Here is a 57,671-nt window from a genome sequence, read left to right as displayed (position 1 = left end):
CCCGTCGGGGACCGCCCCGACAACCGCTCACCGTTCGGCATCCTCGACATGGTGGGCAACTGCTGGGAGTGGACATCCACTGCCTTGTCCGACCCGACCGCGGCCGTCATATGCGGCGGCAGCTACGACAACCCGATGCGCGCGGTACAGGCCAGCAGCAAGGGTGTCTACCGGAAGCACGGGGGGAGTAACGCGGTCGGCTTCCGATGTGTGCAGGACATCGACAACGACACAGGGGAGACGACAGCATGAGCGGTGGCGGGCCGCGCCACGGAATCATCGTCGACACGCGGCCGACCGGCGGCGGACCACGTGGTGCGCTCAGCTCCTACGTCGTCCGGGACGACGAGGACGAGCGGTACTACGGCTTCGACTACCGGCAGATCGTGACCGAGGGATTCCGGACCATCCGCCCCGGCGAACGCGTCCGCTTCCACATCAGTGCCGAGAGCCCCGACCAAGCCGAGTTCGTCATCCGTCTCGACCAGCCCGACCCGGCCGAATACTACCGGTGACCGCCGAAGTGCCGCTGCTCAGCGAGGTCACGGGGACGCGCCAGGAGCTGACCGTCGTCCTTCCCGCCCGGCTACAGCACGCCCCGGACTGGCCCGAAGGTCCCTTCCCGTTCGAGCTGGGCAGCCGCCGTACCGACGCCGCGACCCGGTCCACGTACTTCGCCGCTGCCTCCGCGCGTGCCCTGTACGGGGCCCCCGGGCGGCCCTGCCGCTGGCACCTTCCGCAGGACGCCAAGCGAGACGGGCTCCATCTGCTCGGCATGGAACTGCTGCGCGCGGCCACCGCTCGTGACCCCGAACACGCTTTGGCCGTACTGCACTTCAGCGTGGAGAAACCACTCCTGCCAGTACTCCGTACCCTCGCCGGTCGGCGGTCCAGCACAGCCGACGAACCGCTCACCGGCCCCTTCGATCCGGCCGCGCTCCTCGCCGGGGTCGCCGACGTCCGCGCCACGGGCGCACCGTTCGCCATCGCCCGTCCCTACACCGTTGCCTTCATGGCCCCCTCGGAGCAGCACACCCCCGTGCTCCGCGACGGTCCTCAAGGAACCCTGCCTGTCAGCGCGGACCGCTGGCTGTGGCAGCTCGCATCACGCTCCACACCGGAGGACTTTCCCCTCCCGCCCGAGACAGCAGACGAGCAGCTCAAGGACACCATGAGGATCTCGGCGGACTGGAGCGCCCTGGTCCTTCGGCAGGGGACCGCCTTCGTGGGCCACCGGCCCGACACAGGTGCTGGTGACTTCTTCGAGTTCGGGGCCCTGCACTCCCGCACTGTCTACCTTGACGCGCTGCTCCTCGGCTCTCTCCAGCGCGACCACATCGACGAGCTTACGGACGAGCTCTCCGCGGTGTTCGACTCCTCACGGCTGGCACGCCGCGTCGCCGCCTTGGAGCGGAATATCGCAGTCTTCCGCAGCACCTACTGGCGACAGCACCTCACCGCCCACGGTCCAGCGAACGACCTGCTGCTCGCCTTCCAGAACCAGCACCGACTTCCCGCCCGCTTCACCGAGATCCTCGCCGAAGCCGCTGACTACAGCAGACTCGTACAGACTCAGGAGAGCCAACAGATCAGCGGGGCCCTGGGCGTCCTCACCATTCTTGGCCTGCCACTCGGCACCGCCCTCAGTATCCTGCAAGTGCTGGGTGACGATTCGGTGGCCCATCTGCTGATCGCACTCGGCCTGTCGATCGCGGCCACGGCCGCGGCCCTCACGACTCGGTACGGACGCCTGGTCCTGTCGTCGCTGCGCGGCGGCGATGGTGAGGCGTAACGCACTGTTTCGTTCGGTCGATCGCTGTACACGGTACCGACTGGCGGCGGCGCGGCGGGTCCTACAGCAAGTGGTCGGCCTTGCCGGCCTTGATGTCGGTGATGAGGGCGCGCAGGGCTTCGAGGGAGTCGGTGAGGTAGTGGTCCTCCTGGCCGGCCACGGCTATGTAGCCGTTGCCGTCGGCGTCGGTGCCTAGGCGGAAGCAGTTGTTGCCTTCTGCGCAGTAGGGGGTTTCCCACGTGATGACAGGCATGAGGGCTCCTTAGAGTTCACGGGCGACAGCATGGATGAGTTCCCGGGATTTTTCGGGGCTCAGAGAGTGCGCATCCATCCAGTCGAGGTGGGCACGGAATTTGGCGAGTTGGGCTTCGGCATGGAGGAACTCGGGGCCGTGCGTGGAATCCAACTGGACTGTATCGAGCTGCGGCACGGGGCCTTCGGCATACAGAAGGGCGTGCCCCGCTCCCGGAAAGCCGTCGCTGCTGACGGGGATAATCCGCAGAGTGATGTTGTCGCGCTCGGACATGACCTGTAGGTGGTCGAGCTGGGTCTGAGTGACTTTGCGGCCACCGAACTGCATACGGAGGGCCGCCTCGTGAATGTATCCGATGTACGGCAGTGAGATCGGCTCATCCAGAACCTGCTGTCGATCCATGCGGTGCTTCACGCGCAACTCGACCTCCAAACGGGACATGCGCGGCAGCCCGGAGTTGAACACCGCGCGGGCGTACTCCTCGGTGTGCAATAGGCCCGGCAGATGGACGATCTGCCCGGTGAGCAGGCGTTTGGCGTGCCACTCAAGCTCGGCGATGTCGAGCAGTCCAGACGGCAAGGTACCGCGGTACTGCTCCCACCAGCCGGGGTCCGCTTCATCGGCCATGGCCGCGACGGCCTCGATGTAAAGATCGTCAGAGCAGTCGTAGTTGCTGGCCAGCGTCCGCACTCGCTCCGGGGTCGTGATCCGAGTGCCTGCTTCCATGTTGGAGATCTTCGCGCGGTCCAGGCCCAGCAGGCCAGCTGCGTACTGCGTGCTTGCACCTGCTGCGAGACGGAGTTTGCGCAGTTCAGCGCCAAGTCGCTGTTGGCGTTCTGTGGGTGCACTTCGCATCGACATGCTGTCCCTCTCTGCCCGGCCCGCCAGTCTGCCGGGCTTCGCATGCTTGGTCCAAACTCTATCGTGGCAAATTGCCACTGAAGTTGTGGCGCTGCGCCACAGGGAGCCGCTAGTGTTGGGTCACGCGCACGCTACACACCGCAATGCCGGAAGCGCACCGCGCGAGCCTGCCCGTCTGCCCTGGGACGGGCGTGCTCGCGACCAGGGCGGCAGGCCACCGGCGACCCCGAACCCTCACCACAGCAATGGAGTTCGCCATGCCCGAGATCCCCCTCGTACCCGTTCACTGGCGCTTCCCTGCCCACCCCACCTCCGTACGGCGAGCCCGCCACGCCGTCGCCGAATCGCTGCCACAGGTCCTTCGTCCCCACCTCGGCGACGACCTCGGCCTGCTGACCTCCGAGCTGGTCACCAACGCCCTTCGTCACGGCGCCTGCCGGGAGGACGAGGAGCTCATCGAACTCATCCTGTGGCCCGCCGACGGACACTACTGGCTCGCCGTCTCCGACCCGGGTACCGGCAAACCCGAACTGGCTCGCCCGGACACAAACTCCGAGAGCGGTCGGGGTCTGATCCTCGTCGACAGCCTCGCCACCGCTTGGACCGTCCGGCCCCGCCCCACACGCGGAACATCCGTGATCGCGGGTCTCCCTTTCCGCCAGGGCGGTTGACGGCGCGGAGCGGTCGGCCGGGCGTGTAAGGCTGCGCCGTCGATACAGCAGTAGACGGTGCAGCCCTCATCGATGTTTGACGCCGATCGTCGGGCCAACTCAGTTTTCTTCGAAACCTGTGTCCTCGAACTTCAGCTGGGCGGCGTTCTCTCGGACGGTACGCACCTGCTGTTCGGTGAATCCGTCGGGAGTGCTTGCAGTGATCTCGATACGGACCTCGAGCGTGACGCCGTCGGCGGCTTCGAGGTGCGCGAGGACCTCCTGTTGGATATTGGCGAAGTCGGCAGCAGGACGATCGGAGTTGAGGGCCTTGACACCCCAGAACCTGCGCGTGACCCTCTTCGCTGGCGGAGTCGAAGGCTGAGAGCCAGGGCCCGGTGTAGATGTGACAGCAGCGGGGCTGGGAGACGGGCTGTTGCCTTCACTGCTGTTGCCGTCATCCGCACTGGTGACCGGTTCGATCGGCGGGGTGGCCACAACCCGTGCGCGCTGGGCGACGGCTCGAGCTGGCTGGACGAGGAGCGTGTCGTCGGTGACAAAACTGGGATCGGGCTTGTCGCCATGCATCCAGAGGTTCTGGTACTCGTCGGTGGCCTCGTCGTGGCCGTCGGCGAGGGCGAAGGCGTCCTGCTGCCAGAGGAGGACGTCAGCAGCACCGAGTACGGCCTGCTCGAGTACCTGCCGGTTGGGCAGGCGCTTGAGGTAGGGGTACTGCGTGTACCAGGACCACAGGTCGCCGAACCTCACATGTCCCTTGCCCCAGGCGTTGGCCAGGGCGCCTTCGAGAGCCATACGTACCAGAGTGGCCCCGAGTACCGGGGTGATCCAGCCCTTGGCCTTGAGCGCCGCGGTGACGCGCTCGGCGAGGGAACCACCGTCCTTGGCGATGCGGGTGAAGGAGATGGTCGGCTTCTGGCCAGGCAGTTCGGTCGGGATCAGCGCTGCGGTGAATGCCGCGCGGACACGGTCGTCGACCGCCGCGTCCAACTGACGTGCGCGGGTGACGGACTGCTTGCGCTGCTGGGCGCTGAGCTCAAGCTCCTCAGCCTCATCGGCGATGGACTTCCAAGCCCGGTACTCCCGCACCACTCCGTCGAGCTCGGGGTAGGTGTCGCGATCGGCGGCGACCATGACCAGCATGTTGCGGCGCTGCCGCTGCCCGGTGCCTGCCTCTCGCAGGAGACGCGCGGCGAAATCCGTGGCGGCAGAGGCGTCCTTGCCCCAGGTAAATTTCGGATGCAGGACGACGAGCTTGAGCACCTCGGAGTCGAGGATGTCCCCGGTGTCGAGAGGCGCGGCATGCACGGTACCGAAGGAAGCCTTGGATGCCTTCTCCGTAGCCTTGAGGCGTTCGACGATCGTGGCGTGCACGTCGGCCTCGCTGTAACCGGCCGCACGGTCGGCGGCCACACGGGAGACCGAAGCAGCCAGGTCGTACCAGGAGCGGTCGCCGTCCTCATAGAAGTAGGTAGCACGCTGGCCCAGCAAGGCGCGCGCGTCACCGATGTGGTTGATGACGTCGCCAGGAACCGCAGTGCCCAGGCGGAGCTGCTGGATGTCCACGCCCTTGTGTGCCGAACGCAGCGTCGGGACGGTAGCCATGAACACTGACCGGGCGAGACGCCTGGTAAGGGCTCGCTGCCCGAACGACGGACGCTCGCGATCGATCTGAACCGGGGTCGCCCCCTCCCCGTCGACGTCCTTGTCCACCACTGGCTTCCAGTTGTCGTCGAGATACTTGGTGATCTCGCTGAATACCTGGGTGTCGTGGACGGGCACGGCGCCGGGGGTGATGAGCGGCGTGGTGTCATTGGCGACCCACAGAGAGTTGATGACCACGCTCATCAGACGCAGCACGCCGCGGGTGCGCTGGAACTTCGGCAGCGTCGACCAGTCCTCGTAGAGCCGGTCGAACAGCTCGGGGTGGATCGGATACGCCGCTCGGATGCGCTGCTCGTACGCCCCCGTGGTCGTCTCACGCGGGAAGAACCCGGTGTTCTCTTGGTAGTACTTCACGTACTGCTTGGCCACCGCAGCGATGTCCGCCAGGGCCACGGCGTCGGGTTCTTCGAACAGGCGCCGCCGCACGATCTCGAAGGACTCGATGTTGTTGGCCGGTCGCCAGTCGTCAGCGTTCCGGCCGATGGTGTGCTGCAGGGTTTCCAGAGCGACGTGCCCGTTGGGCCCACCCACCTCCAGCGCCGAACCGCCGCCTCCGTTGTCCAGGGAGTCAGAAGCGGGAATGGAGACCACGAGCATGACGCCGGGGATGGACTTGGCCATCTCGGTCAGGTGCTGGGCGAAGGTGTGCTGCGTCGCGAACGTTCCGCCGGGCAGGTCGTCGCGGCCCACGAGCTGGCGGGCGTAGGCCACCCACTCGTCGATCAGAATCAGCACGCTCTTGCCGCTCGCGACGACGTCCCGTACGACGGCGTCCAGCGCGTCGCCGGGATCGGTGCCGGTCGCATCAGCCATCGCGACGCGGTCGAACGCCTCGCGATCTCCGAGCTGCCAGGCCAACTCCCCCCAGAGCGTGCGCACCTGCGTGCCGTCGTTCTTAGGGATCGGCTGGCTCGGGGAGAGCTTCGTGCCCACCAAGGTGGCTCGCTTCACGTCCAGAGACTTCAGCGGATCGCCTTCGGCCGTGGGCAGGGAGGCATGTACGACGTCCTGGACGGCCTGAGGCAGCGCGCTCGTGGTCAGGCCGTCGGAGAACAGGTGGTACAGGGCCAACATGGAGTGCGTCTTACCGCCACCGAACTGGGTCTGCAGGTTTATAACCGGGCTCGCCCCGGGATCCCCGGAGATGCGCTTGAGCGCACGAGTCAGCAGGTCGGACAGACCGCTGGTGAGGTAGGTACGGGAGAAGAACTCAGCCGGGTTCAGGTACTCCGGCGCCGCAGTGTGGCCATGGGCCACCGCGTAGAGGTCGGCGGCGAACTCCGCGGCGGAGAACTGCCCGCGGATAACGTCGGCGTGCGGCCGGATGACCTCCCGCCACGGTTTGATCGCCGTACCGGCTTGCATGCCGGCCACCTTGACCGCCTGCGCTTCACGCGTCAGTCGGTTGCGAGTCTGCCTCTCGAAGACCTCACGCTGGTGCTCCATGCGCAGCTTTGCGGCCGCGTCCGCCTCGTCCCCGGCACCGATCACTGTCAACAGACGCTCGATCGTGTCCAGCGCGCGGTAGGTGTCGTCCGAGGAGAATTTCTGCCCGTGGTGCGCTGCGTTCGCCGTCTCCCGCAGCTCGGAGGCCAACGCGGACTGCGGGCGCGATAGATCCTTCTCGAAGACCTTCCACCTCTCGGTGATCATGCGGAGCAGGAATCGCACGTCGTCCCGCGAGTACGTCTTCGCGGTACCGAACTTGGCCGCATCCTCTGCGGCGATCAGCTCGACCCAGTCCTTGCCGGCTGGAACCTGTGCGGACATACGCATGTCGACCCACGGGCGCATCCCCTCGAGTAGCTGGTCGAGTCCGCGCAGTACCTTCTCGTTGTTCGTCAGCGCCATCAGATCTCCTCCCCAAAGAGCGTCTCGGCCACAGCGGCCGGGCGGATCGTGGTCGACGTGGCGGAGACATCGGCCCACGCCCCGCCGAACCCATTGAACAAGCCAGCGGTCGAGGCATCCTGAGACTCCATCAGTTCATACAGGCGGATGGCCAGGCGGTTGACCTCGTCCAGGTCCACCTTCCCCTTCACTCCGGCCATGAGCCTGGCGGCCTCCTCGCGGCCCTCGGTCGCGTACGCACGTGCCAGATGGCAGGTGACCTCCCACAGAGACAGCCGGTCGTCGTGGCCCGGGTCCCACCGAGGGTCCAGAGCCAGCGGCTTGATGAGTGCGACCTTCCCGCCGCCGGAGGTGAGAATTCCGCCGCGGGCGATCCCATCTACGGAGAGGCCCAGAGGTACAGCCAGCGACTCGGCGTCACCGTAGAGGCGCGTGTCCCAGCCGTAGGAACGGAACCAGTCCAGACAGAAACGGGTGTCGGCATCCAGCTCGGCGTCGTGCTCGTTCTGCAACGCGTCGAACGTCTGGTTGATCAGTGCCAGCGCGGTCTTCACCGACATCGTGGAGCCGTCGTCCTCCAGCACGCGGGAGAAGCGGGAGAACACCCCCATTCCTGGCCCGAGGATCGTCTGACGCAGGTCAGCCGGCGCGATCGCCCCCTCGCGAATTTTCGGAAGGGCCGCTTCCAGTTCATTGTGTAGAGCAACAAGAAAACCGGTGCGATCGGTTGTAGGTGCCTCCTTCTCTCTAGGTCGCAAAGCCAGCACGATGGATGAAGCAAGCGCGTTCATGCCCGCAGACATCATGCGATTCGGCAGTTCGGACCTCACGGGCCAAGTAGCGGTAATGGTCCATCCGGCGCGAATCATTCCATCTAGGAATGTTGACCACCCTGTGCTAGCAACTCCCTCCTTTTCTAGCTCTGCCTGCTTGAAGGCATAGAAGACAGAAATCGGATATTCGTGAGATGCTGACTCCCGTGCGAGGGTGAAAACGCGCTCGAATCCCTTCTCAAAGAAAGCTTCCGCTTCTCCTTTTCCTCCGTGGCGGTAGGGGTTGGCAACGAGTTCTTCCACCTTGGGAACCAACATTGTCCCGAAGAGATTTGGATGCACGTTGCGGAGGGATCGGCGGAGCCAGACGTAAAAAAAGTCGGAAAGATCCGAGTATCCGATATTGTCATAGTACGGCGGGTCGGTTGAGACCAGAAGATTGTCGTAGGATCGACTAGCGGCATCCGCCTGTCGAGCTGCCCCAGCTACTCGTACGACAGGCATGGAATCGAGAACTTCGACTTCGGAGGCTACTACGGCGGTGAATCCTCCGCCGTATTCTTCAAGGGGTGACGCTTCGGCGAAGTCCCAGGTCATCGGGATTGCCTGACGCTGAAACGACCCACGAAGCCGGTTCATTCGGGCTTCCCAGGTGCACATGGTGTTGTTGCGTGCAGCGAGTTTACTTAGAGCGAATGTGAGGTACGTTGCAACCGCGTCGGCATACGCTTCCGCTCCTGTACCACCTTCATTGAGCGAGACACCGCGACTGACTCCAGAGGCAACGCTGTCGGCAACAATCCGCTCTCGAGCTTCACGGATCAGATCGCTGAATGTGACGAGTGCGACAAGTTGTCGATTTGTGAAAAGGTCTGCGAAATCTTTCATTCCGTAGATCGGGGCCTTGATGTCGCGTGGATAGTGCCCCAATTCTCCAGATGGAATGGCTTCGGGGCGCTTTACGTTTGTCGCATCAATGTGAATTGAATCGGGTTGGATGTAGATTCGGCGCCGATTCTTCTCTGCGACTACAGCAACAAGTTGCTGGCCAATGCGCTTCCCGCGACCCTCGGATCGAATGTACTTGAGTTCGACGGGATTGCCGCATCCAACGCAGTGTGCACCCTTACGGCCAACCGTCCCGTCATCCGTGTTTTCAGGGGCCGTTGCAGGATTGTGCTCGATTCTAAAATCGACGCGTCGACCGCCGGGTGAGGCGGCGTCGTCGGTCAAAATAGGGACGGCGTAGGCTTCCATGCCCTTTTTCTTGCCGAGCCACCACGAACCCATCAGAGGCATCCGAATACCGCACGCAGGGCTCGGGCAGGTAACGGTGCGTGCCCAAATCCATGCGATCACCGTGGCCTTCGTCGTCCTCCCTGTTGGCTTTCCACTCGGATCGAGCACGGGTACGTCTGCCTGTGGGTACAGGTGCCCGATACGCTCCTGGGCGCAGTCGCGCATCCATGTGCCGTAGCGACGAACGTCTTCCGCCAGACCTGTGGCACGCGGCCAAGGCCCCAATCGACTCTCCGCAGCCCCAGGGAAAACGGGCGGCTGTCCCGCGAACTTCGGCGGGATCTCGATGAGAGCCTTGTTGATGAGTACGGGCACCGGGTTGAGGTCGCTGGCGTGAGCCTCCAGTCCCAGGCGCTGCGCTTCCAACGGGATCGTCCCACCGCCCGCGAACGGGTCGAGGATTGCCGGTGGGTTCCCTCCCGTGCTCCTGAGGATCTCCTCGCGAGCTTCCCGGTACAAGCCCTCGTCGTTGATGTTCTCCCAGACCACTAGCCGTCGGATGATCCCGTGCAGGCGTTCGCGCTCCGCCTTCTGCTTCTCCTCCGTGGGGAACAGCTCGGGATGCGAAGACGGGTCATCGACGAGCTGGGCGAACAGGACCGCCCGCGCCGCCGCCAGCGGTCGGCGAGCCCACCACAGGTGCAGTGTGGACGGGTGCCCGTGGCGGATCGACTTTTCGCGGGCGGACTCGGCGTTGATGTCCTCCAGCGGGAGGGAAACTTCGATGAGCTTGCGTCGAGGGACAGAGCCTGACGGCGTTCCGGGCTGCACTGCGGTGTTCACCTACTCAATTTAGAATCCGAGACGCTCGAACCGTGCCTTGGGTGGCATGCGAGCGGATGAAAGCGTGTGGATCTTGTGTGTCAGAGGGGCTCTACACCGCGGCCCCACTCGGCCTTCCACTTGCGGCGCAGGTCGTCGACGTACTTGTCCAGGACCAGGTCGGCGAAGGGGGCGAGCACGTAGCGGACCTGGTCGTTCGACCCGTCGGGGGTGTCGGGGTCGACGGCGACGAGTGCGAGCCGATAGTCGGGCTCGGCATTTTTGGCGTAGCCGACTTCGCTGGTGGTGACGATGAAGTTGTCTGCGCCCAGCACGCGCCCCTTGACTTCGATGAAGATCAGGTGCCCGTCGGGCTTGCGGGAACGGATGTCGAAGCCCTTGTTGGAGTGCGCCATCTCTTCAGGCACCCGGCCGAGCCGACGCTCGGCAGCCAGTACGGCATCTACGGCCCGACGCTCAGTGACGGTGGTGTCGAGGGCGAAGCTGTCCGGCGTCGTCTGTCCGTCGGCAATGTCCGGGACGACCGCGGCGGGCAAGACGAGCGCTGCACTGATGATCTTCGGCGTGTGCACGGTGATCTGGGTTTCGAGGTCGAGCTCGCTTTGGCGGCGCGCGAGTCGGGCTTCCAAGGAACGAGCGCGATCACGTGCGGTGGCCGGTGAGATACGGATCTTCTTGCCTGCCGCCTGTGCCTCGGCAAGCTTGATTGACTCACCGTCCCAGTAGTTCATCTGAGCCAGCAGACGCTGACGTACCAGCTTGCGCGTCCGCTCGACAGCCGGGACAACGCGAGCGACGACGTCGGCCCGGTGCTCAGGCAGGCCATGCCGGATCGCCCAGCTCTGGGCGATCTTCTCAACGCCCTCGGCAAGCCAAGGCGAGGACAGCTCGGAGTTGATGGCAAGGGCCAGTGCGGTGCACTGCTCCAGGTCCAGGTCTGCAGCCAGCGACAGGTCGAGGTACGGGGCGGGACCTGCCGGCTGTGCGGTTCTGTCCGGCAGCACGGAGATGTACTCGAACCGCTTGCTGATTGCGGTGCCGTGCCCGTCCGAGAGTTCTTCCAGCAGGGCGAACACAAGGCGGGGAGTGGTGGCGTTCCGGTCCAGGAAGGTTGCCCCACGGGTCAGGGTGTCGCCGTACCTGGTCAGGATTTCGGTAATGATCGCGTCCATCAGCGGATGACCGGGCGCTATGAGCTCGGCGTCCGGGCGCCCGGGTACCACCACGGCCGAGGGCTCGAAGGTGATGCGTCCATAGCGCGGGCTGATGGGACGCCGACCTTCGCGCAGGACAGCGGGTACCTGGGTCAGCTCGAATCGGTCCTTCTCTCGCTCGGAGGTCCGCCCACCCAGGGCACGCAGGGACTCCATGACGAAGGCCTGCACGAAATGAGGCTGCATACGCCGGGCGCGGGCCTCGTCCATCTGCCGGCGCAGCTCGGCCAGCTCCTCCACCCCGATCTCCGGGGTGGCCAGGGCGCGTTCCTTGACCAACTCCTCGAGGCCGTCGGCTACGGACTTGTCGATGACCTGGTCCAGGTAGGCGCGGACCTCGGGCTGCTCGCCGTAGCGGATGGCTCGCACGAGCAGGTCACGGAGCGGCTCCTCCGCGAAGGCGTTCTCTCCTAGGACATCGAAGACCTTGCCGCCGTAGGCGCGGCGCTGTTGCTCGATCTTGGTCAGTAGACGCTGGAAGACCTGGCCCTCCCTGGTCTCGGAAGCCACGAGGTTCCACAGGCGGCAGACCTCGCGTTGGCCGATGCGGTGGATACGTCCGAAGCGCTGCTCGATTCGGTTGGGGTTCCAGGGGAGGTCATAGTTGACCATCAGGTGCGCGGCCTGAAGGTTCAGTCCTTCGCCGGCAGCGTCGGTGGCGATCAGTACGTGGCAGCGAGGGTCGTTGGTGAACTTGGTGCGGACCTCCCGACGAGCCTGTCGCGTGGTGCCACCGTGGATGGTGCACACGGCATCCTCGTCGCCGCCCAGCAGGGTGGTGATCCGGCCTGCGAGGTAATCGAGAGTGTCGCGGTGCTCGGTGAAGACAATGATTTTGTGTGGGGCGTGGCGGTCACTGCTCAGACCGTCTTCGCGGGCCTTGAGGATAAGGGAACGCAATTCCTGCCACTTGCGATCCTCACCCGAAGTACGGACCTGCTGGGCGATCTCTTCAAGACGTGCCAGGACCGCGAGCTCGGCGTCCAGCTCCGCTGCCGTGCGCGCGGCGGTGGCGGCGTCCAGGATCTCGCTCTCCAGATGCTCCAGCTCGGCGGCACCGAGCTCATCGGAGTCGAAGTCGTCTGGGTCGAACGACAACGTTTCGGGTGGGGGAGCGAACGGGCCGGCCAGGGTCTGATCACGGTGGGTGCGCAGGCGCGTGGCACGGCGCCGGATCGACTGGTAGATCGCCTCCGGGCTCGACGCCAGGCGTCGCTGCATGACCGTGAGCGCGAAGCCGACAGTGCGTCGTCTGCCGTCGGCTCGCTCGGCCCGGTTCATCTCCGTGCGTACGTACTCGGTGACCTCTTTGTATAGGTGCATCTCCGGTGGGGAGAGCGTGTACTCGACGGTCTCGGCCACCCGCTCGGGGAATAGCGGCTTGCCGTCGAAGGTGAGCAGGTCCTCCTTGATCATCCGGCGCATTAGACCGGTGGTGTCGGTGGAGTGCACGCCCCGGCGGTACTGACCGGCGAACCTGTCGGGGTCCAGAAGCGCGAGGAATGTCTGGAAGTTGGCCTCCGATCCCGAGTGAGGGGTCGCGGTCATCAACAGAAAGTGCCGGGTGCTCCTGCCGAGCAGCTGGCCCAGCTCATAGCGGCGGGTGCGCTTGAGTTCGTTGCCGAACCAGGATGCGCTCATACGGTGGGCCTCGTCCACGACGATGAGGTCCCATTCAGACTCCGCGAGGATGGTCTGCCAGTCTTCGTTGCGGGCCAGTTGGTCCATACGCGCGATCAGCATTGGGTTGCGCCGGAACGGGTCGCCGTCGCGGTCGGCCTCAGCCAGGTCACGTGTCAAGATCGCCATTTCGATCCCGAACTTCTCCGCGAGTTCGGTCTGCCACTGCTCGACCAGTCCACCGGGGGCGACGATCAGGCAACGCTGAACGTCTCCGCGCAGCAGTAACTCTTTGAGGTACAGACCCGCCATGATCGTCTTTCCTGCGCCAGGGTCATCTGCCAGCAGGAAGCGCAGGGAGCCGGCTTGGGCCAGCAGGGTGTCGTAGACGGCGCGGATCTGGTGGGGCAGCGGGTCGATGTCGCTGGTCTCCACTGCAAGCATCGGGTCCGTTAGACCCGCGTGCTGCATGCGAAGCGCCTCAGCCGCAAGACGGAACTGTTCAGGGCTGGCGTCGAACGACCATCGGGACCTCGGTGCTTCACGCCGCAGCCCAGTGATGTCTGCGGGGAAAAGCACCTGATCGAACAGATGTCCGGAGTCGTCGCGGGCCGTAATTTGAAGAGCGTCACCAATCGGCGTGGCAGCGACGACGGTGACCGTCCCCGAAGTCAATCCGGTCAGGCGAACTCCAGGTTCGACATCATCGGCGTCCATAGGACCTTTCCCCCCAACAACCAGGCGCTGAGAAACTCGGCGCCAACCGCCTTGGATGCCGCTGCTTCGTCGAGAGCGTAGTCACGAGTGTCCGACAGCATCGACGAACGCTGCCAAGGCGCAGCCATGTAGCATTCAACCACTTTCTCCACAGATATTTCACATCTTGGTGGTGATTGGAAGTCAGGGGTTCTCAAGCCGTTCGCACCCTGTGCTCTCCCCGCTCCAGATGTCCCATAACCACCTGATGCGCCCGCCACCCATCCGGGAACTTCGGCGGTACGTCCAGGTAAACGGGGCTGCTCCGCGGGTGCCGGTCCAGCAGGTCGCGGATGCCGGCGCGGGCCACCACGATGCAGGCGAAACGGTGCCGGGAGAGCAGGACGCACAGGCGGCCAGTTTCCAGGTGGAAGGCGGAGGCGTCCTGGCGGCCGGACAGCGGGTGCCAGACCAGGGTGACGTCGAACTCGCGGCCTTGGAGGCGGTTGGCGGTGTCCACGGTGATGCCGGTCAGGCCGCGGGCGGCGAGGCGGGTGCGGACCGCGTCCGCTTGCACGGTGCGGGCCGTGCCGATCGCGATGCGGTCCGCGGTCAGGGGCTCGCCATTGACCAGGGCGCCGCGCTCCAGCAGCCGGGCCGCCGTCGCCGCGAGGGCCTCGGCCACCTCCGGGTCCTGGTCGAGGGTGTGGCGCGCGGGGAGTTCCAGGTGGCCCCAGCCGGAGTCGGCGGCCCGGGCGAGGACGTCGTCCAGTGGGGTGGAGCCGTGGGACAGGATGGAGTACGAGAGGACGCGCTCCGATGCCGTCGTGCCGGGGTCGAACCGGTAGAAGGGGTAGAAGGCCTGCTCGACCAGGGGTGCCGCCGTCTCCGGGAGGCGCCAGGAGACGGGGAGCTGGTGGCGGACGAGGTCGGGGTTGTGGGCGAGCGTGACGTCGACCGCGTTGCGCAAGGGGTCCCAGGTCAGGCCGTGCCAGCGGTCGGTCTCCACGGTGGCGAAGGGGTCGAGCTGGCCGGGGTCGCCGACGAAGAGGACTTGCGAGTCGTCCTGGGCGAACAGCGGGGCCGTCGCCAGGAGCGCGTCGGAGCGCATTTGGTAGGCCTCGTCGACGATGGCCCACCGCCACGGCGCGCACTTGTCCGGGGTGATGAACGACCACTTCTTCGCGGTGGACACCACGACGGGCAGGTCGCGCAGATCCGTCACCTGGCTGCTCCCGGTGACGTTGGGGTGCCGGGTGACGCGGGGCGGGAGGGTGTGGCCCTTGGCGTGGAGGCGGCCGAGCGCCAGGTCGGGATGCTTCTGCGCGATGCGGTCCACCAGGTCGTCGACCTGCTCGTTGGTCTGCGCGACGATCATGAGCTGGTGGCCCGCGGACGTCAGGTGCCCGGTGGCCCGCACTACCAGCGTGGACTTCCCGGCTCCGGGAGGCGAGTCCACGACGACGCCCCGGCCAGGCGCGGTGTCGAGGCTGGTCAGGATCCCGGCGACCGCCCGGTCCGCGCGTTCGCCGGGGGTGAGGGCTTCGGGCTCCCCGGTGTCGGGAAGGAGGGCGGTCACTCCCAGGTCTCCTCTGCGTCCTCGTCGGTGGGTTCGTACGGTTGCGGCGGACCGCCGTGGGTCCAGGGGGTGTTCTCCTCGTCGGGCATGGCGGACGGCATGGCCGTGGGGTTGAGCGTGGTGTATGTCAGCTCCTCGCCGGTCTCCGCGAGCGTGCCGACCGGTGCCGGAGGCTTGCGCTTCCTCTCGAAGCCGCCCTCGAGCTGGAGCACCACGGTGTGGCCGCCGTCGTCCTCCTGCCGTACTTCGAGGATCTGGGCTCCTTGGCCGGGCCGGGCGGGGGACTTCACCTTCGTGCCGGCCGCGAGACCGATACGGGCGTCGGTGCGGAGGGTAATCGTGGGGCGCCACACCTGGGATCCGGGACGGTCGCCGGGGACGAAGCGGTCCTCGTCCCTGGCCGTCACCGTGCCCGTGAACGCCTCGCCGGTCAGCTCGTACTCCGCCATCACCAGCGGGTCGTCGTACGCGCGCTGCGCCTCGTAGCGGGCGACCGCGTCCTCCAGTCGGCCCAGACGGCGGGCGGCCCTGACAGCCTGGTCGCGCCGGGCTTGCGGTCGGCCGTCGGCGTCCAGGTACTCGGCGTACTCGGAGAACCAGCGCCGGTCTCGGGACCAGCGGTCGGGGACGTGGGCACCCTCCGGCAGATCGCGGAGCAGCTCCACGCCGCGCCACATCAGCCGCCAGGTGGGCAGCATCTGGCCGCTCAGCTCACGGTCGATCTGGCGGCCGACCGCCTCACGTCCGCGGTCGTCGGACGCCTCGTCGTAGCGCGTCATCAGTTCGTGGAGGGTCCGGTCGAAGATCGCGTCCGTGGACGGACCGGCCGGCGGCCACATGGCGGGGTCCTCCGTCTCCCGCGCAGCCCGCGCGCCGTCGCTGCCCTCGGGCGGATCGATCCAGGCGAGCAGGGACGCGAGGTGGGAGTCCTCGGAAGAGCTCTGGCCCGTGGCCCAGTGTGCGGCCAGCAGCCGGGTCATCGCGAGCAGCACACTGGAGTCCGGGAACTCGGCCAGCTCCGCTAACCAGGTCAGCCACTTGCCGAGGGCCGGCACGGACGGGTCGACGGCGTACGGCCCCTCGGTGGCGCGCAGTCTGGTCAGCCGGCCGAGCAGGCGCACGTACGCGATGCCCGCGCCGTTCGGCACCAGGAGCTGCGGAGCTCGCTGGAAGCGAAGGCGTTCCTCCTTCTCCTTGCCTCGACCGACGGTGTAGGGCTCCGTCTCCGTCCGGCACTCGTCGAAGTACGCAAGGAGGAGGGCGGCGAGGCGCTCGGCGAACCGGAAGCGTTCGGCGCGGTTGCGCGGCTGGCGGACGGTGAGGAGGGTCGGGTGCTCGGGGTCCGTTCCCGCGAGGGCGGCCAGGGGCGCGCACGCCTCGCCGGCGAGGGTGAGCGGCACCAGGACGAACGGCTTCTCGTCCAGGTGCTGGTGGCGGACGGTCGTCAGCGGTTCGGCACGGCCGGTGCGGGACGCCGTGAGCGCCGCGACGGTGGACAGGACGCTCATGCGGCCCCCCGGCGGAGTCGGCGCAGCCGGGCGGCCGCGCGCAGCAGGTCGGCGGCTTCCGCCTCGGCCTCTCCTGGCGCGGAGACTCCGTCCAGGTAGTCGAGCGCGGTGCGGGTGGAGTCGATGCCCGGCAGGTCGTTGCGCACACCGCTGCCCAGGCGGGCCGGCGAGGCGCATCCGTCGGCTTCGTCGCGGCAGTAGCGCGCCATTTCGCAGAAGGACAGGCAGGAGGGCGTGTACGACGCGTCCAACGCCTCTATGGAGGTGGAGAGTTCCTCCGCGCTGCGGGTCGTGTCCAGGGTCGCCGTCTCGGGGAGTCGGGCCGCGAGGTCCTCGGCGCGCCGCAGCCGCGAGAGCTGGAACTGGAGCGCGTCGAGTTCCTGCTGGAGGTTGATCAGGCGGCCGTAGGGGCGGTTGGAGAAGTCCTTGGGGCAGACGAGCAGGAACTCGTGGGAGATCTGCCCGGTGGGCTGGCCGACGGTGTCGAAGGCGCGGCGGAGGGCGAGGACGTACACCGCGGCCTGCTTGGCTGCCTCGGCGACGGCGGTCGGGTTGGCCTGGCCGTCGATCGCCGCGAACGAGCGGATCAGGACGACGTGGAACTTTCCATCGATGCGATGGGTGAGGGCGTCCGGCTCCAGGTACGCCGTCTGACCAGCGACTTCGAGAGTGAGCACGGGGCGGTCGAGGATGAGTCGTACGTCCTGGCCGGAGGCCACGTAAGCGATGAGGCGGCGGGTCTCCCGCTCGCGCACGTGCAGGGTTGTGTTGCCCCCCACCTCGTTGAGGTCGGTGACATGGGCCTCTTCCACGGGGGCGGAGAGCCGCTCGCGCAGCAGCCGGATGAGCTCGGCGTAGCCGCCCCACTTCACGAGGCTGTGGAACGCCTGTTCGCGGGCGAGGGCGAAGGGTGACTGGCCGAAGCGCGGCTCGTAGCCGACCCGCTGGGCGAGCAGTGCCTTGTCCACCCCGGTGGCGTCGAGGACGGCGCGGCGGGCGCAGGCGGGATTGGCGGTCAGGGCGGTGATCTTGCGAGCGGAGTACGGCTGAGGGGGCTGCGGTCCACGCAGCCGCGCGAGTCGGCCGTCGGGAGGTTCGGACTGCTGCGAGGGCATCGTCTCTACTTCGGAACGTCTTCGGGAGGGCACCGGCGTGCGAGGCGTCTGACGTCATCGCCGTCGGGAAGGGGGCGTCAGGACAGGGTTCCACTCGCGTCGCGCAGGGCGTCACGCATCGGCGCCGCGCCGAACAGCTGCTGTACATCCGCGAGTTGGCTACGGGCGCGCTGCGCTGCCGCTTGCCGCTGCTGGTCGTCCTCCTGCTGGTGGACGGCCGCTTCGGCGTGGGCGGCAGCGATCACGCGCGCGGGGTCGGGTTCCGGGGCCGCGGCGTCGTGGGCGCCCGGGATTGTGAGGGCGAAACGGCGCAGCAGCCGCCAGGCCGCGTCGGGGGCCGGATGCCCCGTAGCGGTGAGTCGCTGGATCTGCTCGGCGGTTCCCACCGCGTGGGTGAGGAAGTCGGCGCGCGGGCTGAGCGGGCCGATGATCCGCCGCTCCACGGGCCAGGTGGACAGGGCCAGGAGGCCGCGTGCGGGGACTAGGCGGTCGTGGGTCAGCGCTGCGCAGATGTAGTACGGGCGGGCATAACCCTGTGCTGTAAAGGAGCGCTCCTCGTCGCGGCGGAGGGACGCGAGTTTGGTGGCGACCAGCGCTTCGGTAAAGAACGCCTCGTACGTGGACGAGATGAGCTTCGGGGAGGCAGGGGCGCCCAGCAGGGTGAGCGCCTGGTGGGCCTGCTCGCGGATCGGGATGGAGCCGTGCGTTGGGCGCTCCTTGCGGCGTGGTGCGCCTGTGGTTGCCGACGTCTGCGGGGCTGGTGACTCGGTCAGGAGTGCCTCGCCGTCCGGCCCCGCCTCGGACTCGAGGCAGTGCTCCCATGCGGCCTCGGCCTCGCGCAGCGCGCGACGGATGCGCGCGGCCTCGACCTTGTCCCGTGCGCGCACAGCACCGCGCAGCTGGGTGCGCAGGTGGGACAGGCGCTGCTCGAGTTCCTCCAGTGATGCCGCCATGTGAGGCAGCTTAGCGCAGGAGCCAACCTATGCCAAGAAGTTCCAATGAGTTCCAAACTTTCTGCTACGGTCGAATGCAGCGGCGCACCCGGCCGTTCCGAAGGGCGCCGGCGGCACACGCCGCGCTGGCTGACGGGGGACGTCGGCCGCGTGCGCGTGGGGCCGGTACGGGGCGGGAGCGAGGAGCACACCTGCCCCTCGCGCGCCGCCGCCAAAGCTTCCCGGCTTCCCTGGGCCTCCCGAGCTTCCCCCTGCCCACAACACGTTCGATTCGAATGGAGCAGCACTATGGCCACCAGCACGTCCGGCACGTCCAAGCGCACCCTGTACCGGCTCACGGGTGTCGCTCCCACCGTCGACGCGATGTTCGACGTCCTCGACCCGACCCGGCTCGTGGCCGTTGACGCGGAACTGCACGTCCCGGAGGAGTGGTTGGGCGTTCCGGCGCTGCTGGTCACCGGCAGCTTCGAGCAGCCGGTCGCGAGCTGGTGCGGCGAGATCAACCGCACGACCGGGTGCGAGGTGTCGCGGCCCGTGAACCGGTCGGCCGGGCTGCTGATGCTCGCGGTCGACGGCGAGGTGTACGCCATCGGCTACGACCAGGGCTTCCGCCTGGTGCCCGACCGGGTCAAGGACCGGCGGTTCGGGCTGAGTTTCGTGATCCGCAGGGTGGACCCCGCCCAGATCCGGGACATGGTCTCCCATACGCCGGGCGGTGGCCGGACCGACATCACTCTCGTGCCCGGCGGCGCTCCGGTCTGGAGTCTGGGTGTCCAGGAGCACGCGCAGATCGTGCGGCGGCTGGGCGGCCGGCTGGATGGGATCGAGCTCACGATCGCTCAGGACGACCGTACGAAGATCAGCAGCGTTGACGGCGGTACCGGGCTGCGGATGCGCCTCGGTGTCGACGCTCCGGACCTGGTCGCGGACATCCGGGCCATCGCCCGTGTCCTTCGGGACGAGGCCCCGGCTCCGGAGCTGGAGTTCGTCGAGCACATCGTCCCGGTCAAGGACGGCGACCTCGTCACGCGGCTGGAGGGGCGGGTCGACGACATGCTGGGCGAGGTGCCGGACGGACGTATCGCGGTCGCCGTCCCGTCCGATCACTGGGACGACTACGGCGCCGCTCAGGCCTTCGCCACCAAGGTGCACAGCCTGGAGGCGCGCCTCACCGACGACTTCAGCCTGGAGTACCTCCTCAACCGGGCCCGCGTGCAGAGGGCGGGAACGCGCTTCGCCGCGCTTCGGGACGGCACCGTCACCCTCTACGCGCACACCCGGGCGGAGAAGGGTGACGTCATCTGGACGTCGAGCGTGCTGCGGTGGATCGAGGCGGAGGTGACGCTCGGTGCCCGCCGGTTCTTCCTGCTGGACGGGCAGTGGTACGAGATCGGTGAGGCGTATCTGGAGGCGATCCGTTCGCAGGTGGCGCGGCTCATTACCGGCACGCCCTCGGTCGACCTTCCGGCCTGGGTGCTCGGGGACAAGGAGCGGGACTACAACGAGTCGGTGCCCGACTTGCGGCCCGGGTACGTCTGCTTCGACCGTGACAACGTCCGGACCGCGCTGCACCGGGGCAACGGCGTGGAGATCTGCGACCTGCTGAGCCCGGACGACGTCCTGGTCATGGTGAAGCGGGCCAAGGGCTCCGACGCGCTGAGCCATCTGTTCGGTCAGGCCGTGGTCGCCGTTCAGGCCCTGCTGCACTCGCCGGAGGCCGGGGACGGGTTCGCCCGGAAGGTGGCCGCGGCCCGGCCTGGTCGGCCTCTGCCGGAGGGGTTCCGGCCGTCGAGGGTCGTCTTCGCGATCCTGCTGAAGGACGGCATCGACCTCACCGCCGACACGCTGTTCCCGTTCTCCCAGGTCACCCTCGTGCAGACGGCCAAGATCATGGAGGCCTGGGGCGTCGCCGTCGAGGTCATCGGGATCCAGGCCACGGCGGTGCCTCCGGGCCGGGCGGGAATCCGCCACCTGGCCGCGTAGCGGGGGCAACACACATCTAACCCGCCCATGGGTGCAGCCAGTTACACCCAATGTCTATGCCAAGTGCATCGACGGCCAGGAAGCCGAAATGAACAACCGGATCATGAAAGGACTGGGAGAGGAGGAAATGGAGCAGGACATGCCGGAAGAGTGAATCGGTATGCAGGACCGATCGACGTTGAGCCCCGGAGCGATCCAGGGCTTTTCGTTGTGATCAAGTGTCTGAATAATAGCCCCTTGAGCGGCCTCGTTCATCCGTCCAAGATGAGGTGATGAGCGCTTGGACTGATCTTGCAGGCCAAACGGCCGGTGCTTTGTTAGGGACGCTCGTCGGTGGCGCGATCACCGTTTTGGTTGCGCGTTGGCAGACGTCAAAGACGATTGCTGCACAGTCCGAACTCGCGACGGTGCAGCAGGCCGCAGAGGCTCGGTTGTCGCGTGCAGAGAGGGATCACGAGCGCTCGTCCGAGGCTGCTCGCCAACTGCTTGAACGATTGGCTGACCTCTACGCCTGGTTGCCATCCTTGCCGGACGTTGCTGCAGACAGACCGAGGCTGAGCGGTCACGCGCGGGAGCAATGTGCCTCGGCGATGGAGTCGCTGCGCCGTGGGATGCAGACAGAACTCTTTTCCATCGCTGCGCCGGAAGTCCGGCGGCGATACCGAACACTGGTGAAGCTTGCATACGACGTCGGATGGCGTGGGGTGGGCCGAGACCACCGTGAACGGCAAATACGAGACGTCCGCAACTACCTGCGCTACGTACAGCTCACCCTTGAATGTGTCATAGATGGAGGACGGCTCCCCGATCGTCTGGAGCCTCCGGTGCTTGACCGGGCCGCCCCATCTGCGTGGCTGCCCCCTGACGTCCCGTGGCACTGGGGTGACCCGGCTGACGGCAGTTGAGTCGGGGTGGCCGAAGGGCGTCATGACCTGCGAGGAAGCCCTCAAGATCAACACGCTATTACAACGTGATCACTGGCACGGGGGTGCGTTCGGCGGCCCCTGGCTGCACAAATGCGAAGACCCCGCATCCAGCGTCTGGGCTGATGGCGGGGTCTGCTGGCACCTTCTGCGAGGTGCCCCCGGCAGGATTCGAACCTGCGCACACGGCTCCGGAGGCCGTTGCTCTATCCCCTGAGCTACGGGGGCTTGCCTGTCGCTGCTGTCTCGCGGCGACGGGTAGAACACTACCAGCTCGCAGAGGTGGTCATGAACGCTTATCGGGAGAGGGGCGAGGGAGGGGCGGGGCGGGAGCGGAGGGGGGTATACCGCATGTGGAGGGTGGGGCGCAGGGGAGTGGGGGAAAGGTCCCTCGCACGGGGTGGAAGTGGGCAAAACGCGGACGCGGGGGCGGGGGCGCGCCTACTCTTCAGGGTGTGCCTGGCTTGTCCGGCCGGGTCCTTGTCGTCGACGACAACAAGGTCATCCGGCAGCTGATCAGGGTCAACCTCGAGCTGGAGGGCTTCGAGGTCGTGACCGCGGCCGATGGTGCCGAGTGCCTGGAGATCGTTCACCAGGTGGCACCCGATGTGATCACTCTCGATGTCGTGATGCCCAGACTGGATGGGCTACAGACGGCGTCCAGGTTGCGTGCTGATGCGCGGACCCGGCAGTTGCCGGTCGCGATGATCAGTGCGTGTACGCAGGTGGAGGTGGACCGGGGGCGGGCGCTGGGGGTGGATGCCTTTCTGGCGAAACCCTTCGAGCCCGCCGAGCTGGTGAAGCTCGTGGGGCGGCTGATGAGTCAAGGGGCCGCTGGGGCGGCCGCGCCCGGTGATGCTGAGCCGGCTGTGAGGCCCACCGGCTAGCCGAGGTTTTGGGTTGGTCGGTGGGCCTCCCGACCTCACACCTTCCGTAGACGGGCGTGCGGTGGTCCGAGGGGCGAAACCGGTTCGCGGGGGTACCCCCCTCCTCCCATACGCTGGTGCCGTGACACCCGCCCAGCTCTCCCGCACTGTGCTGCACACTGTGCGTCGCGCCGTTGAGGCCGACGAGCTGTGCGTCGATGTGCCGGAGCGGGTGAAGGTGCAGACCCCGCCGCGGCCCGGGTGCGGGGATTACGCCACGAATGTTGCGTTGCAGCTTGCTCGGGGGCGTGGGGAGGGTGCTGCCGCGCGGATCGCCGAGGTGCTGCGTCGACGGCTTGTTGAGACGCCTGGCATCGCGGGCGTTGATGTCGCCGGGCCTGGGTTCTTGAACATCACCCTTGATGCGCGCTCGCATGACCAGCTGCTCGGGGTCGTGCTTGAGCAGGGGGACGGGTATGGGCTTGGGGATGGGCTCGCGGGGGTGCACGCGCGCTTCGCGCCCGCCGACGAGGTGCGGGCCGCGCTGGTGCTGCATGTGGTCATCGGGCTTGTGGAGGGGTGTGGGGGGTCCGCCGACGTAGAAGTCGGCGGGGAGGTTATTTCTGTGCGGAGTGCCGGGGTCGATGGCCGTGAGCTGCTTACTCGCCTTGGGTCCGACGCTGCTCGGTGGGCGCTGTTGCGGGCTGCTGCGCATGATCTGCCCGATCTTGATCCGGCGCATCTGCTGGCCCAGCGGGAGGGGAATCCGCTCTTCAGGGTGCAGTATGCGCATGCCGTCACCCATCGGTCCGTCGGCAGTACAGAGGGGGTCGACGACTCGGCGCTGCTCGGGTTGCTCGGTGACTTTCCCCGTACCGTCGAGGCCGCCGCCCGGCACCGTGCGCCCGATCGGCTCGCGCGTCACCTTGTTGCCACTGCTGATGCCTTCCTTCCCGGTACGCGGCGAAAACGCCTTGCCGAGGCCACCCGCGTCGTGCTCGCGAATGGCCTCCGCCTGCTTGGCATCAGCGCCCCGAAACGCCTTTGATCAATGAGAGAGACAGCATGAGCCGTTCCGCCCACCCCGCCGGGCCCCGTCACGCCGATGTCCTGCCCGAGGGGCACTACGCCGCGCCGCCCGCCGATCTCAATCAGCTCGACGCTCGGGTCTGGTCCCGCACGGTCAGCCGGAACGCCGACGGTGTCGTCACCGTCGGCGGGATCGATGTCGCGACGCTCGCCGAGCGGTTCGGGACGCCCGCGTACTTCCTCGACGAGGACGACTTCCGCGCCCGCTGCCGGGCCTGGCGGGAGGCGTTCGGGGAGGACGCGGACGTGTTCTACGCCGGGAAGGCGTTCCTGTCCCGCGCCGTCGTGCGCTGGCTGCACGAGGAGGGGCTGAACCTCGACGTCTGCTCCGAGGGGGAGCTGGCCACCGCGCTCGCCGCCGGGATGCCCGCCGAGCGGATCGCGTTGCATGGGAACAACAAGACTGCGAAGGAGATCCACAGGGCCGTGGAAGCGGGCGTCGGGCGCATCGTGCTCGACTCCTTCCAGGAGATCGTGCGCGTCGCGCACATCGCGCAGGGTCTTGGCAAGCGGCAGAAGGTCCAGATCCGGGTCACGGTCGGCGTCGAGGCGCATACGCACGAGTTCATCGCGACCGCGCACGAGGACCAGAAGTTCGGCATTCCGCTCGCGGGCGGGCAGGCGGCCGAGGCGGTGCGGCGGGCGCTGAAGCTCGACGGGCTGGAGCTGATCGGCGTGCACTCGCACATCGGGTCGCAGATCTTCGACACCTCCGGCTTCGAGGTGGCCGCCCACCGCGTCGTGGGGCTGCTCAAGGAGGTCCGGGACGAGCACGGGGTCGAGCTGCCCGAGATCGACCTCGGCGGCGGTCTCGGCATCGCGTACACGCCGGACGACGACCCGAGCGAGCCGCAGGAGATTGCCACGGCGCTGCGGGACATCGTCCACCGGGAATGTGACGCAGCAGGGCTCTCGGTGCCGCGGCTGTCCGTCGAGCCGGGGCGCGCGATCGTCGGGCCGACGGCATTCACCCTGTACGAGGTGGGTACGGTCAAGGAACTGCCCGGGCTGCGGACGTACGTCAGTGTCGATGGGGGCATGTCCGACAACATCCGTACGGCGCTCTACGATGCGGAGTACTCGGTGGCGTTGGTCTCCCGTTCGTCCACGGCCGAGCCGATGGTCTCCCGGGTGGTCGGCAAGCACTGCGAGTCGGGCGACATCGTCGTACGGGACGCCTTCCTGCCCGCCGACCTGGCGCCCGGCGACCTGATCGCCGTCCCGGCCACCGGCGCGTACTGCCGCTCGATGGCCAGCAACTACAACCACGCGCTGCGTCCGCCGGTCGTCGCCGTGCGGGATGGTGAGGCGCGGGAAATCGTCCGACGGGAGACGGAGGAGGATCTCCTGCGGCTCGACGTCGGCTAACGGGATCGGCTAGCGGAATCGACTAGCGGGATCGGCCGGCCACAGATCAGCGAGATCGGTCGGCCGGGCCGGTCAGCAAGATCGATTGCCTGGATCGGTCGGCGAGAAGGAAATCTCGGATACTGGACCCGGGGGCAGGAAACCCCGGCCAGTGCAAGAGACTGGTGCACCACCTAGATGGATGAGAAGCGAGGTCGGATGATGCGTACGCGTCCGCTGAAAGTGGCGCTGCTGGGCTGTGGAGTCGTCGGCTCAGAGGTGACGCGCATCATGACGACGCACGCGGACGACCTCGCGGCACGCATCGGCGCCCCGGTCGAGCTGGCCGGGATCGCCGTGCGGCGCCCGGGGCGGGTCCGCGACGGCGTACCGGCCGAGCTGGTGACCACCGACGCCACCGCTCTGGTCAAGCGCGGGGACATCGACGTCGTGGTCGAGGTCATCGGCGGGATCGAGCCCGCCCGCTCGCTGATCACCACCGCTTTCGAGCACGGCGCGAGCGTGGTGTCGGCCAACAAGGCGCTGGTCGCCAAGGAGGGCGCGGCGCTGCACGCCGCCGCCCAGGAGCGCGGGGCGGACCTGTACTACGAGGCGGCGGTCGCGGGCGCGATTCCGCTGGTGCGGCCGCTGCGCGAGTCGCTCGCGGGTGACAACATCAACCGCGTCCTCGGCATCGTCAACGGCACCACGAACTTCATCCTCGACCGGATGGACACCAGCGGAGCCGGGTATTCCGAGGCGCTGGACGAGGCCACCGCGCTCGGGTACGCCGAGGCCGACCCGACCGCCGACGTCGAGGGCTTCGACGCCGCGGCCAAGGCCGCGATCCTGGCCGGGATCGCCTTCCACACCCGGGTCACCCTCGACGATGTGCACCGTGAGGGCATCACCGAGGTGACCGCGGCCGACATCGCCTCCGCGAAGCGCATGGGGTGCACCGTCAAGCTGCTCGCGATCTGCGAGCGGGCCGCCGACGGCCGGTCGGTGACCGCGCGGGTGCACCCGGCGATGATTCCGCTGACCCATCCGCTGGCCTCGGTCCGCGAGGCGTACAACGCGGTCTTCGTGGAGGCCGACGCCGCCGGTCAGCTCATGTTCTACGGACCGGGCGCGGGCGGTTCGCCGACCGCCTCCGCCGTCCTCGGGGACCTGGTCGCGGCGTGCCGCAACAAGCTGTCGGGCACCGCCGGGCCGGGCGAGTCCGCGTACAGCCGACTGCCCGTGAGCCCCATGGGCCAGGTGGTCACGCGCTACCACATCAGCCTCGACGTCGCCGACAAACCGGGTGTTCTCGCTCAGGTCGCGACAGTGTTCGCCGAGCACGGCGTGTCGATCGATACGGTCCGGCAGCAGGGGAAGGACGGCGAGGCGTCCCTCGTCGTCGTGACCCACCGCGCGAGCGATGCCGCGCTCTCGGCGACCGTCGAGACACTGCGCCGGCTCGACACCGTCCGTGATGTCGCGAGCATCATGCGGGTCGAGGGCGAATAGCGGGCCGACAACAGGCCCCTCGCAGATCGCAGGCCGATCGCAGGGCCGACAGACAGGCCGATCGCAGGCCGACAGAGGCGGAGCAGAGGCCGAGTAGAGGGCGAGCGGAGAAAAAGGGACATCATGAACGCAATTGCTGACGCCGGGACTCGCATGTCCGGCACCCGCCAGTGGCACGGATGGCGGGGCATCATCGAGGAGTACCGCGACCGCCTCCCGGTCGGCGAGACGAGCCCCGTCGTCACCCTCCGCGAGGGCGGGACGCCCCTCGTGCCCGCGCAGGTGCTCTCCGAGCGCACCGGCTGCGAGGTGCACCTCAAGGTCGAGGGCGCCAACCCCACCGGGTCCTTCAAGGACCGCGGCATGACGATGGCCATCAGCGCGGCCAAGGAGGCCGGGGCGAAGGCCGTCATCTGCGCCTCCACCGGAAACACCTCGGCCTCGGCGGCGGCGTACGCCGTGCGCGCCGGGATGGTCTGCGCGGTGCTGGTGCCGCAGGGCAAGATCGCGCTGGGCAAGATGGGCCAGGCGCTGGTGCACGGCGCGAAGATCCTCCAGGTCGACGGCAACTTCGACGACTGCCTGACGCTCGCGCGCGGCCTGTCCGAGAAGTACCCGGTGGCGCTGGTCAATTCGGTCAACCCGGCCCGTATCGAGGGGCAGAAGACCGCGGCCTTCGAGATCGTCGACATGCTCGGCGACGCGCCCGACATCCACGTCCTGCCGGTCGGGAACGCGGGCAACATCACCGCCTACTGGAAGGGCTACCAGGAGTACGCGGCCGAGGACGGCCCGGCCTCCCGCACCCCCCGGATGTGGGGCTTCCAGGCGGCGGGCTCGGCTCCCATCGTGCGCGGCGAGCCGGTCAAGGAGCCGGCCACCATCGCCACCGCGATCCGGATCGGCAACCCGGCGTCCTGGTCCCAGGCCGAGCGGGCGCGGGACGAGTCGGGCGGCTTCATCGACGAGGTGACCGACCGTCAGATCCTCGCCGCCTACCGGCTGCTCGCCTCCCAGGAGGGCGTCTTCGTCGAGCCGGCCTCCGCGGCGAGCGTGGCCGGGCTGCTGAAGGCGGCCGAGCAGGGCAAGGTCGACCCGGGCCAGCGCATCGTGTGCACGGTGACCGGCAACGGCCTGAAGGACCCCGACTGGGCGGTCGCGGGCGCCCCGCAGCCGGTCATCGTGCCGGTGGACGCCGACGCGGCGGCCGTACGGCTCGGGCTGGCGTAACGCGGGAGCACGCGCGAGGCGGGCCGGGGCGCTGTCGTCGAGCCCCCGGCCCGGCCGTGAAGGCCCACGCCGGATAACCGCCGGGGCCATGCCAGGCGGGCCTGCCGGCCCACCTCAGGGGGCGTACGCCCGCTCCTCACCGCCTCCGCCCGCCGGGTGTCTCAAGATCCACTCGAGTGGTGGACGAGATGCGCAGGAACGATGAGGCCATGGGGAACCCTCCAGTAGAGTGGACCTGGTCGACGACAGGGAGTGCGACACGCATCGTGCGCCTCCCGTGCGCCCTATGTCGCCACAGAACCTTCCTTCGATAGGCTGTACTGAATCCGCCCCGACGCAGAGCATTCATGGCGTCGCCGTCCTGTCACGGCCCCCGCGGTGTTCCGTACCTCTTCGAGCAATCTCACGTCACACAAGGAGAGTCATCGAGCGATGGCCGGTCCAGCGTTCCGCGCCGCCGCCGTCCGAGTGCGCGTCCCCGCCTCGAGCGCCAATCTCGGTCCCGGCTATGACGCCTTCGGTCTCGCCCTGGGGCTCTACGACGACGTGGTGGTCCGGGTCGCCGACTCCGGTCTGCACGTCGACATCGCGGGCGAGGGCGCCGAGAGCCTGCCGCGCGACGAGAGCCATCTGCTCGTACGGTCCCTCCGTACCGCCTTCGACCTGCTGGGCGGGCAGCCGCGCGGCCTCGAGGTGGTCTGCGCCAACCGCATTCCGCACGGCCGCGGCCTCGGCTCCTCCTCCGCCGCCATCTGCGCCGGGATCACCGCCGCGCGCGCCGTGACGATAGGCGGCGGCGAAAAACTCGACGACGAGGCGCTGGTGGAGCTGGCCACCGAGATCGAGGGCCACCCCGACAACGTCGCCGCCTGTCTGCTCGGCGGCTTCACCCTCGCCTGGTCGGACGCGGGAGCCGCCCGGGCGATCAGAATGGACCCTGCCGATTCCATCGTTCCGGTGGTCTTCGTGCCCGGGAAGCCGGTGCTGACGGAGACCGCCCGCGGACTGCTGCCGCGCACCGTCCCGCATGTGGACGCGGCCGTCAACGCGGGGCGGGCGGCCCTGCTCGTGGAGGCCCTGACCAGGCGTCCCGAGCTGCTGCTGGCGGCGACGGAGGACCGGCTCCACCAGGAATACCGCGCTCCGGCGATGCCCGAGAGCGTGAGCCTGGTGCACCGACTGCGTGCGGACGGCGTCCCCGCGGTCGTCTCCGGCGCGGGCCCCACGGTGCTCGCGCTGGTCGAGGACGGTGCGGCCGACAAGGTCGCACGGCTGGCGGGCGAGGGGTGGGCGGCCAACCGGCTGGCTCTCGACGCCGGGGGGGCGAGCGTCCTGCCGCTCAGCTGACCCAGCCGCCCGGGGCGTCCCCCGGGCCCCGCACAACTCGATTGCCGGTTGGAGAGGGGGAATGTTTGTTGGATCCGGTAGTGTTAACCTCAAGTCTGCACTTGAAGCCTCTTGGATGTACTCGGAGGCGCAGTGCGAAGTGTCCCCATCCGGGACCACCCTTCTTCCGGGAGCCTCCCACACTGCCTGAGCAGCCTGCCTGAGCAGTGTCGTGCACGCACCGGAATCGGCGTGGCGGATCCAAGCGAACCACTCTGCCGCGTCGGAACCATGAATGTTCTCTCCGCCGTACCGGCGGACCACCGCCCCGGCCCGGTCCGTAACGGAAGGACCACAGCCGGACAGCACAACCGGTCGCCGAGCCAGACAGGCCGACGCCCGCTCCAGGGAAGGACCCTTCGTGAGCGACACCACCGATCTGATGGGCGTGAACGCCTCCGGCACCTCCGACAGCGGTGTCGGCAATGCCGCCGCGCCCGCTACGGACGCTTCCGCGCCTGCCACCGGTGCTGCCACTGGCACTGCCCCGCGGCGACGCCGCTCGGGCACCGGCCTTGACGCCATGGTCTTGGCGGAGCTCCAGCAGCTCGCCTCGAGCCTGGGCATCAAGGGCACCGCGCGGATGCGCAAGAGCCAGCTGATCGAGGTCATCAAGGAGAAGCAGGCCGCATCCGGCGGCGGAGCCCAGGGCTCCGAGGCCGCCCCGTCCGCCGCCGAGGGGGTGACCAAGCCGAAGCGCCGTGCGACCTCCAAGGCCCGTACGGGCGAGGACAGCGCGGACGCCGGCAAGCAGGACAAGGCCGGGAAGGCCGACAAGGCCGACCAGCCCGCGGATGCCGAGAAGTCCGGCAAGGCCGCCAAGGGCGGCAAGGCGGACAAGGCCGCCGCCCAGCAGCAGATCGACATCCCGGGTCAGTCCGGGGAGCCGGTCGCCGACGAGCAGCCGGCCGGTGAGCGCCGTCGCCGCCGGGCGACCGCGCCCGCCACTGCCACCGCCGAGTCCGGCGGCACGGCCACCGCGGTCGAGACCCGCACGGAGGCCCGTGCCGAGGCCAAGGGCGACGCCAAGGGCGAGGCCGCGGCGGACACCGCCGAGGGCAAGGGCGCCAAGGGCGGCGACCGTCAGGACCGCCAGGAGCGCGGCCAGAAGGGCGACCGGCGCGAGCGCGGCGGCCAGCGTGACCGGGGCCGCGGCGGCAAGGGCGACGACGGCCAGCAGGGCGGCGGTGGCCGTCAGCAGCGTGGCGACGGGCGCGGCCAGGGCCAGCAGCGCTCCGACGACGGGGACGACGACTTCGAGGGCGGGCGCCGTGGGCGCCGCGGCCGCTACCGCGACCGCCGTGGCCGCCGTGGCCGCGACGACTTCGGCAACGAGCCGCAGGTCTCCGAGGACGATGTCCTGATCCCGGTCGCGGGCATCCTCGACATCCTCGACAACTACGCGTTCATCCGGACCTCCGGCTACCTGCCGGGCCCGAACGACGTGTACGTCTCGCTCGCCCAGGTCCGCAAGAACGGTCTGCGCAAGGGCGATCACGTCACCGGTGCGGTCCGTCAGCCGCGCGAGGGCGAGCGCCGCGAGAAGTTCAACGCGCTGGTGCGGCTCGACTCGGTCAACGGCATGGCGCCCGAAACCGGCCGTGGACGGCCCGAGTTCGGGAAGCTGACGCCGCTTTACCCGCAGGACCGGCTGCGTCTGGAGAGCGAGGCCGGCGGCCTGACGACCCGGATCATCGACCTGGTCGCGCCGATCGGCAAGGGCCAGCGCGGTCTGATCGTGGCCCCGCCGAAGACCGGTAAGACCATGATCATGCAGGCGATCGCCAACGCGATCACCCGCAACAGCCCCGAGTGCCATCTGATGGTCGTCCTCGTCGACGAGCGGCCGGAAGAGGTCACCGACATGCAGCGCTCGGTCAAGGGCGAGGTCATCTCCTCGACCTTCGACCGTCCCGCCGAGGACCACACCACCGTCGCCGAGCTGGCGATCGAGCGGGCCAAGCGGCTGGTGGAGCTGGGTCACGACGTGGTCGTGCTGCTGGACTCGATCACGCGTCTGGGCCGTGCGTACAACCTGGCGGCGCCCGCCTCCGGCCGCATCCTGTCCGGTGGTGTCGACTCGACCGCGCTCTACCCGCCGAAGAAGTTCTTCGGTGCCGCGCGGAACATCGAGGACGGCGGCTCGCTGACCATCCTGGCCACCGCGCTGGTCGAGACCGGCTCGCGGATGGACGAGGTGATCTTCGAGGAGTTCAAGGGCACCGGCAACATGGAGCTCAAGCTCGACCGGAAGCTCGCCGACAAGCGCATCTTCCCGGCGGTCGACGTCGACCCGTCGAGCACCCGTAAGGAAGAGATCCTGCTGGCGCCGGAGGAGCTGAACATCGTCTGGAAGCTGCGCCGGGTGCTGCACGCGCTCGACTCGCAGCAGGCGATCGAGCTGCTGCTCGACAAGATGAAGCAGACGAAGTCGAACGCCGAGTTCCTGATGCAGATCGCCAAGACCACGCCCACCCCGGGCAACAACGGCGACTAGTCGCACAGACTCCACCACGCTCGGTCATCCGAGGCCTCCCCGCACCGCGGGGAGGCCTCGGTTTTTTTGAGAGGTGAACCACACCAAAAGGGACAGTCACGGAACGGTCTCGATGCCCTTATCACCTGCGAAAGGGCAGGTGAGAGCGGTAAGGCGGACGAAGGGGGCGAACGGCGTCCGGCCCGCCCCAGATGAAAACCAGCCGAACTCCGTATGCAACCCTGGCGCTCGGCCTGTCATCTGTCAGGTCGAATCCGCGACGCCACGCCTGACCGTGACGGCAGGGGGTACCCGGGATACGAGGACTGAGGAGCACATGGCTGACGACCAGCACAGCACGCCGGTGACCCCGGGCCGACATCGAGCTCGCGGAGGCACCGGCGGACGCCGCCGCAAGCGTCCCAGTACCCGCCGCAGGGCCACGCACATCACCGTCTGGTCGGTCGCCTCCGTACTGATCCTCGGCGGCGCCGGGGCCGGGTACCTCTACTACAAGCTCAACGGCAACCTCACGGGCGTCGACGTCAACGCCGCGCTGGGCGCCGATCGCCCCAAGAACGTCGACAACGGCTCGATGGACATCCTCGTCCTCGGCTCCGACTCGCGGGCCGGGAAGAACGCCAAGTACGGCAAGGACGAGGGCACCTCGCGCTCCGACACCGCGATGATCGTGCACGTCTACAAGGGCCGCAAGAAGGCCAGCGTGGTCAGCATTCCGCGCGACACGCTCATCAAACGTCCCTCGTGCGAGAAGGACGGCAAGGAGAGCCCCGCCGTCCAGGAGGCGATGTTCAACAGCGCCTACGAGGCCGGTGGCCCCGCGTGCACCATCAAGACCGTCGAGGACATGAGCGGCATACGCATGGACCACTTCCTGGAGGTCGACTTCTCCGGCTTCCAGCAGCTGATCGACGACCTCGGCGGCGTCGACATCACCACCACCGAGCCGATCCACGACCCGAAGAGCCACCTCGACCTGGAGCCCGGCCCGCACACCCTCAACGGTGAGCAGTCCCTCGGCCTGGTACGGACCCGGCACGGCGTCGGCGACGGCAGTGACCTCGGCCGGATCAAGCTCCAGCAGGCGTTCGTCAAGGCGCTGCTCGACCAGATCAAGAGCGTCAACCTCTTCGGCAACCCGAAGAAGCTGTACGACCTGGCGAACACCTCCACCAAGGCGCTCACCACCGACTCCGAGCTGGCCTCGGTCAACAAGCTGTCGGGCTTCGCCAAGAGCCTCCAGGGCATCGGCTCGGGCAACATGAAGATGACCACGCTGCCCGTCCAGTACGACCCGAACGACCCGGCCCGGGTGCTGCCCATGGAGTCCAAGACCAAGCTGATCTGGAAGGCGCTGCGGGCGGACCAGCCGATCCCGAAGGCCGCCACCAAGGGATCCGCGGGCGACGCGAACGACGCCGGCAACGTGGTCAAGTAGGACCGCGCGGAGGATGTCGGACGGGGTCGGGAATATCCCGGCCCCACCCCCGGTTTTGGGTGATGCGGCCAGTGCTGGCAAACTGGATCGTCGGCCCCGGTTCACGACGTGCAAACCCGCTCGTCGACCCGGAGCCCTCCCGAGAAACCAGGAGAATCCCTTGAAGCGCGACATCCACCCGGAGTACGTCGAGACCCAGGTCAGCTGCACCTGTGGCGCGTCCTTCACCACCCGTAGCACCGTGGGCGGCGGCACCATCCGTGCCGACATCTGCTCCGAGTGCCACCCGTTCTACACGGGCAAGCAGAAGATCCTCGACACCGGTGGCCGTGTGGCGCGGTTCGAGGCCCGCTTCGGCAAGAACGCCGGGTCCAAGAAGTAGCGACCCGCACGGCGCCGGTCCTCGGTCGCCCCCGCGCAGGGGCGACCGGACCGGCGTTTTGCGTCAGCCAGCCCGTCCGCCGGGCCGCCGGTCGGGCCCGTCGGCCGTCCTGTCCGGCCCGTATTCCCCGCGTCCACGCAGACCCACCCAGGGAGCCCTCATGTTCGAGGCGGTCGAGGATCTGATCGGCGAACACGCCGCCCTCGAAAAGCGGCTCGCCGACCCCGCGGTCCATGCCGACCAGCGCGAGGCGAAGCGACTCAACAAGCGCTACGCCGAGCTGACCCCGATCATCGACACGTACCGCGACTGGAAGCAGGCCGGGGACGACATCGAGACGGCCCAGGAGCTGGCGCAGGACGACCCGGACTTCGCCGACGAGGTCAAGGAGCTGGAGCTGCGCCGCGCGGAGCTGACCGACCGGCTGCGGCTGCTGCTGGTCCCGCGCGACCCCAGCGACGACAAGGACGTCATCCTCGAGGTCAAGGCGGGCGAGGGCGGCGAGGAGTCCGCGCTGTTCGCCGGCGACCTGCTGCGGATGTATCTGCGGTACGCCGAGCGGATCGGCTGGAAGACCGAGATCATCGACGCCAACGAGTCCGACCTCGGCGGCTACAAGGACGTCCAGGTGGCCGTGAAGGCCAAGGGCACCATCGAGCCCGGCCAGGGCGTGTGGGCCCGGCTGAAGTACGAGGGCGGGGTGCACCGCGTGCAGCGGGTGCCCGCCACCGAGTCCCAGGGCCGCATCCACACCTCCGCGGCCGGTGTGCTGGTCACTCCGGAGGCCGAGGAGGTCGAGGTCGAGATCGGCCCCAACGACCTGCGGATCGACGTCTACCGCTCCTCCGGCCCCGGCGGCCAGTCGGTGAACACCACCGACTCCGCGGTGCGCATCACCCACCTGCCCACCGGCATCGTCGTCTCCTGCCAGAACGAGAAGAGCCAGCTCCAGAACAAGGAGCAGGCGCTGCGCATCCTGCGTTCGCGGCTGCTGGCCGCAGCCCAGGAGGAGGCCGAGCGGGAGGCGTCGGACGCCCGCCGCAGCCAGGTCCGCACCGTCGACCGCTCCGAGCGCATCCGTACGTACAACTTCCCGGAGAACCGCATTTCGGACCACCGGGTCGGTTTCAAGGCGTACAACCTGGATCAGGTGCTCGACGGGGAGCTGGCGCCCGTCATCCAGGCGTGTGTGGACGCCGACGCGGCGGCGAAGCTCGCGGCGGCCCAGTAGGACCTTCCTCTTCGCAACTACGGACCGGCTGGAGGAATTCAGTGAATGTGCTGCTCGCCGAGGTGGCCCAGGCCACCCAGCGGCTGGCCGACGCGGGCGTGCCCTCCCCGCGCTTCGACGCGGAGGAGCTCGCCGCCTTCGTGCACGGCGTCAAGCGGGGGGAGCTGCACGGCGTGCCCGACGCCGACTTCGACGCCCGCTACTGGGAGGCGGTCGCCCGCCGTGAGGCCCGCGAGCCACTCCAGCACATCACCGGCCGCGCCTTCTTCCGCTACCTGGAGCTCCAGGTGGGTCCCGGCGTCTTCGTCCCCCGTCCGGAGACCGAGTCGGTCGTCGGCTGGGCGATAGACGCGGTCCGGGCCATGGACGTCGTCGAACCCCTCATCGTCGACCTGTGCACCGGCTCCGGGGCCATCGCCCTGGCCCTCGCCCAGGAGGTGCCCCGCTCCCGGGTGCACGCCGTGGAGCTGGACGAGGGCGCCCTTCTGTGGGCCCGCAAGAACGTCGAGGGGTCCCGCGTCGTTCTCCAGCGAGGAGACGCGTTGACGGCCCTGCCCGAGCTGGACGGGCAGGTGGACCTCGTCATCAGCAACCCCCCGTACATCCCGCTGACCGAGTGGGAGTACGTGGCGCCGGAGGCGCGCGACCACGACCCCCAGCTCGCGCTCTTCTCCGGTGAGGACGGCCTCGATGTGATCCGCGGCCTGGAGCGCACGGCCCACCGGCTGCTGCGGCCGGGCGGCGTGGTCGTCATCGAGCACGCAGACACCCAGGGCGGCCAGGTGCCGTGGATCTTCACGGAGGAGCGTGGCTGGGCGGACGCCGCCGACCACCCCGACCTGAACAAACGGCCCCGATTCGCCACCGCGCGGAAGGCCATGCCGTGACCGCGGCACCGCACCACACACTGGCCACGTACGAGGAGGACCGTTAAATGGCACGGCGATACGACTGCGGGGACGCGACCGACCGCAAGACCGGCCTGCGCGAGGCCGCGTCCGCCGTCCGCCGCGGCGAGCTGGTCGTGCTGCCCACCGACACCGTCTACGGGATCGGTGCGGACGCCTTCAGCGCGGAGGCCGTCGGCGATCTGCTGGAGGCCAAGGGCCGGGGCCGCAACATGCCGACCCCCGTCCTGGTCGGCTCCCCGAACACCCTGCACGGCCTGGTCACCGACTTCTCCGAGCAGGCCTGGGAGCTGGTCGACGCCTTCTGGCCCGGTGCGCTCACCCTCGTCGCCCGGCACCAGCCGTCGCTGACCTGGGACCTGGGCGAGACCCGGGGCACCGTGGCGGTGCGGATGCCGCTGCACCCGGTCGCGATCGAGCTGCTGAACGACTTCGGCCCGATGGCGGTCTCCAGCGCCAACCTCACGGGACACCCGTCCCCGCAGGACTGCGACGCCGCGCAGGACATGCTGGGCGATTCCGTCTCGGTCTACCTCGACGGCGGCCCCACCCCGGCCGCGGTGCCCTCCTCCATCGTCGACGTCACGGGCAAGGTCCCGGTGCTGCTGCGTGCGGGCGCGCTCTCCGCCGAGCAGCTCCGTGAGGTCGTACCCGACCTCGAGGTGGCGAATTGACAGCCCCTGAGACGGGCCGTGGCATAGCGGAACACCGGGCGAAGCACGCCGAGACCTCGTTCCGCATCCTCCACGTCAGCACCGGCAACGTCTGCCGCTCGCCGATCACCGAGCGGCTGACCCGGCATGCCCTCACCCACCGGCTCGGCACCGCCCGCACCAGCGGGCTGATCGTGGAGAGCGCCGGCACCTGGGGCCACGAGGGCGCGCCGATGGAGGCGCACGCCGCCACCGTCCTGACCGACTTCGGCGCCGACCCGGACGGCTTCATCGGCCGGGAGCTGCTGGACGAGCACGTCATCCGCGCCGACCTCGTGCTGACCGCGACCCGGGACCACCGGGCCCAGGTCATTTCGATGGGGCACTCGGCGGGCCTGCGCACCTTCACGCTCAAGGAGTTCACCCGGCTGGTGCGGGCCATAGACCCCGCGACGCTGCCCGATCCGGAGGAGGCGGGCGGCGTGGTCGAGCGCGCCCGGTCCCTGGTCCAGGCGGCGGCCGCGCTGCGCGGCTGGCTGCTGGCGCCGAACGAGGAGGCGGACGAGGTGCACGACCCGTACGGGGCGCCCATCACCTTCTTCCGCTCCATCGGCGACGAGATCAACCAGGCGCTGGACCCGGTCGTCACCGCGCTCACGGGGGTTCCGGCCCCGGCATAGCCCCGGTCCCGGCCCGGGCGTAACCCCTGGTGGCCCCGGCCGCGGCGCGCGCTGCCGCCGGTGCGGGCCTACATTGGGGGTGACGCCCGACGAAGGTGAGCACGCGATGGCCGTCAGCGCGGTTCCCTGGGGTCCCGACTTCGGCGAGCTGGCCCGGCAGGACCCCGAGCTGGCCGGGATCATCATGAGCGAGCTCGAGCGCGTCCGGGGCAGTCTCCAGCTGATCGCCGCGGAGAACCACACCTCGCGGGCGGTGCTGGCGGCGCTGGCCTCGCCGCTGGCCAACAAGTACGCCGAGGGCTACCCCGGGGCCCGCCACCACGGCGGCTGTGAGCTGGTGGACGTCGCCGAGCGGGTGGCCCAGGGCCGGGCGACGGCGCTGTTCGGCGCAAGCCACGCCAATGTGCAGCCGCATTCGGGATCCTCCGCGGTGCTCGCGGCGTACGCCGCGCTGCTGCGGCCCGGCGACACGGTGCTGGCGATGGCGCTGCCGCACGGCGGCCACCTCACCCACGGCTCCCCGGCGAACTTCTCCGGCCGCTGGTTCCACTTCGTCGGCTACGGCGTCGACCCGGCCACCGGGCTGCTCGACTACGACCGGCTGCGCGAGCTGGCGCTCGCCCACCGCCCGAAGGCGATCGTGTGCGGTTCGATCTCGTACCCCCGCCATCTGGACTACGCCGCCTTCCGGACCATCGCCGACGAGGTGGGCGCGTACCTCGTCGCCGACGCCGCCCACCCCATCGGCCTGGTGGCCGGGAAAGCGGCGCCGAGCCCGGTGCCGTACGCGGACGTCGTGTGCGCCACCACGCACAAGGTGCTGCGCGGGCCGCGCGGCGGAATGCTGCTGTGCGGTGCGGAGCTGGCCGAGCGGGTCGATCGCGCCGTGTTCCCCTTCACTCAGGGCGGCGCCCAGATGCACACCGTGGCGGCCAAGGCGGTGGCGTTCGGCGAGGCCGCCACGCCCGCGTTCGCCGCGTACGCCCGGCAGGTCGTCGCCAACGCGCGCACCCTGGCCGACGGGCTGGCGGCGGCGGGGCTGACGGTGGCCACCGGAGGCACCGACACCCACATCATCGCCGTCGATGTGTCCCCGCTGGGGCTCGACGGCCGTGCGGCGAAGGCCCGTTGCGCGGCCGCCGGGATCATCCTGGACACCTGCGCGCTGGCCTCCGCCACCGAACCCGGCGGCTGCGTCCGGGGATTGCGGCTCGGCACCGCGGCGGTGACGACGCAGGGCATGGAGGAGGGGGAGATGGAGCAGATCGGCGCGCTGCTGACGATCGCCCTGCGCGAGGACGAGGAAGCACCCCGATCGCGCGGAGTGCGCGCGGAAGTCAGGGAACTGGCCGCGGCATTTCCTCCGTATCCGCCGTGAACTCCCGTGCCGGGGAAATAGCTCGGCCTGGAAACAGTCTGGCCTTGCGCCGCCCTGACGGCGTCCGCGCCGCCGGCCGCCGCCCTGGACGGCGGCTACACCGGCGCCGACATCCTCTATACCGGGCCCGGCAAGACCCCCGGGGAGCTGCGCGAGGCCATCGCCCGCGGCGTGCGGACGTTCTCCGCCGAGTCGCCGGGCGACCTGGAGCACATCGGGGCGGCCGCTCTCGACCACGGCGTGGTCGCCGACTGCCTGCTGCGCGTCAACAGCGCCACCGCGAGCGCCAGCACCGGCATCCGGATGACCGGCAAGCCCACCCAGTTCGGCATCGACAGCGAGACGGTGGCCGAGCCCGGCGCCGCGCCTGCGCTCCGCACGTCCCTCGCCGGTCTGCACCTGTTCTCGCAGAGCAACGCCAAGGACGAGGACGCCCTGGTCGAGGAGTTCCGGCACACCATCGAGGTGGCCGCCCAGGTCGAAGCCGACGTCGGGGTGGCCCTGCGGCTGCTGGACATCGGCGGCGGCTTCTCCGTGCCGTACGGCCGCCACGGCGCCCGCGACGCCTACCACAAGCTGCGCGGTGAGCTGGAAGTCGCCCTGGACCTGGTCGGGGACGGCGGGACCCTGCTGGCCTCGGTGAGCAACGTCAAGACCAGCCGGGACCGCCGGTTCGTCATCCTCGACGCCGGTATCAACACCTTCGGCGGCATGTCCGGGCTCGGCCGGATCCTGCCGGTGTCGGTTCGGATAGAAGGGGACGTCGAGGTGACCGGCAAGGGCACCTTGGCCGGGCCGCTGTGCACCCCCGGCGATCTGCTGGCCCGCGAGATCGACCTGCCGGAGCTGGGCGAGGGCGACGTCGTCGCCATCCCCAACACCGGCGCCTACGGGCCCACCGCCAGCCTGCTGATGTTCCTCGGCCGCCCCGCGCCCGCCGAGGCCGTGGTCCGCGGCGGCGAGGTCGTGATCAGCAGCGTCAACGGCCACGGCTACCAGGACGGCATGCGCGTCATCCGGCGGCTGCGCGCCGCCGACCCGCTCGCCACCACCCCCCGTGGTGGTCGGCGGGAAGCTGGGCGTCACCGGGGACGAGGACAGCGAACGGGTCGCCGAGCTGATGGCGGCGGGCTTCGACACGGTCTTCGACGACGGCGCCGACCCCGCCGCCGCCCTGCGCGGCTTCGTCCACTCCCGCCAGGCGGGCCCGCCCGCCCTCGCGGGCCGGGCCCCGGCCGGATGAGCGAGGGGTTCGGCGCGTTCGTCCGCGCCCACGGGGGAGAAGGCCGCCTGGTGGTCCAGCCGCGCATGGGCTTCGGCGATCCGCAGCGGATGCGGGAGGGCCTGGCGGCCACCAGAGCCGCCGACGCCCTGACCGTGGGAACCATCACACTCGACGCCCACACCCGCGTCGGCCACCTCCGGGCGGTCGAACGCGCGCTGCGCGACGGCAGCGACCTCAACGGCTACCCCATCGTCAGCCATGAGGAATCCGTCACCCGCTGGGTGCTCTCGGCAGCGAGCGGCCCCGGCTTCCCGGTCCAGGTACGGCACGGCTCCGCCGCCCCGGCCGACATCTTCCGCACCCTGACCCGGCTGGGGCTCGGCGCCGGCGAGGGCGGCCCGGTGTCGTACCGCCTGCCCTACGGACGGACCCCGCTGGCCGAGTCCGTACGGAACTGGCGGGAGAGCTGCGAGGTGGTGACCGAGCCGGCGGCACTGGAGTACGCGGACCGGGGCGCTGCCGATCGGGCGGATCACCGGTTCGGCAGCGGGCCCGTCCGGTCACCTCCGCCGGGCTGCTGGAGGATCTGTCGTACATGCGCAGAAGGTTCGACGACGTGGCCGTGGAGCACCGCACACCCCTGCCGGTCCCCGGCACACGTGGAACCGGAGCAGGCTAGGGTGAGGTCTCCTAGGGTGTGGCCCTGATCTGCCTCGCGACGTCTGGGGAATAGGTGCGTGAATACCTGCTGACTCTGTGCATCGTGGCCGCGGTGACGTATCTGCTCACCGGGCCGGTGCGGAAGTTCGCCATCGCCGCTGGTGCGATGCCGGAGATCCGGGCCCGCGATGTGCACCGTGAGCCCACTCCGCGGCTCGGAGGCATCGCCATGTTCGGCGGTCTCTGCGCGGGGTTGCTGGTGGCCGCTCACCTCACCAACCTCAAGGACGTCTTCGAAACGTCCAACGAGCCGCGCGCGCTGCTCTCCGGCGCCGGGCTCATCTGGCTGCTCGGCGTGCTGGACGACAAGTGGGGCGTGGACGCGCTCATCAAGCTGGGCGGCCAGATGATCGCCGCCGGTGTGATGGTGCTCCAGGGTCTGACCATCCTGTGGCTGCCGGTGCCCGGTGTGGGGCCGGTCTCCCTGACGCCCTGGCAGGGCACCCTGCTGACGGTGGCTCTGGTCGTCATCACCATCAACGCGGTCAACTTCGTTGACGGGCTGGACGGTTTGGCGTCCGGCATGGTGTGCATCGCCGCCGCCGCGTTCTTCATGTACGCGTACCGCATCTGGTTCGGCTACGGACTGGAGGCCGCCGCCCCCGCGACCCTGTTCGCCGCCGTCCTCATGGGCATGTGCCTGGGCTTCCTGCCGCACAACGCCCACCCCGCGCGGATCTTCATGGGCGACTCGGGCTCGATGCTCATCGGGCTGGTGCTCGCCGCGGGCGCCATCTCCATCACGGGCCAGGTGGACCCGGACGCGATGAAGCTGTTCGCCGGATCCGAGACGGCGGCGGTGCACGCCACCGTGCCGGTCTACATCCCGCTGCTGCTGCCGCTCACCGTCATCGCGGTGCCCTTCGCGGACCTGGTGCTCGCCATCGTCCGGCGCACCTGGCGGGGCCAGTCGCCGTTCGCGGCGGACCGCGGCCATCTGCACCACCGGCTGCTGGAGATCGGCCACTCGCACAGCCGGGCCGTGCTGATCATGTACTTCTGGTCGGCGCTGATCGCGTTCGGGGCGGTCGCGTACTCGGTGAACTCGGCCGGTGTGTGGTTCGTGCTCGCGATCGTGGCGCTGAGCGCGGTGGGTCTGGTGCTGTTGCTGCTGCCGCGGTTCACCCCGCGCGTGCCGCAGTGGGCGGAGGCGTTCGTACCGCCCCGCTACCGGCGCCGGGTCGCGACCGCCCAGGCGGCCGAGCCGGTCGCCCCGGCCAGGGAGCAGACCGAGCCGGAGCACCGGGAGCAGCCGGAAAGGCCCGCCCCGGAACCGCTGCCGACCGGGCTCAACGGCGCCACCGCGATCGGTGACCGGTCGCGTTTCCCCCACCGCAGGAAGATCGGAACCCCTCAGTAGCGACGACACAGCGCGTCAAGCCATACACGCGCTGTAACTCACACGTGTGACGTGCAGCACATCAGGTGGGTAAAGACCTCATCAAATAGTTTGTGATACCGTTCACTAAACCCGGTGCTTAGAGCCGAGGGGCCGTAGTGCGACGGCTCTTCGTCGCGAGGTTCCCTCTGTCCCCGGGGATACGCTCGTCCACGACGAATCGTTTGCTTCCGACTCTTGCCGGAGAAACCCTTCATGCAGTCCAACGACGCCAGAACGCTGCCCAGTTGCGCCGTGCCCACCGCCGTGGTCGGGGTGGTCGCCGTTGCCGTCAGTTCTGTGCTCGCCGGTGGAAAGGGCGCGATCGGAGCCGCCTTCGGGACGCTCCTCGTAGTCGCGGTCATGACGATCGACCTGATCGTGCTCGAGCGCACCGCGAAGTATCTTCCGCAGCTGTTCCAGATGATGGGGCTCGCCCTCTACATGGTGCAGTTCCTGCTCATCGCGGTGCTGCTGGCCATCTTCAAGGACACCACCCTCTTCAATACCCGGGCGTTCGCGTTCTCCCTGCTTGCTGCGACACTGACGTGGATCGCGGCGCAGACCCGGGCCCACATGAAGGCCAAGATCCTCTACGTGCAACCGGAAGCCGAGGACGAACGGAAGCCGGCGAGGGAGAAGGAGACCTCCCCAGCCGGGTCCGCCTCGTGATCTGTAGGGCCGGTATAAGGACGTCTGCGCTCACCTGCTATCGTCCGGTGCCATCTGAGGCACAGCGGGCGCAGGCGGCTGAACCCCCGGATTCCACGGGACGGAATCGGCGGCCCATGCAGCTGCTGCCCGTGAGCCCATCGGCCTTGTGTACACAAGCCGCCCCCACATTCGTAAGAACCAGTCCAGTGCCGTTCCGTGGCCATGCGCCGCGCCGACACATCGAGGTTGCCGTACCCATGCGCCACGCTGAAGGAGCTCGCGGTGAGTCCTGACCAGACGCTCGCCTTCGAGACCGATTGCCACATCTTCGACGGGTGCGGCTTCCCGGCCCCAGGGCTTCACTCGTTCACGTTCCAGCCGATCGCCACCATTGGCGGCTTCGAGTTCAACAAGCCGATGCTGCTGGCTCTGCTGGGCACCGTCGTCGTGGTCGTGTTCTTCTGGGCCGCCTTCGGGAGGGCCAAGGTCGTTCCCGGCAAGCTCCAGATGGTCGGTGAGGCGGGCTACGACTTCGTGCGCCGCGGCATCGTCTACGAGGCCCTGGGGAAGAAGGAGGGCGACAAGTACGTCCCCCTCATGGTCTCCCTGTTCTTCTTCATCTGGATCATGAACTTGTGGTCGGTCATTCCGATCGCCCAGTTCCCGGCGACGTCGATCATCGCCTTCCCGGCGGGGCTCGCCGCGATCGTCTACATCCTGTGGGTGAGCCTCACCTTCAAGAAGCACGGTTTCGTCGGCGGCCTGAAGAACATCTCCGGTTACGACAAGTCGCTCGGCGGCGTCCTGCCGCTGGTCATGGTCCTGGAGCTGTTCTCCAACCTGCTCATCCGGCCGTTCACCCACGCCGTCCGGCTCTTTGCCAACATGTTCGCGGGTCACGTCCTGCTGCTGATCTTCACGATCGCCAGCTGGTACCTGCTGAACGGCATCGGGATCGCTTACGCGAGCATCTCGTTCGTGATGGTCATCCTGCTGACCGCCTTCGAGCTCTTCATTCAGGCCCTTCAGGCATACGTCTTCGTCCTGCTGGCCTGTAGCTACATTCAGGGCGCTCTCGCCGAGCACCACTGAGCACCCTGTCCCAGTCCGCAAGACATCCGGTGGCCAACCCCCACCGGCCCATGAAACAGAAGGAAGAACCGGCATGTCCGCTCTCCAGTCCCTGGCTGCTGAAACTGTGCACGGCTCCGTCGGCTCGATCGGCTACGGCCTCGCCGCCATCGGTCCGGGCGTCGGCGTCGGCATCATCTTCGGTAACGGCACCCAGGCCATGGCCCGCCAGCCCGAGGCGGCCGGTCTGATCCGTGCGAACCAGATCCTCGGCTTCGTGCTCTGTGAGGCGCTCGCCCTGATCGGTCTGGTCATGCCGTTCGTCTACGGCCCGTGATCACCTGCCGATAGCTGTTGCGACGAAAGGTACGGATGTGAACGCCCTGGTAAACCTGGCGGCAGAGGAAGAGAATCCTCTGCTCCCGCCACTCCCAGAGCTTGTCATCGGCCTGATCGCCTTCGCCATCGTTTTCATCTTCTTCGCCAAGAAGCTGCTCCCGAACATCAACCGTGTTCTGGATGAGCGCCGCGCGGCGATCGAGGGCGGAATGGAGAAGGCCGAGGCAACTCAGGCCGAGGCCCAGCAGGTCCTCGAGGACTACCGCGCCCAGCTGGCGGACGCCCGCCACGAGGCCGCGCGACTGCGCCAGGAGGCGCAGGAGCAGGGCGCCGCGCTCATCGCGGAGATGCGTGCGGAGGGGCAGCGGCAGCGCGAGGAGATCATCGCGGCCGGCCACGCCCAGATCGAGGCCGAGCGCAAGCAGGCCGGTACGGCGCTGCGCCAGGACGTGGGCAAGCTCGCCACCGACCTGGCCGGCAAGATCGTCGGCGAGTCCCTCGAGGACGTCGCCCGGCAGAGCCGCACCATCGACCGCTTCCTCGACGACCTCGAGGCCAAGGCGGCCGACGGCACGAAGGCCGAGGCCGGACGATGAACGGAGCGAGCAGGGAGGCACTGGCTGCCGCGCGCGAGCGCTTCGACGCGCTGACGGACAACACGTCCGTCGACGCGGCGAAGCTCGCCGACGAGCTGGCCGCCGTCACCGCGCTGCTCGACCGTGAGGTCTCGTTGCGCCGGGTCCTCACCGACCCGGCGCAGCCCGGCGAGGCCAAGGCCGAGCTGGCCCAGCGCCTGCTGAGCGGGCAGGTCGGCGGCGAGGTCCTGGACCTGGTCTCCGGCATGGTCCGCTCCCGCTGGTCGCGCTCGCGCGACCTCGCGGACGCGGTCGAGGAGCTGGCGAGCAGCGCCGACCTGGTGGCGGCCCAGCGGGTCGGCACCCTGGACAACGTGGAGGACGAGCTGTTCCGGTTCGGCCGGATCATCTCCTCCTCGTCCGAGCTGCGGTCGGCGCTGGCCGACCGGCGCGCGAACGGCACGGCCAAGGCCGGGCTGGTCCGCGAGCTGCTGGGCGGCCGGGCCGACCGGGTGACCGAGCGGCTCGTCGTGCGTCTTGTGACCCAGCCGCGCGGACGTAGCCTGGAGGCGGGTCTCGACGCGCTGTCGAAGCTCGCCGCGGCGCGCCGGGACCGGATGGTCGCGGTCGTCACCTCCGCGGTGCCGCTCAGCGACCGGCAGAAGGAGCGCCTCGGCGCCGCCCTCGCCTCGCTGTACGGACACCAGGTGCACCTCAACCTCGACGTGGACCCGGAGGTCCTCGGCGGGGTCGTGGTACGCATCGGCGACGAGGTCGTCAACGGGACCATCGCGGACCGCCTCGCAGAGGCGAGCCGACGGATGGCCGGCTGACTTAAGCCACCAACTCAACAAGCATGTAAGCGGCCCGAGTTGGGCCGTAGTCACTTACTTCGGGCCCAACAAGGAGAGCAGGGAACCCAGATGGCGGAGCTCACGATCCGGCCGGAGGAGATCCGGGACGCGCTGGAGAACTTTGTCCAGGCGTACAAGCCGGACGCGGCCTCGCGCGAGGAGGTCGGTACGGTCAGCGTTGCCGGCGACGGCATCGCGAGGGTCGAGGGTCTTCCCTCGGCCATGGCGAACGAACTGCTGAAGTTCGAGGACGGCACCCTCGGCCTCGCCCTCAACCTCGAGGAGCGCGAGATCGGTGCCGTTGTCCTCGGCGAGTTCAGCGGCATCGAGGAGGGCCAGCAGGTGCACCGCACCGGCGAGGTTCTCTCGGTGGCTGTCGGCGAGGGCTACCTCGGCCGTGTCGTCGACCCGCTGGGCAACCCGATCGACGGCCTCGGCGAGATCGAGACCGAGGGCCGCCGCGCCCTCGAGCTTCAGGCCCCCACGGTCATGCAGCGCAAGTCGGTGCACGAGCCGATGGAGACCGGCTACAAGGCCGTCGACGCCATGACCCCGATCGGCCGCGGCCAGCGTCAGCTGGTCATCGGCGACCGGCAGACCGGCAAGACCGCGCTGTGCGTCGACACGATCATCAACCAGCGCGACAACTGGCGCTCCGGCGACCCGAAGAAGCAGGTCCGCTGCATCTACGTCGCCGTCGGCCAGAAGGGCTCCACCATCGCGTCCGTGCGCGGCGCGCTGGAGGAGGCCGGTGCGCTGGAGTACACGACGATCGTCGCCGCCCCGGCGTCCGACCCGGCGGGCTTCAAGTACCTCGCCCCCTACACCGGCTCGGCCATCGGCCAGCACTGGATGTACGAGGGCAAGCACGTCCTGATCGTCTTCGACGACCTGTCCAAGCAGGCCGACGCGTACCGCGCCGTGTCGCTGCTGCTGCGCCGCCCGCCGGGCCGTGAGGCCTACCCGGGTGACGTCTTCTACCTGCACTCCCGGCTGCTGGAGCGCTGCGCCAAGCTCTCCGACGAGATGGGCTCCGGCTCGATGACCGGTCTGCCGATCGTCGAGACCAAGGCGAACGACGTGTCGGCGTTCATTCCGACCAACGTCATCTCCATCACCGACGGTCAGTGCTTCCTCGAGTCCGACCTGTTCAACGCCAACCAGCGGCCGGCCCTCAACGTCGGTATCTCGGTCTCCCGAGTCGGTGGTTCCGCGCAGCACAGGGCGATGCGCCAGGTCTCCGGCCGACTCCGCGTGGACCTCGCCCAGTACCGCGAGCTGGAGGCGTTCGCCGCCTTCGGTTCCGACCTGGACGCGGCCTCGAAGGCGTCGCTGGAGCGCGGTGCGCGCATGGTCGAGCTGCTGAAGCAGGGCCAGTACGCCCCGTACTCCACCGAGGACGAGATCGTCTCCATCTGGGCCGGCACCAACGGCAAGATGGACGACGTGCCGGTCGAGGACGTCCGCCGCTTCGAGCGTGAGCTGCTGGACTACCTCCACCGTGAGCACAAGGGGCTGCTGACCAGCATCGTCGAGGGCGGCAAGATGTCCGACGACACGATCGCGGCGCTGGGCGAGGCCGTCGACAGCTTCAAGAAGCAGTTCGAGACCTCGGACGGCAAGCTGCTGGGCGAGGGCTGAGTATGGGTGCCCAGGTCAAGGTCTACAAGAGGCGGATCAAGTCCGTCTCCGCGACCAAGAAGATCACCAAGGCGATGGAGATGATCGCCGCCTCGCGCGTCGTCAAGGCGCAGCGCCAGGTGGCCGCGTCGACTCCGTACGCCACCGAGCTGACCCGTGCGGTCGGCGCGGTGGCCAAGGGCTCCACCACCCAGCACGCGCTGACCACGGAGGCCAAGAACCCGACCCGCGCCGCGGTGCTGCTCATCACGAGCGACCGCGGGCTCGCGGGCGGCTACTCCTCCAACGTCATCAAGGCGGCCGAGCAGCTCACCGAGCGGCTCACCGGCGAGGGCAAGGAGGTCGACACCTACATCGTCGGCCGCAAGGGCGTCGCCTACTACACCTTCCGTGAGCGCAAGGTCACGGAGTCGTGGACGGGCTTCACCGACAACCCGACCTACGCCGACGCCAAGAAGATCGCCGGACCGCTGATCGAGGCCGTGCTCCAGGAGACGGCCGACGGCGGCGTGGACGAGCTGCACATCGTGTTCACCGAGTTCGTCTCGATGCTGACGCAGACCCCGGTCCAGGACCGGCTGCTGCCGCTCAGCCTCGAGGAGAAGGCGGAGGAGCAGGAGAAGAAGGGCGAGATCCTCCCGCTCTTCGAGTTCGAGCCGTCCGCCGAGGACGTCCTGGACGCCCTGCTGCCGCGGTACGTCGAGGCTCGTATCTACAACGCCCTGCTCCAGGCCGCCGCCTCCAAGCACGCGGCCACCCGGCGGGCGATGAAGTCGGCGACCGACAATGCCGATGAGCTCATCAAGTCGCTCACGCGGCTTGCCAACGCGGCCCGCCAGGCCGACATCACCCAGGAAATCAGCGAGATCGTCGGTGGCGCGAGCGCTCTGGCCGACGCCTCTGCGGGGAGTGACTGACAACTATGACCACCACTGTTGAGACGGCCACGGCGACGGGCCGCGTCGCGCGGGTCATCGGCCCGGTCGTCGACGTGGAGTTCCCCGTCGACGCGATGCCGGAGATCTACAACGCCCTCACCGTCGAGGTCGCCGACCCGTCCGAGGACGGGGCGAAGAAGACCCTGACCCTCGAGGTCGCGCAGCACCTGGGCGAGGGCCTGGTGCGCTCCATCTCCATGCAGCCCACCGACGGCCTGGTCCGCCAGGCCCCGGTGACCGACACCGGCGCCGGTATCACCGTGCCCGTCGGCGACGTCACCAAGGGCCGGGTGTTCAACACCCTCGGCGAGATCCTGAACGAGCCCGAGGCCGAGTCCGAGGTCACCGAGCGCTGGTCCATCCACCGCAAGGCCCCGGCGTTCGACCAGCTCGAGTCCAAGACCGAGATGTTCGAGACCGGCCTGAAGGTCGTCGACCTGCTGACCCCGTACGTCAAGGGCGGCAAGATCGGTCTGTTCGGCGGCGCGGGCGTCGGCAAGACCGTCCTCATCCAGGAAATGATCATGCGTGTGGCCAAGCTGCACGAGGGCGTTTCCGTGTTCGCCGGTGTCGGCGAGCGCACCCGTGAGGGCAACGACCTGATCGAGGAGATGGCCGAGTCCGGCGTGCTCCCGCAGACCGCGCTGGTCTTCGGCCAGATGGACGAGCCCCCGGGCACCCGTCTGCGCGTCGCCCTGGCCGGTCTGACCATGGCGGAGTACTTCCGCGATGTGCAGAAGCAGGACGTGCTGTTCTTCATCGACAACATCTTCCGCTTCACCCAGGCCGGTTCCGAGGTCTCGACCCTGCTCGGCCGCATGCCCTCCGCGGTGGGCTACCAGCCGAACCTGGCCGACGAGATGGGCATCCTCCAGGAGCGCATCACCTCGACCCGCGGTCACTCGATCACCTCGATGCAGGCGATCTACGTCCCCGCGGACGACCTCACCGACCCGGCCCCGGCGACCACCTTCGCGCACCTCGACGCGACCACGGTGCTCTCCCGGCCGATCTCGGAGAAGGGCATCTACCCGGCGGTGGACCCGCTGGACTCGACGTCCCGGATCCTGGACCCGCGCTACATCTCGCAGGACCACTACGACTGCGCCTCGCGCGTGAAGTCGATCCTCCAGAAGTACAAGGACCTCCAGGACATCATCAACATCCTGGGCATCGACGAGCTCGGCGAGGAGGACAAGCTCACCGTCTTCCGCGCCCGCCGCATCGAGCGCTTCCTGTCGCAGAACACCCACGCGGCGAAGCAGTTCACCGGCCTCGACGGGTCGGACGTGCCGCTGGACGAGTCGATCGCCGCGTTCAACGCGATCGCCGACGGTGAGTACGACCACTTCCCGGAGCAGGCGTTCTTCATGTGCGGTGGCCTGGACGACCTGAAGGCCAAGGCCAAGGAGCTGGGCGTCTCCTGAGCTCCGTAGCTCCGGAGAGGGGTGGGCCCGGTCCCGCCCCTCTCCGCACGCCCGTTATTCTTTGACGAAAGCCCTGTCGTTCCCGGCAGGTTTCAGACCCGAGGAGCCACGTTGGCTGCTGAGCTGCACGTCGAGATGGTCGCGGCGGACCGTAGTGTCTGGTCCGGCACGGCCACCTTGGTCATCGCGCGCACCACATCGGGTGACATCGGCGTCATGCCCGGCCACCAGCCGCTGCTCGGTGTGCTGGAGTCCGGCCCGGTGACCATCCGTACGAGCGACGGCGGGACGGTCGTCGCCGCGGTGCACGGCGGGTTCATCTCGTTCTCGGATGACAAGCTCTCGCTGCTGGCCGAGGTCGCGGAGCTGTCCGACGAGATCGATGTCAAGCGCGCGGAGCGGGCGCTGGAGCGTGCCAAGTCGGAGGCGGACGCCGCCGCCGAGCGGCGCGCCGACGTCCGGCTGCGTGCGGTGGCGGGAGTGCACTGAGCCTGTCACGTTACGGTCGTCAAGCCTCAGCCGCGGACCTCGCTGGAGTTCCTCTTCAGCGGTCCGCGGCTGAGGCGATGCAGCTGCGGTTTTTCCGGATGAGGCGAGGAGGTCGGTGAAGATGGTCCTCGCTCTGCTCGTGAGCGGCGTGGTCGTCGCCCTGGTGGTGGCGGGACTCTTCGTCTTCGGACTGCGGCGGCGACTGATCCAGCGGTCCGGCGGCACCTTCGACTGTTCGATGCGCTGGGGCGCGCCCGGACCCGAGGCCGAGCCCAGCGGCAAGGGGTGGGTGTACGGGATCGCCCGCTACGACGGTGACCGGATCGAGTGGTTCCGGGTCTTCTCGTACGCGTTCCGCCCCCGGCGGACCCTGGAGCGCGCCTCGATCGAGGTACTGGAGCGGCGCACCCCCAAGGGCGAGGAAGAGCTGGCGCTGCTCTCCGACGCGGTGATCCTGGCCTGCCGCCACAGCGGTACGCGGCTGGAGCTGGCGATGAGCGACGACGCCCTCACCGGCTTCCTGGCCTGGCTGGAGGCCGCCCCGCCCGGCCAGCGTGTCAACGTCGCGTAGCGGCGCCTTTTTTATTTCCCGAGCTCTTATACGCCCAACTCCTGTGCCAGGACGGCCGCCTGGACCCGGCTGCGCAGCTCCAGCTTGCCGAGCAACCGGCTGACATGGGTCTTCACCGTCGCCTCCGCCATCGTCAGATGCGTCGCGATCTCTGCGTTCGACATCCCCTGGCCCAGACAGCCCAGCACCTCCCGCTCGCGCGGGGTGAGGACGGCGAGCACCGACGGATCGGCCGTCGTCGCGGACCCCGAACGGGCGAACTCCGTGATCAGCCGGCGGGTCACCGCGGGCGCGATCAGCCCCTCGCCGCGCGCGACCGTGCGCACCGCCTCGACCAGCCGTGCCGCGTCGCTGTCCTTGAGCAGGAACCCGGCCGCCCCGGCGCGCAGCGCCCCGAAGACGTACTCGTCCAGGTCGAAGGTGGTCAGCACCAGCACGTCGGCCAGCCCCTCGGCGACCACCTGCCGGGTCGCGGAGACCCCGTCGAGCCGGGGCATCTGCACGTCCATCAGCACCACGTCGGGCCGCAGCGCCCGGGCCCGCGCCACGGCCTGCTCGCCGTCGACGGCCTCGCCGACCACCTCGATGCCGGGCGCCGACCGCAGGATGAGCACGAGCCCGGAGCGCACCGCGGCCTGGTCCTCGGCGACGAGGACCCGGATGGGCGCGGGCGTCGTCTCCGGCGTGGGCTGTCGCTGATGCACCGCGGCTCCTGTGGGGGCTGTGTCGGTCATGGCTGTCAGGCCCCGTCACCCAGCGGCAGGGCCGCCCGGACCCGCCACACCGTGCCGGAGGGGCCGGGGACGGGGCCCGCGTCGAGGGTGCCGCCGAGCAGCGTGACGCGCTCCCGCATCCCGATCAGCCCGGTCCCGGACCCGGGCACCGGCGGGGTGGGGCGGTCGCCGCCGTAGGGGCTGGTCACGCTGACCTCCAGCGCGCCGTCCGTACCGCCCGCGGGGTGCGTCAGCGTCACGTCCACCCTGCCCGGCCCGGCGTGCTTGAGGGCGTTGGTCAGGGACTCCTGGACGATGCGGTACGCGGCGAGTTCGACCGGCGCGGGCAGCGGGGCGGAGCCCGCCGGGCGCTCGTCGTACAGGACGAAGTCCTGGCCGCCGGGCACGCTGTTGCTCCTGGCCTGCTCCAGCAGGGAGTCCAGGGCACCGAGGGTGGGCGCGGCGTACGGTTCGTGGTCATCGTCCCGCGCGTCGCGCAGCAGACCGATCAGCCGCCGCATCTCGGCGAGCCCGCGCACGCTGTTCTCCCGGATCACCCCGAGCGCCTCCTCCGTCGCGGCCGGGTCCTTGAGGGACTGGGCGGCGGTGGAGTGGATGGCGATCGCGGAGAGGTGGTTGGCCACCATGTCGTGCAGCTCGCGCGCCATCCGCGCCCGCTCGGCGGTCACCGCCTCCCGGCGGTCCAGTTCGGCCAGCAGCGCGACGCGTTCGGCCTCCAGCCGGGCGGCCGCGGCCTCCTCGCGGTGGTTGCGGACCAGCACGCCGGTCCAGGCCGGGCTGATGGTGAACACCGCGACGAGCATGCCGACCAGCAGCGCCCAGGGCTCGCGCACGATCCCCAGCGGCACCGCCGTCGCCACCGCCGTCACCAGCACGCACAGCCGGGGGAGGTGGCGGGCGGTGGCGGGGGTGCCGTACATGACGCACGCGTAGATCAGGTCCGTGTACATCAGGAGCGTCGCGGCGAGCCCGCCGCTGCACAGGTCCACGGCCACGGCGACGGTCCCGATGCCGAGCCCCGTGACCGGCGCCGTACGCCGCAGCAGCTCCGCTCCCGAGATGACGACCAGGGCGACCACACCCAGCCACTGGGGCGTACCGAAGAACGGCGGGTTGTTGTGCAGCCCCAGCGTCCACAACAGGGTCCCGCCGAACACCCCGACCAGGCCGATCAGCACGTCGTCGCGGTGGGGGCGCGGCAGGCGGGAGGGACGGGACGGCATGCCCCCATCACAGCACGCCGCGCGGGGCGCGGGCCTCCCCTCCGGGGGCGGTCCTTCCGGTGCGGGACGTACATCGAAGGATGCAGCCGGGTTTCGTCGCCCGCGACGAGGCGAACGCCCGGATCGCACGGAACGGTGAGGAAGGAGAAACCGAAAGGAGCGAACCGTGATCGTCGCGCTGATCATCGCCTGTGAGGTCGGCTTCTGGGTGCTGCTGGCCGTGGGGCTCGCGCTGCGGTACGTGGCGAAGATGCCGCGCGCGGGCGTGGTCGTGCTGCTGTGCGAACCGGTGCTGGAGCTGGTCCTTTTCGTGGCGACCGCGATCGACCTCAAGAACGGCGCCGAGCCGGACATGAAGCACGGGATCGCCGCGGCCTACATCGGCTTCTCGGTCGCCCTGGGCCATCAGACGATCAAGTGGGTCGACGCCCGGGTGGCCCACCGCTTCTTCGACGGGCCGCCGCCGGTGAAGCCGCCGAGGTACGGCATGGCGCGTGCGGTGCACGAATGGAAGACCGCCGCCCGCTGGATGCTGGCGGCGGTCATCGCGATGGCCCTGCTCCAGGGCGCCATCTGGTACGTCGGCGACGACGGCGACATCGGCTCGCTGCGCGAGTGGCAGACGAGGATGCTGTTCATGATCGGCATCAACGTCGTCATCGCGCTGAGCTACACGCTCTGGCCAAAGCGCGAACCCGCCGCTTCGGACGCTCAGTAGCCCCCACCCCGCCCCTCCCCGAACCGGGGGACACCCCCCGACCCCCGGCGCAGGGCCTGCCCCCGGACCCCGATCGGGCCCCGCTCTCCGGGTGGCCTGGCTGAGCTGCACCCCGGCCTCCCCACCCGGGGTCGCGCCCCCGGTTTCCGGGCCCGGTTTGGCAGGGGCTGCGCCTCGGGTCCCCGCTGGGGTGGCGTTTCCGGGTCCCCGCTGGGTTGTGCCCCGGGTCTCCGCCTCCGGCCGCGCCCTGAGTCGCCGTGGCGCTGCGCCGCCCGCGCCCGTGTGCGGCGGCCTCGTTCCGGGGGCCGGAGGGTGGCTGGGGTCCGGGGCCGGCCCCGGATTCGGGAAGGGGCGGGGTGGGGGAGGAGGCCGCGTCAGCGGTTCTCGCCCGGGACCCACAGCACGTCGCCGACCTCCTTGTTGGCCGAGCGGGCCAGGATGAAGAGCAGGTCGGACAGGCGGTTGAGGTAGGTCGCGGTGAGCGGGTTCATGGAGTCGCCGTGCTCGGCGAAGGCCGCCCACGTGGCGCGCTCGGCGCGCCGTACGACCGTGCACGCCTGGTGCAGCAGGGCCGCGCCCGGGGTGCCGCCGGGGAGGATGAAGCTGCGCAGCTTCTCCAGGTCCTCGAGGAAGCGGTCGCAGTCCGCCTCCAGCTTGTCGATGTAGCCCTGCTCGACCCGCAGCGGCGGATGCTCGGGGTTCTCGACCACCGGGGTCGACAGGTCGGCGCCCACGTCGAACAGGTCGTTCTGGACCCGGACCAGGACGTCGGTGATCTCGGGCGGCAGCGAGCCCAGCGCGATGGCCACGCCGATCGCCGCGTTCGCCTCGTTCGCGTCGGCGTACGCGGCGATCCGCAGGTCGGTCTTGTCGGTGCGGCTCATGTCGCCGAGGGAGGTGGTGCCCTTGTCCCCGGTACGCGTGTAGATGCGGGTGAGATTGACCATGAGTCCGAGCCTACGCGCAGCGGCTACGCCCCGGCCTGCCGGAAGAGCCGGGTGCCGAGGGCGACGGCGACGGCGGCGAGCCCGGTGGCGACCAGGCAGGCGAGCCCGATCTTGCCGTTCCCGTAGTCCCCGGCGAAGGCGGCCCGTACGCCGTCCACGAGGTAGCGGAACGGCACGAAGTGCGAGGTGATGTCGAGCCAGCGCGGGCCGAGCGACATCGGCAGCAGGATGCCGGAGAGCAGCATCGCGGGCATGGTGACGGAGTTGATGACGGGGGCGAATCCCTGCGGCGACTCCACGCGCATGGCCAGCGCGTACGAGAGCGAGGCCAGGGAGACGGTGAGCGCGGCGACGAAGCCGAAGCCGATCAGGATGCCCGGCAGCGGCGCCCGCAGCCCCATGGCGACGGCGACGAGCACGACCACCACGGACTGCACCAGCAGCTGGACGACGTCCTTGAGCACCCGGCCCATGAGCAGGGCCAGTCGGCTGACCGGGGTGACCCGCATCCGTTCGATGACGCCCATGCGCTTTTCGAAGACGATGCCGATCCCGGCGAACGAGGCGCTGAACATGCCGAGCTGGATGAGGATGCCGGGGACGATGGTCTGCCAGGAGTCGCCCTCGCCGCCCAGCGGTATGCCGGTGAGCAGCGGGCCGAAGAAGACCAGGAACAGCAGCGGCTGGACGAGGCCGAAGACCATGGCGGGCTTGGAGCGCAGGGTCTGGCGGAGGTGGCGGCGGAAGATCAGGGCAGTGTCGGCGATGACGTGGGGCATGGGGGCTCCTTCCGGGGTCAGACGGTGAGCGGGGCGGGGTCGCGCGGCGCGGTGCGGCGCCCGGTGACGGCGATGAAGGTGTCCTGGAGCGTGGCGTCCGGCGAGCCGCCGTACTCGGTCTTGAGCCGCTCCGCCGTGCCCTCGGCGGCGATCCGGCCCTGGTCGACGATGACGAGCCGGTCGGCGAGCGCGTCGGCCTCGTCGAGGTAGTGGGTGGTCAGGAAGACGGTCGTGTCGTGCTCGGCGCGCAGGGCGCGGATCAGCTCCCACAGGTCGGCGCGCCCGGCCGGGTCGAGACCGGTCGTCGGCTCGTCCAGGAACAGGATCTCGGGCCGGTGGACGAGGCCCAGCGCGATGTCCAGCCGCCGCCGCTGCCCGCCGGAGAGGGCGGCGCACGGGCGGTCCAGCAGCTCGGTCAGGTCCAGTTCGCGGGCCAGTTCGTCGGCGCGGGCCTGCGCCTCGGGCCGGGGGAGCCGGTAGAGCCGCCCCTGGGTGACCAGTTCCTCCCGTACGGAGACGGTGGGGTCGACGCCGCCGGACTGGGCGACGTACCCGATGCGGCGGCGCACCCCGGCCGGGTCGGCGGCGAGGTCGTGGCCCGCGACGGTTGCGGTGCCGCCGGTGGGCGGGAGGAGCGTGGTGAGCATGCGGAGCGTGGTGGTCTTGCCCGCTCCGTTGGGGCCCAGGAAGCCCAGGATCTCCCCGGCCTCGACGGTCAGGTCGATGCCGCGGACGGCCTCCACGGGGCCGCGCTTGGTCCGGAAGGTGCGGGCGAGCCCGCTCGTGGTGATGACTGGCATGCCCCCAAGAAAAGCAGGGTCACTCAAATTTTGCAATGACCCCAAAGATTAAGCTGGCCCAGCGAAGCTAGGATGAGGGCATGGTGGAAGGGCTCAGGGAGCGGAAGAAGCGGCAGACCAGGCAGCACATCTCGGATGTCGCGACCGGGCTGTTCATGGAGCGCGGCTTCGAGGCGGTCACGATCGCGGAGATCGCCGAGGCGGCCGAGGTCTCCGTGAACACGGTCTACAACTACTTCCCGACCAAGGAGGACCTCTTCGTCGACCGCGAGGAGGAGGTCGTCGACCGCCCCTCCCGGCTCGTACGGGAGCGCGCGGCCGGGCAGTCGGCGGCGCGGGCGATCGTCGAGCAGCTGCGCCGGGACATCCGGGAGCGGCACGCGTACGTCGGGCTGACCGAGGGCTATGACCGGTTCCGCCAGGTCATGACGGAGTCGCCCAGCCTGATGGCCAGGCTGTTCACCATCCAGGGCAAGGCGGTCAACCAGCTCGGTGTCACGCTGCGCGAGGAGACGGCCGCGGCTCCGGAGGACCCGACCCCCGAGTTCGTCGCCCACCAGCTGGTCGGCCTTCAGAACGCCGTCCAGCGCTGCATCATGCGCGGGCTCGCGGAGGGCGGTGGCGTGGACGAGGTGGCCGAGGACGCCCTCCGGAAAGTCGACGTCATGGAGTCGCTCCTCAGCGATACGGTCCTCAACTATGCGGCGAAGAACACACCGTGACGCGCCTTACTAGGGGCTGCCCCAAGGGGTGAACGGGCGTTAAGGTCCACGCACACCGAATGTCGACGAAAGGGTGTGTGTCGTGGCCAAGAAGCTCGCGGTCATCGGAGCCGGACTCATGGGGTCCGGTATCGCGCAGGTCTCCGCCCAGGCGGGCTGGGACGTCGTGCTGCGCGATGTGACCGATGAGGCGTTGCGCCGCGGCACCGACGGCATCCGCGCCTCGTTCGAGAAGTTCGTCTCCAAGGGCAAGCTGGACGCCGCGGAGGCCGAGCAGGCGCTGGCCCGCATCACCACCACGACCGACCTCGACGCCGCCGCCGACGCGGACGTCGTGGTCGAGGCCGTCTTCGAGCGGATCGACGTCAAGCGGGAGATCTTCCGCACCCTCGACGGACTGGTCAAGGACGACACCATCCTCGCGTCCAACACCTCCGCCATCCCGATCACCAAGATCGCCTCCGCCACGGAGCGCCCGGAGCGGGTCGTGGGCACCCACTTCTTCTCGCCCGTCCCGATGATGCAGCTGTGCGAACTGGTGCGCGGCTACAAGACGAGCGACGAAACGCTCGCCAGGGCACGGGAGTTCGCGGAGGGCGTGGGCAAGACCTGTATTGTCGTCAACCGTGATGTCGCGGGCTTCGTCACCACGCGCCTGATCTCGGCACTCGTGGTCGAGGCCGCCAAGCTCTACGAGTCCGGGGTCGCCACGGCCGAGGACATCGACATCGCCTGCAAGCTGGGCTTCGGCCACGCGATGGGACCCCTCGCGACGGCCGACCTCACCGGCGTGGACATCCTGCTGCACGCCACCGACAACATTTACACCGAGTCCCAGGACGAGAAGTTCGCGCCACCGGAGATCATGCGCCGGATGGTCGACGCGGGTGACATCGGCCGCAAGAGCGGTGGGGGCTTTTACCGCTACTGAGGGCCCTGGTGCGGCGCCAGGCCCGTAACTCACCCTCTCGGGTGAATTCGGTATCGGTTCGCTTACAGACGGCAACTTCCTCGGGTGAGAGGCAGTCAGTTCTGTAGAGAGAAATGGCGCATTGACGACACGACGACGCACCATCCAGGGGAGCGCATATGCACATCAGGGGCGACCACGCCGAGCTGGTCGTCGGGGGCCGCCTGGACGTCCGGAGCGCGGCGGACGCCCGTGCGGCCCTGCACACCGCCGTTGACTCCGGCGGAGGGGATCTCGTACTCGACCTGACCGAGCTGGACTCCTGGGACGCCACCGGGCTCGGCGTGATCATGGGGGCGCACCGGAGGGCGGGCCGGGCGGGTCGGCGGCTCGTCCTGCGCGGGGTGCCGCCCCAGATGCAGCGGCTGCTGGTGGCCACCCGACTGCACCGCATCCTGGCGATCGAGGGCGGGCTGGAAGCGGAGACGCTGCCGCGCGTCTGACTCCCCGGGGTGGCCCGGACCGTTCCGGGGGCCCGAATCCCCGGGGTGGCGCGGGCCGTTCCGGGGCCGGTGGATACTGTGACGAGGTCTTGTCCGGCGCTCGCCGGACATCATCCCTACGGCGGCACTCACGGCGCGCCACGCATCTGGGGGGCACAGGGCCATGGAGCAGCACAACCGCGCACCGCACGAGCACGGCCACGACGATCCGAGCCCGCGTTCCGCGGACGCCGCCGCCGCGCCGCAGCCGCCGCGGGACGCGGACGTGACGGACGTGCCCGCCCGGCCCGCCGTGCCCGCGGCCCGGTCCGGCTCGCCCG

At 69.1% G+C, this 57,671-nt stretch carries 50 protein-coding genes, 1 tRNA gene and 2 pseudogenes (1 of these 53 running past the window's edge); 38 read left to right on the top strand and 15 right to left on the bottom strand.

What is annotated here, in order from left to right:
- The 3 genes in view from EEJ42_RS11325 to EEJ42_RS11315 are tightly spaced (each overlapping or abutting the next) and all read left to right on the top strand, a layout consistent with a single transcriptional unit that may run on beyond the window.
- Positions 1-252, top strand: the 3' portion of a protein-coding gene (locus EEJ42_RS11325; protein ID WP_123099822.1) for an SUMF1/EgtB/PvdO family nonheme iron enzyme. Its footprint begins 2,409 nt before the window's first position; 252 of the gene's 2,661 nt are visible here — the last part of the coding sequence; its start codon lies beyond the left edge, outside the window; its stop codon occupies positions 250-252.
- Complete coding sequence (locus EEJ42_RS11320) at positions 249-515, top strand: hypothetical protein (protein WP_123099821.1); 267 nt, start codon at positions 249-251, stop codon at positions 513-515. Before EEJ42_RS11325 ends, EEJ42_RS11320 begins: the two co-directional genes overlap by 4 nt.
- Complete coding sequence (locus EEJ42_RS11315) at positions 512-1,792, top strand: hypothetical protein (protein ID WP_123099820.1); 1,281 nt, start codon at positions 512-514, stop codon at positions 1,790-1,792. Before EEJ42_RS11320 ends, EEJ42_RS11315 begins: the two co-directional genes overlap by 4 nt.
- A 61-nt stretch (positions 1,793-1,853) precedes the next feature.
- Here EEJ42_RS11315 and EEJ42_RS11310 read toward each other — a convergent pair whose 3' ends face one another.
- Both EEJ42_RS11310 and EEJ42_RS11305 read right to left on the bottom strand, forming a co-directional pair.
- Positions 1,854-2,045, bottom strand: a complete 192-nt coding sequence (locus EEJ42_RS11310) for a hypothetical protein (RefSeq protein WP_123099819.1) — start codon at positions 2,043-2,045, stop codon at positions 1,854-1,856.
- Positions 2,046-2,054: 9 nt separating this feature from the next.
- Positions 2,055-2,906: a helix-turn-helix domain-containing protein gene (locus tag EEJ42_RS11305; protein ID WP_184503029.1), complete on the bottom strand. Its 852-nt coding sequence runs from the start codon at positions 2,904-2,906 to the stop codon at positions 2,055-2,057.
- A gap of 257 nt (positions 2,907-3,163) precedes the next feature.
- Here EEJ42_RS11305 and EEJ42_RS11300 point away from each other — a divergent pair, with 257 nt between their 5' ends.
- Positions 3,164-3,577: an ATP-binding protein gene (locus tag EEJ42_RS11300; RefSeq protein ID WP_123099818.1), complete on the top strand. Its 414-nt coding sequence runs from the start codon at positions 3,164-3,166 to the stop codon at positions 3,575-3,577.
- A 99-nt stretch (positions 3,578-3,676) separates the two neighbouring features.
- Here the strand turns inward: EEJ42_RS11300 and EEJ42_RS11295 are convergent, their stop codons facing one another.
- From EEJ42_RS11295 to EEJ42_RS11265, 7 genes are all read right to left on the bottom strand, one after another.
- The gene (locus EEJ42_RS11295) at positions 3,677-7,090 is read right to left on the bottom strand and encodes a Swt1 family HEPN domain-containing protein (RefSeq protein ID WP_123099817.1); all 3,414 of its coding nucleotides are present in this window, start codon (positions 7,088-7,090) and stop codon (positions 3,677-3,679) included.
- On the bottom strand, positions 7,090-9,945 hold the full coding sequence (locus tag EEJ42_RS11290; protein ID WP_246096366.1) for a DUF1156 domain-containing protein: 2,856 nt from the start codon (positions 9,943-9,945) through the stop codon (positions 7,090-7,092). The genes EEJ42_RS11295 and EEJ42_RS11290 overlap by 1 nt, the downstream gene beginning before the upstream one ends.
- Before the next feature lie 80 nt (positions 9,946-10,025).
- Positions 10,026-13,496, bottom strand: coding sequence for a helicase-related protein (locus EEJ42_RS11285; RefSeq protein ID WP_246096364.1), 3,471 nt, complete (start codon positions 13,494-13,496; stop codon positions 10,026-10,028).
- Positions 13,497-13,689: 193 nt separating this feature from the next.
- Positions 13,690-15,054, bottom strand: coding sequence for an AAA family ATPase (locus tag EEJ42_RS11280; RefSeq protein ID WP_123099815.1), 1,365 nt, complete (start codon positions 15,052-15,054; stop codon positions 13,690-13,692).
- The gene (locus EEJ42_RS11275; protein WP_123099814.1) at positions 15,051-16,562 is read right to left on the bottom strand and encodes a hypothetical protein; all 1,512 of its coding nucleotides are present in this window, start codon (positions 16,560-16,562) and stop codon (positions 15,051-15,053) included. The genes EEJ42_RS11280 and EEJ42_RS11275 overlap by 4 nt, the downstream gene beginning before the upstream one ends.
- Positions 16,559-17,677 carry a hypothetical protein gene (locus EEJ42_RS11270; protein WP_123099813.1) on the bottom strand — a complete coding sequence of 373 codons (1,119 nt, stop codon included), beginning with the start codon at positions 17,675-17,677 and terminating at the stop codon, positions 16,559-16,561. Before EEJ42_RS11270 ends, EEJ42_RS11275 begins: the two co-directional genes overlap by 4 nt.
- 77 nt (positions 17,678-17,754) lie before the next feature.
- Complete coding sequence (locus EEJ42_RS11265) at positions 17,755-18,630, bottom strand: hypothetical protein (protein WP_123099812.1); 876 nt, start codon at positions 18,628-18,630, stop codon at positions 17,755-17,757.
- A gap of 288 nt (positions 18,631-18,918) precedes the next feature.
- On the opposite strand from EEJ42_RS11265, the gene EEJ42_RS11260 reads away from it, so the two are divergent.
- The 3 genes from EEJ42_RS11260 (at position 18,919) to EEJ42_RS51775 (ending at position 21,518) form a co-directional block, all read left to right on the top strand.
- Positions 18,919-20,613, top strand: a complete 1,695-nt coding sequence (locus tag EEJ42_RS11260) for a TIGR04141 family sporadically distributed protein (protein ID WP_123099834.1) — start codon at positions 18,919-18,921, stop codon at positions 20,611-20,613.
- A gap of 31 nt (positions 20,614-20,644) precedes the next feature.
- The gene (locus EEJ42_RS53795) at positions 20,645-20,767 is read left to right on the top strand and encodes a hypothetical protein (RefSeq protein ID WP_281291428.1); all 123 of its coding nucleotides are present in this window, start codon (positions 20,645-20,647) and stop codon (positions 20,765-20,767) included.
- Between the two features lie 118 nt (positions 20,768-20,885).
- The gene (locus tag EEJ42_RS51775; RefSeq protein WP_221179353.1) at positions 20,886-21,518 is read left to right on the top strand and encodes a hypothetical protein; all 633 of its coding nucleotides are present in this window, start codon (positions 20,886-20,888) and stop codon (positions 21,516-21,518) included.
- Positions 21,519-21,692: 174 nt separating this feature from the next.
- On the opposite strand, the gene EEJ42_RS11255 is transcribed toward EEJ42_RS51775, so the two are convergent.
- Positions 21,693-21,764: transfer RNA gene (locus EEJ42_RS11255), tRNA-Arg, on the bottom strand.
- 227 nt (positions 21,765-21,991) lie between these two features.
- Here EEJ42_RS11255 and EEJ42_RS11250 point away from each other — a divergent pair.
- The 27 genes and pseudogenes from EEJ42_RS11250 (at position 21,992) to EEJ42_RS11120 (ending at position 50,015) form a co-directional block, all read left to right on the top strand.
- Positions 21,992-22,423: a response regulator gene (locus EEJ42_RS11250; RefSeq protein WP_425472878.1), complete on the top strand. Its 432-nt coding sequence runs from the start codon at positions 21,992-21,994 to the stop codon at positions 22,421-22,423.
- A 121-nt stretch (positions 22,424-22,544) separates the two neighbouring features.
- Entirely contained in the window at positions 22,545-23,450 is a 906-nt protein-coding gene (locus EEJ42_RS11245; protein ID WP_123099810.1) for an arginine--tRNA ligase, read from the top strand.
- 17 nt (positions 23,451-23,467) lie between these two features.
- A complete protein-coding gene (lysA, locus tag EEJ42_RS11240; RefSeq protein ID WP_123099809.1) occupies positions 23,468-24,859 on the top strand; it encodes a diaminopimelate decarboxylase in 1,392 nt (463 codons plus the stop codon).
- A gap of 198 nt (positions 24,860-25,057) precedes the next feature.
- Complete coding sequence (locus EEJ42_RS11235; protein ID WP_123099808.1) at positions 25,058-26,350, top strand: homoserine dehydrogenase; 1,293 nt, start codon at positions 25,058-25,060, stop codon at positions 26,348-26,350.
- Between the two features lie 153 nt (positions 26,351-26,503).
- Positions 26,504-27,580, top strand: a complete 1,077-nt coding sequence (gene thrC / locus EEJ42_RS11230) for a threonine synthase (protein WP_123099807.1) — start codon at positions 26,504-26,506, stop codon at positions 27,578-27,580.
- 432 nt (positions 27,581-28,012) lie between these two features.
- On the top strand, positions 28,013-28,927 hold the full coding sequence (gene thrB / locus EEJ42_RS11225; RefSeq protein WP_123099806.1) for a homoserine kinase: 915 nt from the start codon (positions 28,013-28,015) through the stop codon (positions 28,925-28,927).
- A 400-nt stretch (positions 28,928-29,327) separates the two neighbouring features.
- Positions 29,328-31,463, top strand: coding sequence for a transcription termination factor Rho (gene rho, locus EEJ42_RS11220; protein ID WP_123099805.1), 2,136 nt, complete (start codon positions 29,328-29,330; stop codon positions 31,461-31,463).
- 316 nt (positions 31,464-31,779) lie between these two features.
- The gene (locus EEJ42_RS11215) at positions 31,780-32,901 is read left to right on the top strand and encodes an LCP family protein (protein ID WP_123099804.1); all 1,122 of its coding nucleotides are present in this window, start codon (positions 31,780-31,782) and stop codon (positions 32,899-32,901) included.
- Positions 32,902-33,061: 160 nt separating this feature from the next.
- Positions 33,062-33,283 (top strand): 50S ribosomal protein L31, encoded by a 222-nt coding sequence (rpmE, locus tag EEJ42_RS11210; RefSeq protein ID WP_009715059.1) that lies wholly within the window; start codon positions 33,062-33,064, stop codon positions 33,281-33,283.
- Between the two features lie 160 nt (positions 33,284-33,443).
- Positions 33,444-34,514 carry a peptide chain release factor 1 gene (prfA, locus tag EEJ42_RS11205; protein WP_123099803.1) on the top strand — a complete coding sequence of 357 codons (1,071 nt, stop codon included), beginning with the start codon at positions 33,444-33,446 and terminating at the stop codon, positions 34,512-34,514.
- A gap of 41 nt (positions 34,515-34,555) precedes the next feature.
- Entirely contained in the window at positions 34,556-35,401 is an 846-nt protein-coding gene (gene prmC / locus EEJ42_RS11200) for a peptide chain release factor N(5)-glutamine methyltransferase (protein WP_123099802.1), read from the top strand.
- 47 nt (positions 35,402-35,448) lie between these two features.
- Positions 35,449-36,096: an L-threonylcarbamoyladenylate synthase gene (locus EEJ42_RS11195; RefSeq protein ID WP_009715056.1), complete on the top strand. Its 648-nt coding sequence runs from the start codon at positions 35,449-35,451 to the stop codon at positions 36,094-36,096.
- Positions 36,093-36,755 (top strand): arsenate reductase/protein-tyrosine-phosphatase family protein, encoded by a 663-nt coding sequence (locus EEJ42_RS11190; protein WP_123099801.1) that lies wholly within the window; start codon positions 36,093-36,095, stop codon positions 36,753-36,755. Before EEJ42_RS11195 ends, EEJ42_RS11190 begins: the two co-directional genes overlap by 4 nt.
- Positions 36,756-36,861: 106 nt before the next feature.
- The gene (locus EEJ42_RS11185; protein WP_123099800.1) at positions 36,862-38,133 is read left to right on the top strand and encodes a serine hydroxymethyltransferase; all 1,272 of its coding nucleotides are present in this window, start codon (positions 36,862-36,864) and stop codon (positions 38,131-38,133) included.
- 78 nt (positions 38,134-38,211) lie between these two features.
- Positions 38,212-39,102: pseudogene (locus EEJ42_RS11180) on the top strand (type III PLP-dependent enzyme domain-containing protein); the annotation flags it as partial.
- 270 nt (positions 39,103-39,372) lie between these two features.
- Positions 39,373-39,837, top strand: a pseudogene (locus EEJ42_RS11175) (methylaspartate mutase); the annotation flags it as partial.
- A 254-nt stretch (positions 39,838-40,091) separates the two neighbouring features.
- Positions 40,092-41,438: an MraY family glycosyltransferase gene (locus EEJ42_RS11170; protein WP_123099798.1), complete on the top strand. Its 1,347-nt coding sequence runs from the start codon at positions 40,092-40,094 to the stop codon at positions 41,436-41,438.
- Positions 41,439-41,672: 234 nt separating this feature from the next.
- Positions 41,673-42,128: a Cg1360 family ATP-synthase-associated protein gene (locus tag EEJ42_RS11165; protein ID WP_123099797.1), complete on the top strand. Its 456-nt coding sequence runs from the start codon at positions 41,673-41,675 to the stop codon at positions 42,126-42,128.
- Between the two features lie 264 nt (positions 42,129-42,392).
- Entirely contained in the window at positions 42,393-43,202 is an 810-nt protein-coding gene (gene atpB / locus EEJ42_RS11160) for a F0F1 ATP synthase subunit A (protein WP_123099796.1), read from the top strand.
- A gap of 73 nt (positions 43,203-43,275) precedes the next feature.
- Entirely contained in the window at positions 43,276-43,518 is a 243-nt protein-coding gene (gene atpE, locus EEJ42_RS11155) for an ATP synthase F0 subunit C (RefSeq protein ID WP_123099795.1), read from the top strand.
- Positions 43,519-43,555: 37 nt separating this feature from the next.
- The gene (locus EEJ42_RS11150) at positions 43,556-44,116 is read left to right on the top strand and encodes a F0F1 ATP synthase subunit B (RefSeq protein WP_123099794.1); all 561 of its coding nucleotides are present in this window, start codon (positions 43,556-43,558) and stop codon (positions 44,114-44,116) included.
- On the top strand, positions 44,113-44,928 hold the full coding sequence (locus EEJ42_RS11145; RefSeq protein ID WP_123099793.1) for a F0F1 ATP synthase subunit delta: 816 nt from the start codon (positions 44,113-44,115) through the stop codon (positions 44,926-44,928). The genes EEJ42_RS11150 and EEJ42_RS11145 overlap by 4 nt, the downstream gene beginning before the upstream one ends.
- A gap of 90 nt (positions 44,929-45,018) precedes the next feature.
- Positions 45,019-46,590, top strand: a complete 1,572-nt coding sequence (gene atpA, locus EEJ42_RS11140; RefSeq protein ID WP_123099792.1) for a F0F1 ATP synthase subunit alpha — start codon at positions 45,019-45,021, stop codon at positions 46,588-46,590.
- Between the two features lie 2 nt (positions 46,591-46,592).
- Positions 46,593-47,507 (top strand): F0F1 ATP synthase subunit gamma, encoded by a 915-nt coding sequence (locus tag EEJ42_RS11135; RefSeq protein ID WP_123099791.1) that lies wholly within the window; start codon positions 46,593-46,595, stop codon positions 47,505-47,507.
- Positions 47,508-47,512: 5 nt separating this feature from the next.
- Complete coding sequence (gene atpD / locus EEJ42_RS11130) at positions 47,513-48,955, top strand: F0F1 ATP synthase subunit beta (RefSeq protein WP_123099790.1); 1,443 nt, start codon at positions 47,513-47,515, stop codon at positions 48,953-48,955.
- Between the two features lie 111 nt (positions 48,956-49,066).
- A complete protein-coding gene (locus tag EEJ42_RS11125) occupies positions 49,067-49,444 on the top strand; it encodes a F0F1 ATP synthase subunit epsilon (RefSeq protein WP_009715009.1) in 378 nt (125 codons plus the stop codon).
- 121 nt (positions 49,445-49,565) lie between these two features.
- A complete protein-coding gene (locus EEJ42_RS11120) occupies positions 49,566-50,015 on the top strand; it encodes a DUF2550 domain-containing protein (RefSeq protein WP_009715008.1) in 450 nt (149 codons plus the stop codon).
- A gap of 26 nt (positions 50,016-50,041) precedes the next feature.
- Here the strand turns inward: EEJ42_RS11120 and EEJ42_RS11115 are convergent, their stop codons facing one another.
- The gene (locus EEJ42_RS11115) at positions 50,042-50,719 is read right to left on the bottom strand and encodes a response regulator (protein WP_123099789.1); all 678 of its coding nucleotides are present in this window, start codon (positions 50,717-50,719) and stop codon (positions 50,042-50,044) included.
- A gap of 35 nt (positions 50,720-50,754) precedes the next feature.
- Positions 50,755-51,972 (bottom strand): sensor histidine kinase, encoded by a 1,218-nt coding sequence (locus tag EEJ42_RS11110; protein WP_123099788.1) that lies wholly within the window; start codon positions 51,970-51,972, stop codon positions 50,755-50,757.
- Between the two features lie 166 nt (positions 51,973-52,138).
- On the opposite strand from EEJ42_RS11110, the gene EEJ42_RS11105 reads away from it, so the two are divergent.
- Positions 52,139-52,690, top strand: coding sequence for a hypothetical protein (locus EEJ42_RS11105; RefSeq protein ID WP_123099787.1), 552 nt, complete (start codon positions 52,139-52,141; stop codon positions 52,688-52,690).
- 374 nt (positions 52,691-53,064) lie between these two features.
- Here EEJ42_RS11105 and EEJ42_RS11100 read toward each other — a convergent pair whose 3' ends face one another.
- From EEJ42_RS11100 to EEJ42_RS11090, 3 genes are read right to left on the bottom strand one after another with little or no spacing between them, the layout of a single operon-like run.
- Complete coding sequence (locus EEJ42_RS11100) at positions 53,065-53,637, bottom strand: cob(I)yrinic acid a,c-diamide adenosyltransferase (RefSeq protein ID WP_123099786.1); 573 nt, start codon at positions 53,635-53,637, stop codon at positions 53,065-53,067.
- A gap of 23 nt (positions 53,638-53,660) precedes the next feature.
- Positions 53,661-54,416 carry an ABC transporter permease gene (locus EEJ42_RS11095; RefSeq protein WP_123099785.1) on the bottom strand — a complete coding sequence of 252 codons (756 nt, stop codon included), beginning with the start codon at positions 54,414-54,416 and terminating at the stop codon, positions 53,661-53,663.
- Positions 54,417-54,433: 17 nt separating this feature from the next.
- Positions 54,434-55,216: an ABC transporter ATP-binding protein gene (locus EEJ42_RS11090; protein ID WP_123099784.1), complete on the bottom strand. Its 783-nt coding sequence runs from the start codon at positions 55,214-55,216 to the stop codon at positions 54,434-54,436.
- An 80-nt stretch (positions 55,217-55,296) separates the two neighbouring features.
- Between EEJ42_RS11090 and EEJ42_RS11085 the strand changes: the two genes are divergently transcribed.
- The 3 genes from EEJ42_RS11085 (at position 55,297) to EEJ42_RS11075 (ending at position 57,351) form a co-directional block, all read left to right on the top strand.
- Positions 55,297-55,938 carry a TetR/AcrR family transcriptional regulator gene (locus EEJ42_RS11085; RefSeq protein ID WP_123099783.1) on the top strand — a complete coding sequence of 214 codons (642 nt, stop codon included), beginning with the start codon at positions 55,297-55,299 and terminating at the stop codon, positions 55,936-55,938.
- Between the two features lie 82 nt (positions 55,939-56,020).
- Positions 56,021-56,869, top strand: a complete 849-nt coding sequence (locus EEJ42_RS11080; RefSeq protein WP_123099782.1) for a 3-hydroxyacyl-CoA dehydrogenase family protein — start codon at positions 56,021-56,023, stop codon at positions 56,867-56,869.
- Positions 56,870-57,027: 158 nt separating this feature from the next.
- A complete protein-coding gene (locus EEJ42_RS11075) occupies positions 57,028-57,351 on the top strand; it encodes an STAS domain-containing protein (protein ID WP_123099781.1) in 324 nt (107 codons plus the stop codon).
- The last annotated feature ends 320 nt before the right edge of the window (positions 57,352-57,671 follow it).

This window comes from Streptomyces botrytidirepellens, from assembly GCF_003721215.1.
In the GTDB taxonomy this organism is placed as follows: domain Bacteria; phylum Actinomycetota; class Actinomycetes; order Streptomycetales; family Streptomycetaceae; genus Streptomyces; species Streptomyces himastatinicus.
Note: the sequence above shows the minus strand (reverse complement) of the source record. Positions and strands in the feature narration are given on the sequence as shown.

Coding starts and splice junctions, on each gene's coding strand:
- EEJ42_RS11145 (WP_123099793.1), top strand. CDS start 44,113: ATGAACGGAGCGAGCAGGGAGGCACTGGCTGCCGCGCGCGAGCGCTTC.
- EEJ42_RS11215 (WP_123099804.1), top strand. CDS start 31,780: ATGGCTGACGACCAGCACAGCACGCCGGTGACCCCGGGCCGACATCGA.
- lysA (WP_123099809.1), top strand. CDS start 23,468: ATGAGCCGTTCCGCCCACCCCGCCGGGCCCCGTCACGCCGATGTCCTG.
- EEJ42_RS11270 (WP_123099813.1), bottom strand. CDS start 17,677: ATGCCCTCGCAGCAGTCCGAACCTCCCGACGGCCGACTCGCGCGGCTG.
- EEJ42_RS11195 (WP_009715056.1), top strand. CDS start 35,449: ATGGCACGGCGATACGACTGCGGGGACGCGACCGACCGCAAGACCGGC.
- EEJ42_RS11260 (WP_123099834.1), top strand. CDS start 18,919: ATGGCCACCAGCACGTCCGGCACGTCCAAGCGCACCCTGTACCGGCTC.
- EEJ42_RS11095 (WP_123099785.1), bottom strand. CDS start 54,416: ATGCCCCACGTCATCGCCGACACTGCCCTGATCTTCCGCCGCCACCTC.
- EEJ42_RS11305 (WP_184503029.1), bottom strand. CDS start 2,906: ATGTCGATGCGAAGTGCACCCACAGAACGCCAACAGCGACTTGGCGCT.
- EEJ42_RS11300 (WP_123099818.1), top strand. CDS start 3,164: ATGCCCGAGATCCCCCTCGTACCCGTTCACTGGCGCTTCCCTGCCCAC.
- EEJ42_RS11100 (WP_123099786.1), bottom strand. CDS start 53,637: ATGGTCAATCTCACCCGCATCTACACGCGTACCGGGGACAAGGGCACC.
- EEJ42_RS11085 (WP_123099783.1), top strand. CDS start 55,297: ATGGTGGAAGGGCTCAGGGAGCGGAAGAAGCGGCAGACCAGGCAGCAC.
- EEJ42_RS51775 (WP_221179353.1), top strand. CDS start 20,886: ATGAGCGCTTGGACTGATCTTGCAGGCCAAACGGCCGGTGCTTTGTTA.
- EEJ42_RS11235 (WP_123099808.1), top strand. CDS start 25,058: ATGATGCGTACGCGTCCGCTGAAAGTGGCGCTGCTGGGCTGTGGAGTC.
- EEJ42_RS11075 (WP_123099781.1), top strand. CDS start 57,028: ATGCACATCAGGGGCGACCACGCCGAGCTGGTCGTCGGGGGCCGCCTG.
- EEJ42_RS11265 (WP_123099812.1), bottom strand. CDS start 18,630: ATGGCGGCATCACTGGAGGAACTCGAGCAGCGCCTGTCCCACCTGCGC.
- EEJ42_RS11090 (WP_123099784.1), bottom strand. CDS start 55,216: ATGCCAGTCATCACCACGAGCGGGCTCGCCCGCACCTTCCGGACCAAG.
- atpA (WP_123099792.1), top strand. CDS start 45,019: ATGGCGGAGCTCACGATCCGGCCGGAGGAGATCCGGGACGCGCTGGAG.
- EEJ42_RS11310 (WP_123099819.1), bottom strand. CDS start 2,045: ATGCCTGTCATCACGTGGGAAACCCCCTACTGCGCAGAAGGCAACAAC.
- prfA (WP_123099803.1), top strand. CDS start 33,444: ATGTTCGAGGCGGTCGAGGATCTGATCGGCGAACACGCCGCCCTCGAA.
- EEJ42_RS11320 (WP_123099821.1), top strand. CDS start 249: ATGAGCGGTGGCGGGCCGCGCCACGGAATCATCGTCGACACGCGGCCG.
- thrC (WP_123099807.1), top strand. CDS start 26,504: ATGTCCGGCACCCGCCAGTGGCACGGATGGCGGGGCATCATCGAGGAG.
- EEJ42_RS11120 (WP_009715008.1), top strand. CDS start 49,566: ATGGTCCTCGCTCTGCTCGTGAGCGGCGTGGTCGTCGCCCTGGTGGTG.
- EEJ42_RS11285 (WP_246096364.1), bottom strand. CDS start 13,496: ATGGACGCCGATGATGTCGAACCTGGAGTTCGCCTGACCGGATTGACT.
- EEJ42_RS11135 (WP_123099791.1), top strand. CDS start 46,593: ATGGGTGCCCAGGTCAAGGTCTACAAGAGGCGGATCAAGTCCGTCTCC.
- atpE (WP_123099795.1), top strand. CDS start 43,276: ATGTCCGCTCTCCAGTCCCTGGCTGCTGAAACTGTGCACGGCTCCGTC.
- EEJ42_RS11295 (WP_123099817.1), bottom strand. CDS start 7,090: ATGGCGCTGACGAACAACGAGAAGGTACTGCGCGGACTCGACCAGCTA.
- EEJ42_RS11110 (WP_123099788.1), bottom strand. CDS start 51,972: ATGCCGTCCCGTCCCTCCCGCCTGCCGCGCCCCCACCGCGACGACGTG.
- thrB (WP_123099806.1), top strand. CDS start 28,013: ATGGCCGGTCCAGCGTTCCGCGCCGCCGCCGTCCGAGTGCGCGTCCCC.
- atpD (WP_123099790.1), top strand. CDS start 47,513: ATGACCACCACTGTTGAGACGGCCACGGCGACGGGCCGCGTCGCGCGG.
- EEJ42_RS11275 (WP_123099814.1), bottom strand. CDS start 16,562: ATGAGCGTCCTGTCCACCGTCGCGGCGCTCACGGCGTCCCGCACCGGC.
- EEJ42_RS11165 (WP_123099797.1), top strand. CDS start 41,673: ATGCAGTCCAACGACGCCAGAACGCTGCCCAGTTGCGCCGTGCCCACC.
- EEJ42_RS11185 (WP_123099800.1), top strand. CDS start 36,862: ATGGCCGTCAGCGCGGTTCCCTGGGGTCCCGACTTCGGCGAGCTGGCC.